General features: G+C 67.8%; 63 protein-coding genes, 1 tRNA gene and 17 pseudogenes (2 of these 81 running past the window's edge). 55 read left to right on the top strand and 26 right to left on the bottom strand.

Going from position 1 to position 53,790, the window contains the following annotated elements:
• The 3 genes from ACHMWU_RS00720 to ACHMWU_RS00730 form a co-directional block, all read left to right on the top strand.
• Positions 1–252: the 3' portion of a F0F1 ATP synthase subunit epsilon gene (locus tag ACHMWU_RS00720; protein WP_396041215.1), read on the top strand. The gene continues 141 nt to the left of window position 1, outside the view; 252 of the gene's 393 nt are visible here — the last part of the coding sequence; its start codon lies off the left edge, out of view; it ends in the stop codon at positions 250–252.
• A 51-nt stretch (positions 253–303) separates the two neighbouring features.
• Positions 304–750: a DUF2550 domain-containing protein gene (locus tag ACHMWU_RS00725; RefSeq protein ID WP_396041216.1), complete on the top strand. Its 447-nt coding sequence runs from the start codon at positions 304–306 to the stop codon at positions 748–750.
• Between the two features lie 120 nt (positions 751–870).
• A complete protein-coding gene (locus ACHMWU_RS00730; RefSeq protein ID WP_396041217.1) occupies positions 871–1,080 on the top strand; it encodes a hypothetical protein in 210 nt (69 codons plus the stop codon).
• 21 nt (positions 1,081–1,101) lie between these two features.
• Here the strand turns inward: ACHMWU_RS00730 and ACHMWU_RS00735 are convergent.
• A pseudogene (locus ACHMWU_RS00735) lies at positions 1,102–1,675 on the bottom strand (cob(I)yrinic acid a,c-diamide adenosyltransferase).
• 132 nt (positions 1,676–1,807) lie between these two features.
• Between ACHMWU_RS00735 and ACHMWU_RS00740 the strand changes: the two are divergent.
• The 4 genes and pseudogenes from ACHMWU_RS00740 to ACHMWU_RS00755 all read left to right on the top strand — a co-directional run.
• Positions 1,808–1,900, top strand: a pseudogene (locus tag ACHMWU_RS00740) (hypothetical protein); the annotation flags it as partial.
• Positions 1,857–3,109: pseudogene (locus ACHMWU_RS00745) on the top strand (methylmalonyl-CoA mutase family protein); the annotation flags it as partial. The pseudogenes ACHMWU_RS00740 and ACHMWU_RS00745, both read left to right, overlap by 44 nt.
• Positions 3,069–3,479, top strand: coding sequence for a methylmalonyl-CoA mutase family protein (locus ACHMWU_RS00750; protein WP_396041218.1), 411 nt, complete (start codon positions 3,069–3,071; stop codon positions 3,477–3,479). The pseudogene ACHMWU_RS00745 and the gene ACHMWU_RS00750, both read left to right, overlap by 41 nt.
• Positions 3,374–3,769 (top strand): cobalamin B12-binding domain-containing protein, encoded by a 396-nt coding sequence (locus ACHMWU_RS00755; RefSeq protein WP_396041809.1) that lies wholly within the window; start codon positions 3,374–3,376, stop codon positions 3,767–3,769. The genes ACHMWU_RS00750 and ACHMWU_RS00755 overlap by 106 nt, the downstream gene beginning before the upstream one ends.
• On the opposite strand, the gene ACHMWU_RS00760 is transcribed toward ACHMWU_RS00755, so the two are convergent.
• The 9 genes and pseudogenes from ACHMWU_RS00760 to ACHMWU_RS00800 form a co-directional block, all read right to left on the bottom strand.
• Complete coding sequence (locus tag ACHMWU_RS00760) at positions 3,759–4,334, bottom strand: FtsX-like permease family protein (protein WP_396041219.1); 576 nt, start codon at positions 4,332–4,334, stop codon at positions 3,759–3,761. The genes ACHMWU_RS00755 and ACHMWU_RS00760 overlap by 11 nt on opposite strands.
• A gap of 928 nt (positions 4,335–5,262) precedes the next feature.
• A pseudogene (locus tag ACHMWU_RS00765) lies at positions 5,263–5,574 on the bottom strand (FtsX-like permease family protein); the annotation flags it as partial.
• A gap of 129 nt (positions 5,575–5,703) precedes the next feature.
• Positions 5,704–6,309, bottom strand: coding sequence for an ABC transporter permease (locus tag ACHMWU_RS00770; RefSeq protein WP_396041220.1), 606 nt, complete (start codon positions 6,307–6,309; stop codon positions 5,704–5,706).
• Between the two features lie 3 nt (positions 6,310–6,312).
• Entirely contained in the window at positions 6,313–6,447 is a 135-nt protein-coding gene (locus ACHMWU_RS00775) for a hypothetical protein (RefSeq protein ID WP_396041222.1), read from the bottom strand.
• Positions 6,441–6,767 carry an ATP-binding cassette domain-containing protein gene (locus ACHMWU_RS00780; RefSeq protein WP_396041224.1) on the bottom strand — a complete coding sequence of 109 codons (327 nt, stop codon included), beginning with the start codon at positions 6,765–6,767 and terminating at the stop codon, positions 6,441–6,443. Before ACHMWU_RS00780 ends, ACHMWU_RS00775 begins: the two co-directional genes overlap by 7 nt.
• A 422-nt stretch (positions 6,768–7,189) precedes the next feature.
• Positions 7,190–7,849 (bottom strand): annotated as a pseudogene (locus tag ACHMWU_RS00785) (response regulator).
• Positions 7,846–8,211: a sensor histidine kinase gene (locus ACHMWU_RS00790; protein WP_396041225.1), complete on the bottom strand. Its 366-nt coding sequence runs from the start codon at positions 8,209–8,211 to the stop codon at positions 7,846–7,848. The pseudogene ACHMWU_RS00785 and the gene ACHMWU_RS00790 overlap by 4 nt, the downstream one beginning before the upstream one ends.
• Positions 8,181–9,002: a sensor histidine kinase gene (locus ACHMWU_RS00795; protein WP_396041227.1), complete on the bottom strand. Its 822-nt coding sequence runs from the start codon at positions 9,000–9,002 to the stop codon at positions 8,181–8,183. The genes ACHMWU_RS00790 and ACHMWU_RS00795 overlap by 31 nt, the downstream gene beginning before the upstream one ends.
• 127 nt (positions 9,003–9,129) lie before the next feature.
• On the bottom strand, positions 9,130–9,306 hold the full coding sequence (locus tag ACHMWU_RS00800) for a hypothetical protein (protein ID WP_396041228.1): 177 nt from the start codon (positions 9,304–9,306) through the stop codon (positions 9,130–9,132).
• A 69-nt stretch (positions 9,307–9,375) separates the two neighbouring features.
• Between ACHMWU_RS00800 and ACHMWU_RS00805 the strand changes: the two genes are divergently transcribed.
• Positions 9,376–9,909: a ferritin gene (locus tag ACHMWU_RS00805; protein WP_396041230.1), complete on the top strand. Its 534-nt coding sequence runs from the start codon at positions 9,376–9,378 to the stop codon at positions 9,907–9,909.
• Positions 9,902–10,351, top strand: coding sequence for an SSI family serine proteinase inhibitor (locus ACHMWU_RS00810; RefSeq protein ID WP_396041232.1), 450 nt, complete (start codon positions 9,902–9,904; stop codon positions 10,349–10,351). Before ACHMWU_RS00805 ends, ACHMWU_RS00810 begins: the two co-directional genes overlap by 8 nt.
• Here ACHMWU_RS00810 and nucS read toward each other — a convergent pair whose 3' ends face one another.
• Together nucS and ACHMWU_RS00820 are read right to left on the bottom strand one after the other, a co-directional pair.
• Entirely contained in the window at positions 10,352–11,029 is a 678-nt protein-coding gene (gene nucS / locus ACHMWU_RS00815) for an endonuclease NucS (protein ID WP_396041234.1), read from the bottom strand. It abuts the gene before it with no gap.
• Positions 11,026–11,382, bottom strand: coding sequence for an Atu4866 domain-containing protein (locus tag ACHMWU_RS00820; protein ID WP_396041236.1), 357 nt, complete (start codon positions 11,380–11,382; stop codon positions 11,026–11,028). Before ACHMWU_RS00820 ends, nucS begins: the two co-directional genes overlap by 4 nt.
• A 207-nt stretch (positions 11,383–11,589) precedes the next feature.
• Here ACHMWU_RS00820 and ACHMWU_RS00825 point away from each other — a divergent pair.
• The 4 genes and pseudogenes from ACHMWU_RS00825 to ACHMWU_RS00840 all read left to right on the top strand — a co-directional run bounded on the left by ACHMWU_RS00825 (position 11,590) and on the right by ACHMWU_RS00840 (position 13,797).
• Positions 11,590–12,688: pseudogene (locus ACHMWU_RS00825) on the top strand (3-hydroxyacyl-CoA dehydrogenase NAD-binding domain-containing protein).
• A 30-nt stretch (positions 12,689–12,718) separates the two neighbouring features.
• On the top strand, positions 12,719–12,985 hold the full coding sequence (locus ACHMWU_RS00830; protein ID WP_396041237.1) for a hypothetical protein: 267 nt from the start codon (positions 12,719–12,721) through the stop codon (positions 12,983–12,985).
• 18 nt (positions 12,986–13,003) lie between these two features.
• Complete coding sequence (locus ACHMWU_RS00835) at positions 13,004–13,405, top strand: hypothetical protein (RefSeq protein WP_396041238.1); 402 nt, start codon at positions 13,004–13,006, stop codon at positions 13,403–13,405.
• Positions 13,330–13,797, top strand: a complete 468-nt coding sequence (locus ACHMWU_RS00840; protein WP_396041239.1) for an alpha/beta hydrolase — start codon at positions 13,330–13,332, stop codon at positions 13,795–13,797. Before ACHMWU_RS00835 ends, ACHMWU_RS00840 begins: the two co-directional genes overlap by 76 nt.
• A gap of 19 nt (positions 13,798–13,816) precedes the next feature.
• Here ACHMWU_RS00840 and ACHMWU_RS00845 read toward each other — a convergent pair whose 3' ends face one another.
• The 8 genes and pseudogenes from ACHMWU_RS00845 to ACHMWU_RS00880 form a co-directional block, all read right to left on the bottom strand.
• Positions 13,817–14,485 (bottom strand): hypothetical protein, encoded by a 669-nt coding sequence (locus tag ACHMWU_RS00845; protein ID WP_396041860.1) that lies wholly within the window; start codon positions 14,483–14,485, stop codon positions 13,817–13,819.
• A 115-nt stretch (positions 14,486–14,600) separates the two neighbouring features.
• Positions 14,601–14,954: pseudogene (locus tag ACHMWU_RS00850) on the bottom strand (DivIVA domain-containing protein); the annotation flags it as partial.
• A 45-nt stretch (positions 14,955–14,999) separates the two neighbouring features.
• Positions 15,000–15,353 carry a hypothetical protein gene (locus ACHMWU_RS00855; protein ID WP_396041240.1) on the bottom strand — a complete coding sequence of 118 codons (354 nt, stop codon included), beginning with the start codon at positions 15,351–15,353 and terminating at the stop codon, positions 15,000–15,002.
• Positions 15,281–15,847: a hypothetical protein gene (locus ACHMWU_RS00860; RefSeq protein ID WP_396041241.1), complete on the bottom strand. Its 567-nt coding sequence runs from the start codon at positions 15,845–15,847 to the stop codon at positions 15,281–15,283. Before ACHMWU_RS00860 ends, ACHMWU_RS00855 begins: the two co-directional genes overlap by 73 nt.
• Positions 15,826–16,410, bottom strand: a complete 585-nt coding sequence (locus ACHMWU_RS00865; RefSeq protein WP_396041242.1) for an alcohol dehydrogenase catalytic domain-containing protein — start codon at positions 16,408–16,410, stop codon at positions 15,826–15,828. Before ACHMWU_RS00865 ends, ACHMWU_RS00860 begins: the two co-directional genes overlap by 22 nt.
• 102 nt (positions 16,411–16,512) lie before the next feature.
• Positions 16,513–16,962, bottom strand: coding sequence for a methylmalonyl-CoA epimerase (mce, locus tag ACHMWU_RS00870; protein ID WP_396041243.1), 450 nt, complete (start codon positions 16,960–16,962; stop codon positions 16,513–16,515).
• Between the two features lie 33 nt (positions 16,963–16,995).
• Positions 16,996–17,493 carry an HAAS signaling domain-containing protein gene (locus ACHMWU_RS00875; RefSeq protein ID WP_396041245.1) on the bottom strand — a complete coding sequence of 166 codons (498 nt, stop codon included), beginning with the start codon at positions 17,491–17,493 and terminating at the stop codon, positions 16,996–16,998.
• Positions 17,480–17,833, bottom strand: coding sequence for a PadR family transcriptional regulator (locus ACHMWU_RS00880; protein WP_396041246.1), 354 nt, complete (start codon positions 17,831–17,833; stop codon positions 17,480–17,482). The genes ACHMWU_RS00875 and ACHMWU_RS00880 overlap by 14 nt, the downstream gene beginning before the upstream one ends.
• Before the next feature lie 163 nt (positions 17,834–17,996).
• Here ACHMWU_RS00880 and ACHMWU_RS00885 point away from each other — a divergent pair, with 163 nt between their 5' ends.
• The 18 genes and pseudogenes from ACHMWU_RS00885 to ACHMWU_RS00970 all read left to right on the top strand — a co-directional run bounded on the left by ACHMWU_RS00885 (position 17,997) and on the right by ACHMWU_RS00970 (position 28,943).
• On the top strand, positions 17,997–19,187 hold the full coding sequence (locus tag ACHMWU_RS00885) for an acetyl-CoA C-acetyltransferase (protein ID WP_396041247.1): 1,191 nt from the start codon (positions 17,997–17,999) through the stop codon (positions 19,185–19,187).
• Positions 19,188–19,216: 29 nt separating this feature from the next.
• Complete coding sequence (gene meaB, locus ACHMWU_RS00890) at positions 19,217–20,152, top strand: methylmalonyl Co-A mutase-associated GTPase MeaB (protein WP_396041249.1); 936 nt, start codon at positions 19,217–19,219, stop codon at positions 20,150–20,152.
• Positions 20,153–20,201: 49 nt separating this feature from the next.
• The gene (locus ACHMWU_RS00895; RefSeq protein WP_396041250.1) at positions 20,202–20,360 is read left to right on the top strand and encodes a hypothetical protein; all 159 of its coding nucleotides are present in this window, start codon (positions 20,202–20,204) and stop codon (positions 20,358–20,360) included.
• 19 nt (positions 20,361–20,379) lie between these two features.
• Positions 20,380–20,916 carry a PH domain-containing protein gene (locus tag ACHMWU_RS00900; protein ID WP_396041251.1) on the top strand — a complete coding sequence of 179 codons (537 nt, stop codon included), beginning with the start codon at positions 20,380–20,382 and terminating at the stop codon, positions 20,914–20,916.
• Positions 20,917–20,949: 33 nt separating this feature from the next.
• A complete protein-coding gene (locus tag ACHMWU_RS00905; RefSeq protein ID WP_396041252.1) occupies positions 20,950–21,864 on the top strand; it encodes a co-chaperone YbbN in 915 nt (304 codons plus the stop codon).
• A gap of 117 nt (positions 21,865–21,981) precedes the next feature.
• Positions 21,982–22,464, top strand: a complete 483-nt coding sequence (locus ACHMWU_RS00910; RefSeq protein WP_396041254.1) for a hypothetical protein — start codon at positions 21,982–21,984, stop codon at positions 22,462–22,464.
• Positions 22,452–22,859, top strand: coding sequence for a hypothetical protein (locus ACHMWU_RS00915; protein WP_396041255.1), 408 nt, complete (start codon positions 22,452–22,454; stop codon positions 22,857–22,859). The genes ACHMWU_RS00910 and ACHMWU_RS00915 overlap by 13 nt, the downstream gene beginning before the upstream one ends.
• Complete coding sequence (locus tag ACHMWU_RS00920; RefSeq protein WP_396041257.1) at positions 22,856–23,152, top strand: hypothetical protein; 297 nt, start codon at positions 22,856–22,858, stop codon at positions 23,150–23,152. The genes ACHMWU_RS00915 and ACHMWU_RS00920 overlap by 4 nt, the downstream gene beginning before the upstream one ends.
• On the top strand, positions 23,122–23,814 hold the full coding sequence (locus tag ACHMWU_RS00925; RefSeq protein ID WP_396041258.1) for a hypothetical protein: 693 nt from the start codon (positions 23,122–23,124) through the stop codon (positions 23,812–23,814). The genes ACHMWU_RS00920 and ACHMWU_RS00925 overlap by 31 nt, the downstream gene beginning before the upstream one ends.
• A gap of 48 nt (positions 23,815–23,862) precedes the next feature.
• Positions 23,863–23,939 (top strand) — tRNA-Pro (locus tag ACHMWU_RS00930).
• Between the two features lie 222 nt (positions 23,940–24,161).
• A complete protein-coding gene (locus tag ACHMWU_RS00935; RefSeq protein ID WP_396041259.1) occupies positions 24,162–24,737 on the top strand; it encodes a ferredoxin reductase in 576 nt (191 codons plus the stop codon).
• 71 nt (positions 24,738–24,808) lie between these two features.
• Entirely contained in the window at positions 24,809–25,099 is a 291-nt protein-coding gene (locus tag ACHMWU_RS00940) for a 2Fe-2S iron-sulfur cluster-binding protein (RefSeq protein ID WP_396041260.1), read from the top strand.
• A 121-nt stretch (positions 25,100–25,220) separates the two neighbouring features.
• Positions 25,221–25,666 (top strand): annotated as a pseudogene (locus tag ACHMWU_RS00945) (trigger factor); the annotation flags it as partial.
• On the top strand, positions 25,664–26,644 hold the full coding sequence (gene tig / locus ACHMWU_RS00950) for a trigger factor (protein WP_396041810.1): 981 nt from the start codon (positions 25,664–25,666) through the stop codon (positions 26,642–26,644). The pseudogene ACHMWU_RS00945 and the gene tig, both read left to right, overlap by 3 nt.
• Before the next feature lie 57 nt (positions 26,645–26,701).
• Complete coding sequence (locus ACHMWU_RS00955; protein WP_396041262.1) at positions 26,702–27,145, top strand: hypothetical protein; 444 nt, start codon at positions 26,702–26,704, stop codon at positions 27,143–27,145.
• Entirely contained in the window at positions 27,058–27,957 is a 900-nt protein-coding gene (locus tag ACHMWU_RS00960; RefSeq protein WP_396041263.1) for an esterase/lipase family protein, read from the top strand. Before ACHMWU_RS00955 ends, ACHMWU_RS00960 begins: the two co-directional genes overlap by 88 nt.
• 51 nt (positions 27,958–28,008) lie before the next feature.
• Positions 28,009–28,470, top strand: a complete 462-nt coding sequence (locus tag ACHMWU_RS00965) for an SRPBCC family protein (RefSeq protein WP_396041264.1) — start codon at positions 28,009–28,011, stop codon at positions 28,468–28,470.
• Positions 28,470–28,943: an SRPBCC family protein gene (locus ACHMWU_RS00970; RefSeq protein ID WP_396041266.1), complete on the top strand. Its 474-nt coding sequence runs from the start codon at positions 28,470–28,472 to the stop codon at positions 28,941–28,943. The genes ACHMWU_RS00965 and ACHMWU_RS00970 overlap by 1 nt, the downstream gene beginning before the upstream one ends.
• A 173-nt stretch (positions 28,944–29,116) precedes the next feature.
• Here ACHMWU_RS00970 and ACHMWU_RS00975 read toward each other — a convergent pair whose 3' ends face one another.
• The 3 genes and pseudogenes from ACHMWU_RS00975 to ACHMWU_RS00985 all read right to left on the bottom strand — a co-directional run.
• The gene (locus tag ACHMWU_RS00975; RefSeq protein WP_396041267.1) at positions 29,117–29,338 is read right to left on the bottom strand and encodes a UTRA domain-containing protein; all 222 of its coding nucleotides are present in this window, start codon (positions 29,336–29,338) and stop codon (positions 29,117–29,119) included.
• Between the two features lie 10 nt (positions 29,339–29,348).
• Positions 29,349–29,555, bottom strand: a complete 207-nt coding sequence (locus ACHMWU_RS00980) for a UTRA domain-containing protein (protein ID WP_396041811.1) — start codon at positions 29,553–29,555, stop codon at positions 29,349–29,351.
• A 142-nt stretch (positions 29,556–29,697) separates the two neighbouring features.
• Positions 29,698–29,904 (bottom strand): annotated as a pseudogene (locus ACHMWU_RS00985) (GntR family transcriptional regulator); the annotation flags it as partial.
• Between the two features lie 216 nt (positions 29,905–30,120).
• On the opposite strand from ACHMWU_RS00985, the gene ACHMWU_RS00990 reads away from it, so the two are divergent.
• The 14 genes and pseudogenes from ACHMWU_RS00990 (at position 30,121) to ACHMWU_RS01055 (ending at position 42,257) form a co-directional block, all read left to right on the top strand.
• Positions 30,121–30,894 carry a TIM barrel protein gene (locus ACHMWU_RS00990; RefSeq protein ID WP_396041269.1) on the top strand — a complete coding sequence of 258 codons (774 nt, stop codon included), beginning with the start codon at positions 30,121–30,123 and terminating at the stop codon, positions 30,892–30,894.
• Positions 30,891–31,838, top strand: a pseudogene (gene iolC / locus ACHMWU_RS00995) (5-dehydro-2-deoxygluconokinase). Before ACHMWU_RS00990 ends, iolC begins: the two are co-directional and overlap by 4 nt.
• Positions 31,838–32,733, top strand: a pseudogene (locus ACHMWU_RS01000) (aldolase). The pseudogenes iolC and ACHMWU_RS01000 overlap by 1 nt, the downstream one beginning before the upstream one ends.
• Positions 32,730–33,527 carry a 5-deoxy-glucuronate isomerase gene (gene iolB, locus ACHMWU_RS01005; RefSeq protein WP_396041270.1) on the top strand — a complete coding sequence of 266 codons (798 nt, stop codon included), beginning with the start codon at positions 32,730–32,732 and terminating at the stop codon, positions 33,525–33,527. The pseudogene ACHMWU_RS01000 and the gene iolB overlap by 4 nt, the downstream one beginning before the upstream one ends.
• Positions 33,469–35,580: a thiamine pyrophosphate-dependent enzyme gene (locus ACHMWU_RS01010; protein WP_396041271.1), complete on the top strand. Its 2,112-nt coding sequence runs from the start codon at positions 33,469–33,471 to the stop codon at positions 35,578–35,580. The genes iolB and ACHMWU_RS01010 overlap by 59 nt, the downstream gene beginning before the upstream one ends.
• Positions 35,577–37,089: pseudogene (locus ACHMWU_RS01015) on the top strand (CoA-acylating methylmalonate-semialdehyde dehydrogenase). Before ACHMWU_RS01010 ends, ACHMWU_RS01015 begins: the two are co-directional and overlap by 4 nt.
• Before the next feature lie 61 nt (positions 37,090–37,150).
• Positions 37,151–37,396, top strand: coding sequence for a hypothetical protein (locus tag ACHMWU_RS01020; protein WP_396041272.1), 246 nt, complete (start codon positions 37,151–37,153; stop codon positions 37,394–37,396).
• On the top strand, positions 37,396–38,106 hold the full coding sequence (locus tag ACHMWU_RS01025; protein WP_396041812.1) for a substrate-binding domain-containing protein: 711 nt from the start codon (positions 37,396–37,398) through the stop codon (positions 38,104–38,106). The genes ACHMWU_RS01020 and ACHMWU_RS01025 overlap by 1 nt, the downstream gene beginning before the upstream one ends.
• 389 nt (positions 38,107–38,495) lie before the next feature.
• Positions 38,496–39,215: an ABC transporter permease gene (locus ACHMWU_RS01030; protein ID WP_396041273.1), complete on the top strand. Its 720-nt coding sequence runs from the start codon at positions 38,496–38,498 to the stop codon at positions 39,213–39,215.
• Between the two features lie 46 nt (positions 39,216–39,261).
• Positions 39,262–39,555 carry an ATP-binding cassette domain-containing protein gene (locus tag ACHMWU_RS01035; protein ID WP_396041274.1) on the top strand — a complete coding sequence of 98 codons (294 nt, stop codon included), beginning with the start codon at positions 39,262–39,264 and terminating at the stop codon, positions 39,553–39,555.
• Positions 39,555–40,088 (top strand): ATP-binding cassette domain-containing protein, encoded by a 534-nt coding sequence (locus tag ACHMWU_RS01040; RefSeq protein ID WP_396041275.1) that lies wholly within the window; start codon positions 39,555–39,557, stop codon positions 40,086–40,088. The genes ACHMWU_RS01035 and ACHMWU_RS01040 overlap by 1 nt, the downstream gene beginning before the upstream one ends.
• Positions 40,085–41,245 (top strand): Gfo/Idh/MocA family protein, encoded by a 1,161-nt coding sequence (locus ACHMWU_RS01045; protein ID WP_396041813.1) that lies wholly within the window; start codon positions 40,085–40,087, stop codon positions 41,243–41,245. Before ACHMWU_RS01040 ends, ACHMWU_RS01045 begins: the two co-directional genes overlap by 4 nt.
• A 174-nt stretch (positions 41,246–41,419) precedes the next feature.
• Complete coding sequence (locus ACHMWU_RS01050; RefSeq protein WP_396041276.1) at positions 41,420–41,770, top strand: Gfo/Idh/MocA family protein; 351 nt, start codon at positions 41,420–41,422, stop codon at positions 41,768–41,770.
• A gap of 85 nt (positions 41,771–41,855) precedes the next feature.
• Positions 41,856–42,257, top strand: coding sequence for a Gfo/Idh/MocA family oxidoreductase (locus tag ACHMWU_RS01055; protein ID WP_396041278.1), 402 nt, complete (start codon positions 41,856–41,858; stop codon positions 42,255–42,257).
• Here ACHMWU_RS01055 and ACHMWU_RS01060 read toward each other — a convergent pair.
• On the bottom strand, positions 42,254–43,237 hold the full coding sequence (locus tag ACHMWU_RS01060) for a LacI family DNA-binding transcriptional regulator (protein ID WP_396041280.1): 984 nt from the start codon (positions 43,235–43,237) through the stop codon (positions 42,254–42,256). The genes ACHMWU_RS01055 and ACHMWU_RS01060 overlap by 4 nt on opposite strands.
• Before the next feature lie 125 nt (positions 43,238–43,362).
• Here ACHMWU_RS01060 and ACHMWU_RS01065 point away from each other — a divergent pair, with 125 nt between their 5' ends.
• From ACHMWU_RS01065 to ACHMWU_RS01075, 3 genes are all read left to right on the top strand, one after another.
• Positions 43,363–43,608 (top strand): Gfo/Idh/MocA family oxidoreductase, encoded by a 246-nt coding sequence (locus ACHMWU_RS01065; RefSeq protein ID WP_396041282.1) that lies wholly within the window; start codon positions 43,363–43,365, stop codon positions 43,606–43,608.
• A 53-nt stretch (positions 43,609–43,661) separates the two neighbouring features.
• Positions 43,662–44,276 carry a Gfo/Idh/MocA family oxidoreductase gene (locus tag ACHMWU_RS01070; protein ID WP_396041283.1) on the top strand — a complete coding sequence of 205 codons (615 nt, stop codon included), beginning with the start codon at positions 43,662–43,664 and terminating at the stop codon, positions 44,274–44,276.
• Between the two features lie 114 nt (positions 44,277–44,390).
• Positions 44,391–45,149, top strand: a complete 759-nt coding sequence (locus ACHMWU_RS01075) for a TIM barrel protein (protein WP_396041284.1) — start codon at positions 44,391–44,393, stop codon at positions 45,147–45,149.
• Here the strand turns inward: ACHMWU_RS01075 and ACHMWU_RS01080 are convergent.
• Positions 45,139–46,299: a LacI family DNA-binding transcriptional regulator gene (locus tag ACHMWU_RS01080; RefSeq protein WP_396041285.1), complete on the bottom strand. Its 1,161-nt coding sequence runs from the start codon at positions 46,297–46,299 to the stop codon at positions 45,139–45,141. The two genes, ACHMWU_RS01075 and ACHMWU_RS01080, sit on opposite strands and share 11 nt — an antisense overlap.
• Positions 46,300–46,413: 114 nt before the next feature.
• On the opposite strand from ACHMWU_RS01080, the pseudogene ACHMWU_RS01085 reads away from it, so the two are divergent.
• The 7 genes and pseudogenes from ACHMWU_RS01085 to ACHMWU_RS01115 all read left to right on the top strand — a co-directional run.
• Positions 46,414–47,193 (top strand): annotated as a pseudogene (locus ACHMWU_RS01085) (phytanoyl-CoA dioxygenase family protein); the annotation flags it as partial.
• Positions 47,194–47,571: 378 nt separating this feature from the next.
• Positions 47,572–48,434: pseudogene (locus ACHMWU_RS01090) on the top strand (oxidoreductase).
• Positions 48,435–48,469: 35 nt separating this feature from the next.
• A complete protein-coding gene (locus tag ACHMWU_RS01095; RefSeq protein WP_396041814.1) occupies positions 48,470–49,048 on the top strand; it encodes an ATP-dependent Clp protease proteolytic subunit in 579 nt (192 codons plus the stop codon).
• Positions 49,045–49,646, top strand: a pseudogene (locus tag ACHMWU_RS01100) (ATP-dependent Clp protease proteolytic subunit). Before ACHMWU_RS01095 ends, ACHMWU_RS01100 begins: the two are co-directional and overlap by 4 nt.
• A gap of 168 nt (positions 49,647–49,814) precedes the next feature.
• A pseudogene (gene clpX, locus ACHMWU_RS01105) lies at positions 49,815–51,085 on the top strand (ATP-dependent Clp protease ATP-binding subunit ClpX).
• Positions 51,086–51,113: 28 nt separating this feature from the next.
• Positions 51,114–51,257 carry a hypothetical protein gene (locus tag ACHMWU_RS01110; protein ID WP_396041287.1) on the top strand — a complete coding sequence of 48 codons (144 nt, stop codon included), beginning with the start codon at positions 51,114–51,116 and terminating at the stop codon, positions 51,255–51,257.
• Positions 51,258–51,279: 22 nt separating this feature from the next.
• Positions 51,280–52,266 carry a saccharopine dehydrogenase family protein gene (locus ACHMWU_RS01115; protein ID WP_396041289.1) on the top strand — a complete coding sequence of 329 codons (987 nt, stop codon included), beginning with the start codon at positions 51,280–51,282 and terminating at the stop codon, positions 52,264–52,266.
• A 15-nt stretch (positions 52,267–52,281) separates the two neighbouring features.
• Here the strand turns inward: ACHMWU_RS01115 and valS are convergent.
• Positions 52,282–53,790 (bottom strand): annotated as a pseudogene (gene valS / locus ACHMWU_RS01120) (valine--tRNA ligase); it runs 1,113 nt beyond the window's last position.

Raw genomic sequence — 53,790 nt, forward strand, 5'->3', positions numbered from 1 at the left:
CTGTCCTTGCTGGTGCCGGGCGTCGTCGAGATCACTCCTCTCGAGGGTGACGTCGTGCGGGCTGCGATCGACTCGGGCTTTCTCTCGGTGGCCGACAACCACGTCTCGATCCTGAGCGAGGACGCGTTCCTCGCCTCAGAGGTCGATGCGTCGGCAGCCAAGGCTGAGCTGGAGGCGGCGAAGTCCGCCGATGACGCCGACGGCGTTCTGCGTGCCGAAGCAAAGCTGCGTCTGATCGACAAGGCTTCCTGATCCGAGTGTTCTGACACTCGACTGTTCCGAGCTGGGAGGAGGTCGACGGCCATGCCGCTGTGGTGGTGGGTAATCGACGTCCTCGTGGTGGTCGTCGCAGCACTGATCCTCCTGCTGGGAGGACTTCTCTTCCGACGCTGGTGGCTGGCCCGCTCTGGGGTGACGTTCGAGATGAGCGTCAACCGCAGTGCGGGCCCGCACGCCTCCGGCTGGCTGCTCGGCATGGCGGTGTACGGCGAGACCGAGCTGGCCTGGTTCCGGGCCTTCTCGTTCTCGCTACGTCCTCGCTACCGGTTCATCCGGGGCGATGTGCTGATCGACGGGCGGCGTGAGCCGGTGGGCAACGAGGTTCATGCGATTCATGCCGGCCACCTCATCGTGGAGACCCAGAACGCCTCAGGCGTTCAGCAGTTCGCGATGAGCGCCAATGCCTTGACTGGCTTGCTGTCGTGGTTGGAGTCGTCTCCACCCGGTCAGCGGGTCAACAACGTTCTGTAAGCCTGCCGTCTCGGGCGGTTGTACAGGTTCTTCCATTTCCTTGACGCTTGGTCAAAGGGCAAGGGAGAATCGATCAAGTGGTTGGATATCTGTCCGCATACTGAGCCAAGAAGGTGCCTCGTGTTCAAGCGTCTAGTGGTAGCAACATCCGTCTCGGCCCTGGCTGTCCTGGGAACCGTCTCGGGCGCTACGGCGGCCGATCCCGCGCCCAGCGCGAAGGTTGTCAAGGTCGTCAAGTTCAAGGCGCCGAAGCCTCCCAAGATCATCGATTGGGATGCCCCGACGCCCGCCCCCGGTGGTGTCTCGACTCAGCGCATCGATTGGGACTGATCTCCCAGCTGAACCAATGAACTAGCGTTCGCCACCCGGGACCCAGAGCACATCGCCTTGGTCCCGGTTGGCGTATCGCCCCAGGATGAACAGCAGATCGCTGAGCCGGTTGAGATACTTCGCGGTCAGGATGTTCATCGTCTCGCCGTGCACTTCGAGGGCCGCCCAGGCTGAGCGTTCTGCCCGCCGGGTGACCGTGCACGCCAGGTGCACCGCAGCTGCCGCTGGCGTCCCGCCACGCAGGATGAACGAGCGGAAGCTTGGGCACCTGCTCGTTGTAGTGGTCGCACCACGCCTCGAGCCGATCGATGTACGCCGGCTCGACCCGCAGGGGCGGATATTCCGGGTTCTCGACGACGGGGCACGACAGATCTGCGCCGACGTCGAACAAGTCGTTCTGGATGTGGGTCAGCACCGCGACCACATCGGGTTCGAGCGTGCCGAGCGAGATCGCGAAGCCGATGCCTGCGTTGGCCTCATCGACGTCGGCATAGGCAGCCAGGCGCAGGTCCAGCTTGCTGGCCTTGCTCATGTCGCCGAGGTTCGTCGTGCCGTCGTCGCCGGTTCGCGTGTATATCCGTGTCAGGTTGACCATGTCCAGATCCTAGGGCGTCCGATAAATGTGAGACAGAACGCCTCACGAGCCAGTGACCCCCCAGGTTACGAGACGGTAACCTGAGCCCATGCCTGACAAGACCGTGCCTCAGAAGACCGTGCCCGACAAGCCGTGGGTGATGCGGACCTACGCCGGACACAGCCGGCTGCTGAGTCGAATGCGCTCTACCGTCGCAACCTTGCGAAGGGACAGACCGGTCTGTCGGTGGCCTTCGACCTTCCGACCCAGACGGGGTACGACCCCGACCAGCGAGCTCAGCAGGGGAGAGGTCGGTAAGGTCGGCGTGCCGATCCCGCACCTGGGTGCGATGCGCCGGTTGTTCCAGGACATCCCGCTCGAGACCATGAACACGTCGATGACGATCAACGCCACGGCGATGTGGCTGCTCGCGATGTACCAGGTCGCGGCCGAGGAGCAGGGCGTCGCACCGTCGAGCCTGTCGGGAACGACGCAGAACGACATCATCAAGGAGTACCTGTCGCGTGGCACGTACGTCTTCGGCCCGGCGCCGTCCTTGCGGTTGACGACCGACATGATCGCCTACACCGTCAGCACGATCCCGAAGTGGAATCCGCTCAACATCTGCGCTATCACCTGCAGGAGGCGGGCGCCACGCCGACGCAGGAGCTCGCCTACGCCCTGACGACGGCGATCGCGGTGCTCGACTCGGTGCGCGACTCCGGTCAGGTCCCGCCGGACGAGTTCGAGAAGGTCGTTGGTCGCATCTCGTTCTTCGTCAACGCGGGCGTCCGGTTCATCGAAGAGATGTGCAAGATGCGCGCCTTCGGCAAGCTGGGGGACGAGATCACGCGTGAGCGCTACGGCGTCCAGGATCCCAAGATGCGCCGGATGCGGTACGGCGTGCAGGTCAACTCGTTGGGCCTGACTGAGGCGCAGCCCGAGAACAACGTCCAGCGCATCGTGCTGGAGATGCTCGGCGTGACGCTGAGCAAGGATGCCCGGGCCCGGGCCGTGCAGCTGCCGGCCTGGAACGAAGCACTGGGTCTGCCGCGCCCGTGGGACCAGCAGTGGTCGTTGCGCCTCCAGCAGGTGCTGGCCTTCGAGTCCGACCTGCTCGAGTACGACGACATCTTCGAAGGCTCAGTCGTCATCGAGGCCAAGGTCAACGAGCTGATCGAGGGCGCCAAGGCCGAGATCGATCGGGTGCAGGCGATGGGCGGCGCGGTCGCCGCCGTCGAGTCCGGCTACATGAAGCAGGCTCTGGTGGGCTCGCACTCCGAGCGTCGAGCCAAGATCGAGGCTGGCGACATGACAGTCGTCGGAGTCAACTCGTACACCGAGACCGAGGTCTCCCCGCTGACGGCCGATCTCGACGGCGCCATCATGACCGCCGACCCGCAGGCCGAGGCCAATGCGGTCGCCGACGTGCAGGCGTGGCGCGAAGCAGCGTGACCAGGCCGCCGTCGACGAGGCGCTGGCCCGGCTGCAGAGCGAGGCCAAGACCGATGCCAACCTGATGGCAGCGACCCTGGCCGCCGTGCGGGCCGGGGCCACGGTCGGTGAGTGGGCCGGCGCGCTGCGTGAGGTGTTCGGCGAGTACCGCGCACCCACAGGTGTCAGCGGTGTCGCGAGTGTCGCCGAGGCGGGCGCCGAGCTGGCTGCGGTGCGCGAGCGCGTGCGGGCGACGGGCGACGGCTCGGCACCCGGCTGCGGTTCCTGGTCGGCAAGCCGGGTCTCGACGGTCATTCCAACGGGGCCGAGCAGATCGCGGTGCGCGCACGAGACGCCGGATTCGAGGTCGTCTACCAGGGAATCCGGCTGACCCCCGCGCAGATCGTGTCCGCGGCGGTGGCCGAGGACGTCCATGCGATTGGTCTGTCGATCTTGTCTGGCTCGCACATGGAGCTCGTGCCGGACGTCCAGAAGGCCATGGACGCCGCTGGCATCGGCGACGTGCCGCTGATCGTCGGCGGCATCATTCCCGAGTCCGATGCCCGCAAGATGGAGGACGCCGGCGTCGCTGCGGTGTTCACGCCCAAGGACTTCGGCATGACCACGATCATGGACCGCATCGTCGACGAGATCCGCAAGGCCAACCACCTCACCCCCTAAACCGCGAGTGGTGCGCAGCGGACGTTTTGAGACGGCGTGTCTGTCCAACCCGCACCACTCGCGGGGCAGTTTGCACCACTCGCGGGGCGGTTTGCACCACTCGCGGGGCGCCTAGTCGGCGACCAGACCGGCTGCCGGGTCGATCTGGGCAGCCCGACGGGCAGGCAGCACACAGGCGGCAAGCCCAGCCACCGCGGCGACCAGCAGGATCAGCCCGATCTGCCCCGGGCATCAGGATGTCCGGCGACGTCGCGAAGACTCCGACAGCCGTCGTCTTGACCCCGAACCAGGCATAGGTGGTGCCGAGCACGACTCCCAGGACCGCTGCCACCACCGAGATCAGAAGTGCCTCGATCGCCAGCATCGCTCGCAGTCCCGATCGGCTGAGGCCCAGCGCCCGCAGCAACGAGTTCTCGCGGACCCGTTCCAGCACCGACAGGCTCAGCGTGTTGCCGACCCCGACCAGGGCGATCAGCACGGCGATCGCGAGCAGCCCGACCGTGACGGCGAGGACGACGTCGAGAGTCTTGAGGATGTCGGCCCGGTCGGGCAGTCCTCCGGCCATGTCGAGGCCTGAGGTCTCTGCGACGGCGCGGACGTCGGCAGCGACATCCGCCGGGATCGGCCTGATCGGCTGCGCGCACCCACACGGCTCCGATTCCCGCGCCGGCGCCGCCCATGGCTGTGAGGGTCGAGGCCCTCACGAGAGGTGCGTCGCCGATGTCCTCGGCCAGGATGACGTGCAGGTCGCGGTGCTGGTCGCCGACCTTGACCGCAATCGTGTCTCGTCCATCGACCAGGGGCGAGGACTCCACCGGCAGGACGATCTGGTCTGGTCGAAGCTGCTGGATCGGACCGTCTCCGCGCAGGGTCGCCAGCGCCGTGTCGTCGACGGCCAGGACGGTGCGTTGCTCGGTGCCGACCTGTGCCTTCACGGCGGTGAGCTCGGCCAGCGCCGCGACCCCGTCGACGTCCTGGAGGTCGGTGACGACACGGGAAGTGACTGCGCCGGTGCTCGCGCTGACGGTGAGGTCGATGGGGGAGTTGAGGTCCAGTGATGTGTTGACCTTGTGCTTGATCGAGGACGAGCCACGACGACTGCCGTGATCAGGGTGACGCCGATCAACAGGGCGGTGGATGTGGCAGCCGTGCGTCGCGGATTGCGGAGAGAGTTCACGTGCGCCAGCCGACCGGCCAGGCCGATCCGGCGAGCGAGCGGTCCGATCGCCCGGATCGCTGCGGGCACCAGTGCCGGCGCCAGCAGGATCACGCCGATGAACGAGAGCATCCCGCCCAGCATCCCGACGGCCAGCGAGCCGCCCAGCCCGACCAGGAGGCCGCCGGTGCCGGCGGCGAGGAACGACAGCGCTGCGACGAGCCGTAGCGCGCCCGCCCGCGTCCGCAGGACTACGACGTCGTGAGGCTGCAGGGCGCCCAGCGGCGACTGTCCACCCGCACGGTGTGCGGGCGCCCACGCCCGCGGCGACCGTCACCGCGACGCCGAGCAGCACCGGGATCGCGACGGCCAGGACGCCGAGCGACGGAGCGCCCATGGGCGTCTCGGGCGAGGCGTCGCCGATGATCATCGTGCCGATCATGGCGATGGCGAAACCGAGGGCGACTCCCAGCGCCGACCCCAGGGCTCCGAGCAGCGCTCCCTCGCACACGACGGAACGCACGACCTGGGCGCGCACCGCTCCGACACAGCGCAGCAGAGCCAGATCTCTGGCCCGCTGGGCGAGCAGGATCGTGAACGTGTTCGCGATGACGAGCGCACCGACGAACAACGAGATGCCCGCGAACACGAAGATCAGCTTCTGAAAGACGTCGATACCTCGTGTCGCCGTCAGCTGGGTTCCCGACGGTGCTCGTCGCCGGTCTGCACCACGCCTGGACCGAGATGCTCGTCGAGGTCGCGGACGACCGTGGCGGGATCACTGGGAGCTCGCCACGAGGTCGAGCGGGAAGCCCAGGTCACCCTGGCTGCTGAAGGTGCGCTCCGGGAGGTAGGCGGTGGCCTTGAGTGGGCCGTCGACGTCCTCCACGGTCCCGGTCACGACCAGCCGGGTGGCTCCGGCAGGCAGGTCGAGGGTGATGGTGTCACCGGCCCTGACCGAGTGCTCCGCCGCCTGAGCGGCCGCGACAGCGACCTCGCCGTCGCGTGCTGGTAGTCGTCCGGTGGCAACCTTCTGCCAGCGCAGCGTCGGGGCAGTCGCGATGCTGCCGATCGAGATGTTCTGCGTGCCGTCAGGAAACCGGACCGCGGCATACGCCTGCCAGTTCGTTGCGACGTCCGTCACGCCGCGGGCGGTCTTGATCTGACGAGCCGTCGAGTCGAGCTCGCCGACCGAGCCCACGGCGCTCACCGCGAGATCGGCATTTCGGTACTGCTGCTCCACTGCACGGTTCGACCCGTCGCGGGCGGCCTGGCTCAGGGCGTTGATCGCCACGATGAAGGCCGTGGCGATCACGATGGCCACGAGGGCAGCGACATAACGCCGGGCGTACGTGCGCATGGAGGCGAGGATCACGGTGCGCACGAGTCAGCCGCCGATCTGGCGCAAGGCGTCGAGGATGTCGTCCTGGGTCGGCGCGTCCAGCTGACCGGCGACTGTCCCGTCGGCAATCAGGACGACCCGGTCGGCGAAGGCCGCCGCAGAGGGCTCGTGGGTCACCATGACGGTCGTCTCGGCCGAGCGCGAACCGAGCGGCGCAGGAAGCCGAGCACCTCGTGGCTCGTGCGGCTGTCCAGGTTGCCGGTCGGCTCGTCCGCGAACACGATCCGCGGCCGGCTCATGAGAGCGCGGGCAATGGCGACCCGCTGCTGCTGTCCGCCCGACAGCTGGGTGGGCCGGTGGGTGAGCCGGTCACGAATCGCCAGGACGTCGACGAGCCGTTCGAACCAGGCCCAGTCGGGGTCGACGCCGGCGAGGTCGAGCGGCAGCAGCATGTTCTGCTTCGCGGTGAGCATGGGCAGCAGGTTGAAGGCCTGGAACACGAAACCGACGTGCTCGCGTCGAAAGCGGGTCGGCGTTGTCCGACATCGAGGCGAACTGCTGATCGCCCACGACGACCTCGCCGGCGCTGGCCTGGTCGAGCCCGGCGAGGCAGTGCATGAGGGTCGACTTGCCGGAGCCGGACGGTCCCCATGATCGCGGTGAAGCGGCCGCTCTCGATCGTCAGGTCGACGCCTGCGAGGGCGTGGACCTGGGCATCACCTGCACCGTAGACCTTGGTCAACCCCGTCGCCCGGGCTGCGATGCGGGGGACTGTCGTGGGGTGGGTGAGTACCGCGGTGTTGTCCATGATGCTCCTGCTGGTGAGGACGAATGCTGTCCCCACCACGCTAGAAATCTCTGGGCGCCGAGTCGTCAACCCACGGGCCCAACCCGCTGCCCGAGCGTCATACCCAGGTCGTACTCACGTACCGGGAGCGACCAGCCCGGTGTCGTAGCCCAGGACGACGCTGCACGCGGTCGCGGGACTGGGTCTTGGCGAGGATGCGACCGACATGGGTCTTGACGGTCGCTTCCGCGAGGAAGAGCTCGGCGGCGATCTCGGAGTTGGAACGTCCGCTCGCGATCAGGACGAGCACCTCACGTTCACGGTCGGTGAGGCCGCTCAGACGTTGATCGTCCCCGCTGGACTGACGCGTCTGCGGCACGAGGAACCGTTCGAGCATCCGACGGGTCGCGCTCGGCGCCACGACCGCGTCGCCGGCGTGGACGTCGCGGATCGCGTTAGCAGCACCTCGGGCTGGGCGTCTTTCAGCAGGAACGCCGACGCACCCGCATCGAGCGCGCTGTAGACGTACTCGTCGAGGTCGAAGGTCGTCAGCACGACGATGCGCGGACGGTCGCTGCGTTCGGCCAGCACGCGGGTCGCCTCGACGCCGTCCATCCGTGGCATGCGCACATCCATCAGGACGATGTCGGCGGCAGTCACCGCAAGGAGCTCGGTCGCGGAGGCGCCGTCGCCCGCTTCTCCGACGACCTGCATGTCGTCCTGGGACTCGACCAGCATGCGGAAGCCCGCCGGCACCAGCTGCTGGTCGTCGACGAGGAACACCCTGATCGTCATGGGTGCTCTGCCCTCGGGATGACGGCGCTGACCCTGAAGCCGCCGCCTGGTCGGGGTGCTGCTGCGACGTCGCCGTCGTGCATCGCGATCCGTTCGCGGATCCCGACGATCCCGTGGCCGGGGTCGTCGCTGGTCGCCGAGCCGCCTCGTCCGTCGTCGTCGACCCGGATACGTACCTCGTCGCTCGTGACCTGCAGCTCGACGCAGGCCGTGACGTCAGGGCCAGCATGCTTGAGCGTGTTGGTCAGCGCTTCCTGCACGACGCGGTACATCGTCAGTCCTGTGGTCGGGTCGATCTCGTCGAGGTCGCCCGACACCTGCAGGTCGATCGTCAGGCCGCTGTCGCGCAGTTGGTGGACCAAGGTCGCGATGTCTCCGGCCGACGGCAACGGGGCCAGGTGGGCGTCGTGCTGGCCGTCGCGCAGCAGCCCCAGGACCTGCGCATCTCGGTCAGTGACGTGCGACCGGTGGCGGAGATCGTGCGCAGGGCGTCCAGAGCCTGGTCAGGTCGCTTCTGCGCGGCGTACAGCGCGCCGTCAGCCTGCACGACCATGACCGACAGGCTGTGCGCCACGACGTCGTGCATCTCGCGGGCGATGCGCGCCCGTTCGGCAGCCGTCGCGATCTGGGTCTGCTGCTCGGCATCGCGCTCGAGCTGGGCGGCACGCGCTTCGAGGCTTGCGACATAGGCGCGACGGGTACGGGCGAGGTAGCCGAGCAGCCAGGCAGCGGTCACGAGCGTCGACAGCAGGACGAAGTTGCTGCCCAGCAGCTCTGGGTCGTCCCGAATGTCGCCCCAGGACACCACGGCGACAGCTGCGCCGAGCAAACCTGTCGCCAGTCCCGCCCACACGGCCCAGCGCGGCCCGTACGCCGCGATCGCGTACAGCCCGAGCAGCAGCGCCACGTCGCCGTACCTCGGCACGTCGAACAAGAAGGCCTGCAGCAGGAGCAGCAGGCAGATCGTGCCGAAGGACGCGACAGGAGCACGGCGGCGCCATGCGAGAGGCAGGATCAGGAGGATGTCGAAGGTGAAGTCGAGATCGGTCTGGAACAGCCCCAGCAGGATCGGGACCAGCAACAGGAAGCCGGTCAGGGCGATGTCGATCCAGACGGAGTCGAGCCGGCGCAACAGGACCGATCGCTCACGCATGCCGTTCAGCCTACTGAGCGGATGCGGCGGGCGCGTCCACCCACGGGATGACGATTCGCCGTCGTTGAGGGCAGCCATTCCTTCGTGGCGGAACCCCCAGCAGGTGACCTAGGGTCGAGCTGTGCGGTCAGGCCGCGATCTTCGTCTTGGTCTTGTTGGTCTTCTTCGACTTGTCGACCTTGACGGCTTGCGCTTCTTGACCGTGTAGCCCTCGGGAAGTGTGCCTTCGCGCATCATGCGCAGCGGGCAGCGCTTGCAGGGAGGCTTTGTCACTGCAGCACTTCTTCTTGGGCTTCGGGGGCACGAGCCCAGAGTATCAGGATGAGGTGAGCCTCGCCTTACTGATGACTCATCATTCTGATAGAAGGGGAGCATGGGACACATGGCAGCACCAGCATTCACCGAACGACTCAACGAGCAGATCGGCAACGAGTTCGAGGCGCACCAGCAGTACATCGCGATCGCGACGTACTACGACGCCTTGACGATGCCGCAGATGGCGGCGCTGTTCTATCAGCAGGCGCAGGAGAAGCGCGATCACGCGATGATGATGGTCCAGTACCTCCTCGACGCCGACCACACTCCCGTGATCCCCGCGATCGCCGCGCCCCGCTTCGACTTCGCCGACGTCGTCGAGCCCGTGGCGGCGGCCCTCGAGCAGGAGAAGCGGGTCACCGAGCAGATCAACGACCTGACGCGCATCGCACGCGAGAACAACGACTACGCCTCTGACCAGTTCATGCAGTGGTTCATCAAGGAGCAGGTCGAAGAGGTCTCCAAGATGAGCGACCTGCTCGCGGTCGTCACGCGCTCGAAGGACGACTACGAGCGCATCGAGGACTGGGTCGCTCGTGAGGAGAAGTCGGCCGGAGCCGATCCGACGGCACCCCGGATCGCCGGTGCCTGAGTTGCTGCTGCCTAGGTCGCTGGCGTCCAGGTCGCTGTGTGCGGTCGCTGCGCTGCTCGTCGTAGCCGCGTGCGGTGGGACGTCCGACGACGCGGCGTCGGGGGAGTCCGACGCCGGTTCCGGCACCTCGCTGCGAATCTTCGTGACGACGGACGAGGGCGCTGAGCCCGCGACCTACCGGTTGACCTGTGACCCGGCCGGGGGAGATCATCCCCAGTCCGAGCAGGCCTGCGACGTGCTGGACGAGGTCGGCGCGACAGCCTTCGACCCGGTGCCGGCCGACACTGCCTGCACCGAGCTGTACGGCGGCCCGCAGGTCGCGAAGGTCACGGGCACGTACGAGGGCAAGAAGGTCGACGCGACGTTCAACCGAACCAACGGCTGCGAGACCGACCGTTGGGACGCGCTCGGCACGACGTTCTTCAACGTCCCGCTGCTCTGACTAGAAGAGCCTCAGGCTCGGGTCGTCGATACCGCGCAGCTCGTCGTAGTTGACGACGACGCACTCGATGCCGCGATCGGTCGCCAGCACCCGAGCCTGCGGCTTGATCTCCTGGGCCGCGAAAATACCCCGCACGGGGCGCAGCGCTGGGTCGCGGTTCATCAGCTCGAGGTAGCGGGTCAGCTGCTCGACGCCGTCGATGTCGCCACGCCGCTTGATCTCGACGGCGACCGAGGCATTGCCCGCGTCCTTGCACAGCAGATCGACCGGTCCGATCGCGGTCATGAACTCGCGCCGCACCAGGCTCATGCCCGGGCCCAAGGCCGTGGTGTGCTCGGCGAGGAGCTCTTGAAGGTGCTTCTCGACGCCATCTTTCTGCAGGCCCGGATCGATGCCGAGCTCGTGGGCCGAGTCGTGCAGCACCTCCTCGATCCGGATGCGCAGGGTGTCGTCGGTCTTGCCGGCGGTGACTGTCCACTCGATGACCCCGTCGTCGGCGGTGCCTTCTCGCAGCGTGCACGGCGGGCTCATCCAGTTGAGCGGCTTGTACGAACCGCCGTCGGAGTGGATCAGCACCGAGCCGTCGTTCTTGACCATGATGAGGCGGGTGGCCAGGGGGAGATGCGCTGCGAGGCGACCTGCGTAGTCGACCTGGCAGCGGGCGATCACGAGCCTCACTGGATGCGGGTGGCCGTGCCGAGCGTGAACACGAGGGTGTCGTCGACGATCTTGCCCTCGTCGGTGTTGCCGTCGTCGCCGACCAGCGAGATCGTGTCGCCGTCGACGCTGTACTTGCCGACGCGGAAGTCCTTGACGCCCTCGAAGTCCTCGATGAACGTGCCGTCCTCGATGAGGTGCAGGACGTAGTCCTCCGACGTGATCTCCCAGTCACCGCGCAGGGCGACTGCGGCCTCTTCCGTGGGGTCGACCGAAGGGGCCTGGGACGTCACCGGCGGCGTCGTCGTCGCCGAGGTCGGCGACGTGAGCGGATCGGATGCGTCGTCGGAGGCACAGGCGGACAGCGCAGTCATGGAGACGGCGATTGTGGCTGTGGCCACCATCACACGAAGCTTCATCAGACTCCCTTTTGGTGTTCGTCAGGAAACGTTAGTGTGACACGACCGCTTTATTACTGAGGAGTAGCCATGCAGGAAATAGTCGATCACCTCGCCGCCGAAGACCGGGCCGCGCAGATCGCCCGCACGCTTCTCCTGCCGTATCTGAACCACGCCGCCACGATGTTCGAGAGTGGTTACGCGACCAGCGGCGACATCGACGCCTCGATGCGTTTCGGTTGCGGATTCCCCATCGGTCCGCTGGCTCTGACCGACGCTCTGGGCGCGAGAAACGTCGTCGCAGGACTCGAGAAGCTCTATGCCGAGACCGGCGATCCGGTGCACCAGCCCGTCTCGGTCCTGGTCGACCAGGCCGCCGCTGGCACGAGCTTCGCCTCGAGCGCCGCAGGCAGTGCTGACGACGCACCACAGCTGCGCCACGAGATCCGCCGGGTCGGCGTCGTCGGCACGGGCACCATGGCCTCGGGCATCGTCGAGGTCTTTGCCAAGGCCGGCTACGACGTGACGTTCGTGGGCCGCGGTGACGACAAGGTGGCCGGCGTCATCGCCGCGATCACCAAGAGCCTCGACAAGGCGGTCGCGCGGGGCAAGCTCGACGAGGACGGCAAGTCCTCGATCCTCGATCGGCTGACCGGATCGACGCAGCGCGAGGCGCTCGCCGACGCCGACATCATCGTCGAGGCGATCGCCGAAGACCTCGACATCAAGCTCGAGCTGTTCCGCGATCTCGACCGCATCGCCAAGCCCGGCGCGATCCTGGCCACCACGACTTCGTCGCTGTCGATCAACGCGTGTGCGGCCGCGACGAAGCGTCCGCAGGACGTCATCGGCATGCACTTCTTCAACCCTGCCGCGATCATGAAGCTCGTCGAGGTCGTCACGGCCGACGAGACGTCGATCGAGGTCGACGAGACGGTGCGGGCACTCTGCCTGGCGACCGGCAAGTACCCGGTGTCCTGCAGCGATCGCGCCGGCTTCATCGTCAACGCGCTGCTGTTCCCCTATCTCAACGACGCCGTCAAGCTGCACGAGGCCGACGGATCGTCGCTGGCCGAGATCGATGAGGCGTTGAAGGCGACCAGCTGCCGATGGGACCCTTCGGCTGCTCGACGTCGTCGGCAACGATGTGTCCTTGGCCATCCAGCAGTCGCTGGTCCGTGCCTTCGGCCACGCCGGCTGGGCGCCTGCTCCGACGCTCGAACGTCTCGTCGACGAAGGCAAGCTCGGCCGCAAGACCGGTGAGGGCTTCCACACGTACTGAGCGCCGAAGCGTCCCCCGTAGACTGGAGTCATGCCTCGACGACGCGTTCCCCGGCCGTCGACGCCGCCCCTGCGCGCTGCTGCCGAGCAGCAAGAACGCAAGGCCGATGGCGACTGGATGGTTCGGGCGATACGCGGCACGTCGACCAAGGACTATCGCTGTCCAGGGTGCTCGCAGCTCATCTCACGTGGCCTTCCGCACCTCGTGGTGTGGCCCGTCGAGAAGGCGTTGCTGAGCGAGGCTGCCATCGACGAACGCCGGCACTGGCACAAGCCGTGCTGGGCCAGGCGTCACTAAGCGGACGGACGTACCTCCATGACCCAGAAGATCGGCGGCAACTCGGTTCTGCCGGCCAGGCGTGAACCCATCACCCTCGAGACGGCAGACGGCCTGAGCCTGGTCGGCGAGCTTGCGTTGCCGGCTGATCGAGATCCGGTGGCGACGATGATCTGCCTGCACCCGCTGCCGACCCATGGCGGGATGATGGACAGCCACATCTTCCGCAAGGCCGCCTACCGGCTGCCGGGCTGGCCGGGATCGCGGTCCTGCGCTTCAACACCCGCGGAACGTCCAGCGTCCAAGGCACGAGCGATGGTTCCTTCGAGAACGCCGTGGGGGAGCGGTTCGACGTCGCTGCGGCCGTGGAGCACGCCGAGTTCGCCGAGCTGCCCAACATCTGGCTGGTGGGCTGGTCCTTCGGCACCGACCTGGCCCTGATGTACGGGCATGAGCCGTCCGTGCAGGGAATCGTGCTGCTGTCTCCGCCGCTGCGATTCTCCCGCCCCGAGCACCTGCAGGTCTGGGCCGAGTCCGGTGTGCCGGTCACGGCAGTGGTGCCCGAGCACGACGACTACCTCCAGCCGGCCGCAGCGCGTGAGCGGTTCGCGGCCATCCCACAGGCGGAGGTCATCGGCGTCGACGGGGCCAAGCACCTGTGGGTGGGCGATTCAGAGCGCGTGCTGGACGAGATCACCCGCAAGCTCGCGCCCCAGGTGGCGCTGCCCCTGCCGACGACGTGGGACGGCCCCATGGAGCGGGCTGACTCGTCGGCCTACGCCAACCGGACCGTGGCGGCGTTCGCCGACGTGCCGGTGCAGCCGGCCGACTGACTCAGGAGCCGAACGGGGCCTACTTGGAGTCTTCGGACTTGGCGTCTTCGGACTCGGACTCGGACTCGGCCTCGTCACTCGCGTCGGCTTCGTCGGCTTCGTCGGCAGCGGCTTCGACGCTGCCAGGCGCGAATGTCGACACGATGTCGCGCAGCTGACCCATCTGGGCCATGATGCCGTCGCGGCGGCGCTGCAGCTCTTCGACCTCGGCCCGCAGCACGCGGGTCTGGCGCTCGACGTCGCTGGTCGCAGTGACCCGGATCTTCTGGGCTTCGGCATTGGCGCCGGTGACCAGCTGCTGCGACTCGGTCTTGGCGTTCTCGAGCAGGCGAGTGGCCTCGGTCGCAGCTGCTTCGCGAGCCTTGGTGGCCTGGGCCATGATGGTGCGGGCCCGCTCGTCTGCGGCCGCAGCGCGGGTCTCGGCATCCTTGACCAGCTTGGCGGTCTGCTCGGTCGCCGAGGCATGGTTCTCTGAGGCCTCGCGGGCCAGGCGCTCCTTCTCGACCGCCAGCACGCGGCGGGCCTCGGTGACCTCGCGATCGGCAGCGGCGCGTGCCTGCTCGACCTCGCGGGTCGCACCGAGGCGCATGTTCTGGGCGTCCTGCTCTGCGGCGAGCTTGACCTGGGCGGCCTCGCGCTCGGCCTGGGCGCGCAGGTCGTCGGTGTGGGCCTCGGCGTCGGCGTGCATCGCCTCGGCGTCCTCGAGCAGTTGCTTGCGCTTCTCCTCGAGGCTCGGCGACGGCCTGACCACGCAGCTGCTCGGCATCGTGGTGCGCCGTGGCCAGGATCATGGCAGCTTCGTCCTCGGCGTTCTTGACCAGCTCGTGGGCCTCGCGGCTCGCGCGGCTGCGGACGTCGTCAGCCTCCTGCTCGGCCAGTCCGAGCAGCTGGGCCGCGTGATGTCCCAAGCCGGTGTAGCTGGGCTTCTCGACGGTCTCTACTCGCTCGGTGGGCTCGTCGATCGTCTCGCGCAGGCTGTCGTTCTCGCTCTGGGAGGCGTGGAGCCCCTCGGCCAGGCGCTGCAGCTCGGCCGACTGGGTCCGCACCCAGGCATCTACCGCGTCGCTGTCGTAACCGCCGCGTCGAGCCAGCGGGAAAGAAGCGTCGGCCGCCGACGAGGCAGCATCGAAGATGGACAAACCGGGCTGGTCGGACATGCAGATCCCTCGTGACGATCGGGCGTGGTCAGGTGTAGTTGTACCTTACCCGGCCACATGCGGCCCGGGCACGACCTCGAGAGGTCGTGCCCGGGCTCGGTGGGTGAACTTTTTCGACAGCCTCCAGATACCGCGGAAGCGGTTGATCTTGTCGATGTGCTTGGCGCGCTTGTCCTCGTCGCGGACGCCGAGGCCCTCTTCTGGTGCCAGGCACAGCACGCCGACCTTGCCCTGGTGCAGGTTGTGGTGCACGTCGAGCGCTGCCTGTCCGGTGTTCTCCAGGGTGTAGACCTTGGAGACCGTCGGGTGGATCAGGCCCTTGTCGATCAGCTTGTCGGCTTCCCAGGACTCGCGGTAGTTGGCGAAGTGCGGCTCTTGATGTTCTTGAGGTTCATCCACAGGTAGCGGTTGTCGTACTGGTGCATGTAGCCCGAGGTCGACGCGCAGGTCACGATCGTGCCGCCCTTGCGGGCGACGTAGACGCTGGCGCCGAAGGTCTCGCGTCCCGGGTGCTCGAAGACGATGTCGGGATCGTCGCCGCCGGTCAGCGACGGATCTTCTTGCCGAAGCGCTGCCACTCCTTGGGGTCCTGGGTGTTCTCGTCCTTCCAGAACTTGTAGTCCTCGGCCGAACGGTCGATGACGGCCGGCGCCCATCTTGCGGACGATCTCGGCCTTCTCGGGCGACGACACGACGCACACGGGCGTCGCACCGCCGTTGAGGGCGAACTGCGTCGCATACGAGCCGAGGCCGCCCGAGGCGCCCCAGATCAGGACCGTGTCGCCCTGCTTCATGTTGGCGCCGTTGGTCGACACGAGCTGGCGGTAGGCCGTCGAGTTGACCAGGCCCGGGCTGGCGGCCTCTTCCCACGTCAGGTGGGCGGGCTTCGGCATGAGCTGGTTGGCCTTGACGATCGCGGCTGGGCCAGGCCGCCGAAGTTGGTCTCGAAGCCCCAGATGCGCTGCTCGGGGTCCATCATCGTGTCGTTGTGGCCGTCGGGGCTCTCGAGCTCGACCGACAGGCAGTGGGCGACGACCTCGCGGCCGGGAGCCCACTTGTTGACACCGGGGCCGACGCGCAGCACGACGCCGGACAGGTCCGAGCCGACGACGTGGTACGGCAGGTCGTGGCGCTTGGTGTACTCGCTCAGGCGGCCGTAGCGCTCGAGGAAGCCGAATGTGGAGACCGGCTCGAAGATCGAGGTCCAGACGGTGTTGTAGTTGATCGCGCTGGCCATGACGGCGACGAGTGCTTCGCCGGGCGCCAGCTCGGGGATCGGTACGTCGTCGAGGTGGAGGCTCTTGCGAGGATCCTTGTCCTTGCTCGCAATTCCCTCGAACATGTCGACTTCGTCCTTGTGGACGGTGATGCCCTTGTAGGTCTCAGGAAGGGCGATGGACGCGAACTCCTCGGGGGCCGTGTCGCCGGCGAGGATGGCATCGAGAATCTGCTGCACGGGTGGTACCTCCAGGTAGATATCCCGGCGATGTTACCGAGCGTTAACCATCGGGCAACACCCGTCAGCGATGTGATCCAGAACTCAGTGCGTCATGTCGGCTCAGTGAGCGGCGCTCTGGGCCGGCTCCACGAGCTCGACCAGCACGCCGCCGGCGTCCTTGGGATGCACGAAGTTGACGCGCGAGTCGGACGTTCCTCGCTTGGGGGCGTCGTACAGCAGCCGCACGCCGCGCTCGCGCAGGATGGCCGAGACCGCCTCGATGTCGGCGACCCGGTAGGCGAGCTGCTGGATGCCCTGCCCGTTGCGGGCGATGAACTTGGCGATCGTCGACTCCTCGCTCAACGGCGCGAGGAGCTGGATGCGGGTGTCGGAGTCGCCGACCGCGAGCATCGCCTCCCGCACGCCCTGCTCCTCGTTGACTTCTTCGTGCACGGAGTGCAGGCCGAAGGTCTTGGCGTAGAAGTCGAGCGCGTCATCGAGGTCGGGCACAGCGATGCCGACGTGGTCGATCGTCAGGAGCAGGTGGGCGGGGACCAGAGGCTGAGTCATGTGCAGCAGCGTAGAGCAGGCGCCCTGGGAGGCTCAGCCGAAGATCCGGATTGCCGCGAAAGCAGCCAGCACCAGGAAGATCGGCCCGCCGATCAGCATGATCAGAGCGCCGGGCGAGAACGGCACCAGGTCGGATCCGTTCCGCGGGTCTCGCACGCGCGTCGAGCGGCGCCAGACGCTCACCCCTCCGGGGATTCCGACGACCAGCCCCAGCACGACCCAGATCCACCCGGATCGTCCGGCGAAAGTTTCGCCGAGCAGAAGTGAGAGGACTCCCTGCGCCACGAGCCATCCGGCGCCGGCGGGCTTGATGATGCTGATCGTCGTCCACCACCACGGGGCGGGCCGGTGCTCGTCCGTCAAGCTGGCGGCGTAGTGCCGTGGCGTGCCGAAGGCCTCGGTGGGGTCTTCGCCCGTCTCGGCGACATGGCTCTCGACCTCGGCGACGATCTCGCCGATGCGGTCACCTGGCACGTCCTTGAGACGAAGCGCCAGGATCAGTCGCTGCTGGTAGCTGTCAGGGGGTGTCATGGCGTGCTCCTCGGGTGGGAAGAAGGTCGTCGACTTGCTGGCTGAAGGTGCGCCAGGCGGTGGCGCGCTCGTCGATGTGGGCTCGTCCTGCGGCCGTCGCGGTGAAGAACTCGCGTCCCGGGCCGCCGACTCCTTCGCGCCAGGATGACGTCAGGAGGTCGGCGGCCTCGAGCCGGTTGAGCACGGGGTAGAGCGTGCCGCCCTTGATCGCTCCGAGGCCGGCGGATTGCAGCCGGTGGGCGATCGCGTAGCCGTACGTCTCTTCCTCGCAGACGATCGACAGGACTGCCATGGGCAGCACTGCACGCACCCAGTCGGGGGGTTGGCTCTCGATGTCCATGACTAGACCGTAGATCAGACTAGTCAGGCTCGCAAACTAGTCGTGCTGGCTGGGGTCGGCTGCGTAGAGTGAGGGGTGGCGACGTGATCCCGGGCACACACGGGGTTAACGACCTATTACCTCCGAGTAAAGTGAAGAAACTGTCTTCGAAGGAGCACATCTCATGACCGAGTCCGTCATCGTTGCTGGCGCACGTACCCCGATCGGCCGTCTTCTCGGTGGTCTGAAGACCCTGTCGGGCTCTGACCTCGGCGGTCTCGCCATCAAGGGAGCGCTCGACAAGGCCGGTATCTCCGGTGAGCAGGTCGACTACGTCATCATGGGCCAGGTGCTGCAGGCCGGCGCCGGCCAGATCCCGGCCCGCCAGGCCGCGTTCAAGGGCGGCATCCCGCTCGGCGTCCCGGCGCTGACGATCAACAAGGTCTGCCTGTCGGGCATCAACGCGATCGCGCTGGCCGACCAGCTGATCCGCGCAGGTGAGTACGACGTCATCGTCGCCGGCGGGCAGGAGTCGATGACCCAGGCGCCGCACTTCCTGGCCGGCTCGCGCGAAGGCACCAAGTACGGCGACACCAAGCTCGTCGACCACATGGCGTACGACGGCCTGTGGGACGCGATCACCGATCAGGCGATGGGCAACCTGACCGAGCAGATCAACAAGGACGTGCAGAACTTCTCCCGCGAGGAGCAGGACGCGTTCAGCGCCCGGTCGCACCAGCTGGCCGCCGCTGCCGCCAAGAACGGCCTCTTCGACGACGAGATCGTCCCCGTCGAGATCCCGTCGCGTCGCGGCGATGCGGTCATCGTCAAGGACGACGAAGGCGTGCGCGGCGACACGACCGCCGAGTCGCTGGGCAAGCTGCGTCCCGCCTTCGCCAAGGACGGCACCATCACCGCCGGATCGGCCAGCCAGATCTCCGACGGTGCCGCGGCAGTCGTCGTCATGAGCAAGGCCAAGGCGCAAGAGCTCGGACTGTCCTGGATCGCCGAGATCGGCGCTGCCGGTGTCGTCGCCGGACCCGACTCGAGCCTGCAGAGCCAGCCGGCCAACGCGATCAAGAAGGCGCTCGACAAAGAGGGCCTCACGGCTGCCGATCTCGACCTGGTCGAGCTCAACGAGGCCTTCGCGGCTGTCGGCATCGCCAGCGCGCAGGAGCTCGGCATCTCCGAGGACATCGTCAACGTCAACGGTGGTGCGATCGCTCTCGGTCACCCGATCGGCGCCTCGGGTGCCCGCATCGTGCTGCACCTGGCGCTGGAGCTCGGTCGCCGCGGCGGCGGCATCGGTGCGGCGGCGCTGTGTGGCGGCGGAGGCCAGGGCGACGCCCTGATCATCCGCGTTCCCAAGAAGTAGCAGTGTCGAGGGACAGTCGCGCCACCCCGGTGGCAGAGCTCGTCGAACGGGCTCGTGCCGCAGAACCCCGGGCCGTGGCGCGACTGATCTCCCTGGTCGAGGACCGGTCGCCTCTGCTGCGCGAGGTCAGCGCAGCGCTGACGCCTCACGTGGGCCGCGCTCACATCGTGGGCCTGACCGGTTCGCCGGGCGTCGGCAAGTCGACGTCGACCTCAGCGCTCGTCAGCGCGCTGCGGGCCACCGGCCAACGGGTCGGCGTGCTGGCGGTCGACCCGTCGTCCCCGTTCTCCGGAGGCGCCTTGCTGGGCGACCGCATCCGCATGCAGGACCATGCCCTCGACGACGGTGTCTTCATCCGTTCGATGGCCAGCCGGGGACACCTCGGTGGGCTGTCGGCGACGGCGCCGCAAGCATTGCGGGTGCTCGACGCGGCCGGCTGCGACGTGATCCTGGTCGAGACCGTCGGTGTCGGGCAGTCTGAGGTCGAGGTCGCGGGTCTCGTCGACACGACGCTGGTGCTGCTGGCACCCGGCATGGGGGACGGCATCCAGGCCGCGAAGGCCGGGATCCTCGAGATCGGTGACCTCTTCGTCGTCAACAAGGCCGACCGAGACGGCGCCGCCACCACCAGGCGCGAGCTGCGGGCGGTCATCGCGATGACCGACCGGGCAGACGGCGCCTGGAAGCCGCCGATCCTGTTGACGACAGCCACGACGGGGGAGGGCGTGGCCGAGGTCGTCGACGAGATCGCCGCCCACAAGGCACACCTCGACCAGTCCGGTGAGCTGACCCGCCGGCGGCTCGCGCGCATCCGCCGCGAGATCGAGGGCCTCGCGCTGGCCGACGTGCAGTCGCGCTTCTCGCACCTGTCGGCCGACGTGCGACTCGACACCCTTGCCGAGCAGGTGCTGTCAGGCCAGGCTGATCCGTTCGCCGCAGCCGAGTCGCTGGTCGAGAGCCTCTGACCGGCGCGCCTGCCCCCGATCGGCCTCGCCGTGTGTGCAGAATGGCTGCGTGCTGAAGAAGGTCATCTCTCTGCTCGTCGTCGGGTTCATCATCTACTACCTGTTGAACACGCCGGCTAGTGCTGCTGACGCCGTGAGCGATGCTTTCGGCGGCATCATGGACGCCTTCAGCCAGGTGGGAGTCTTCTTCAACGAGCTCGTCGAATAGGCGTGCCGTGATCCGGGCGTTGCTCGATCGCCTCCCAGAACAGGACGTCGACCGTCATCTGCTCCACGACGAGGGCGAGATGGTCATCGACCTCGTCCGACACCACCGGATCGTCTACTGGCGTCCGATCGCCGAGGTCATCGGTGCGCTGCTGTTGTGGATCCTGGTCGTCGTCGGCCCTATCGCCGTCGGATGGTTCTTCCTCCTGGTCAGCTTCGGCGTGCTGGCGCACGCCCTCTACCTGACGGCCAGGGAGCATCGCGACATCTTCGTGATCACCAACATGCGCGTCTTCCGCATGTCGGGCGTCTTCTCGGTGCGCATCGCCACGATGCCGATCACCCGCATCCTCGACATCACGGTCGAGAAGCCGTTGCTCGGTCGGATGCTCGGCTACGGGCACTTCATCTTCGAGTCGGCGGCCCAGGCGCAAGGGCTGCGGAACATCCGGTTCATCGGTGACCCCGATGCGCGCGACCTGACGATCCAGCGGGTCATCCAGCGTTCTGGACTGCGCGGCAAGACCATGGAGCAGCGGCTCATGGAAGGCAACTGACAGCGCTGGACCGCACTTCCTACAATGGGCAGCATGAACTTCTCGCGCCCCGGTGCCATCGATCTGTCCGCGCTGAAGCAACCCGCCGCACGTCCCGCAGCACCGGCTGCTGGCGGAGCCGCTGGCTCCTACGTCGTCGACATCGACGAGGCGACCTTCCAGACCGTCGCGCTCGAAGGTTCGATGTCGTACGTCGTGGTGCTGGGACTGTGGTCGCCGCGATCGCAGCAGGCCACCGCGTTCAACGACACCCTGGCCGCTGTCATCAACTCCTACGCCGGCCAGATCCTGCTGGCGCGGGTCGACGTCGACGCCAACCCGCAGATCGCCCAGGCGCTCAACGTGCAAGGTGTCCCGTACGTCGCCGGCCTGGTCAAGGGGCAGCCGGTCCCGCTGTTCCAAGGAACTGTCGACGAGGCAGAGATGCGACGGTTCTTCGACGAGCTCGTCAAGATCGCCGCTGAGAACGGTCTGGCTGGCCGGGCACCGGCGTCCGGCGGTGCGTCCGAGCCTGCCGACGATCTCGAAGAGCCCGAAGATCCGCGGTTCGCTCCCGCCGAAGAGGCGTTCATGGCCAGCGACTTCGACACGGCCGTGGCCGAGTACGAGAAGCTGCGCGTCCAGTACCCGGCCGATGTCGAGGTCGCCGAGCGGCTGGCCCGCGTCAAGTGGCTCTCGCGCACCAAGGGCGCCGACCTGCAGGCTGCCCGTCAGGCCGCCGGCGACAACCCCGACGACATCCAGGCCCAGATGCTCGTCGCCGACCTCGATGTCAGCGGCGGCAAGGTCGAAGATGCGTTCCTGCGCCTGATCGACCTGGTCAAGCGGACCTCCGGCGACGAGCGCGATCTCGTGCGCGAGCGACTGCTCGAGCTGTTCACGGTCGTGGGCATCGCCGACCCGGTCGTGATGTCGGCGCGCCGCGCGCTCGCCAGCGCCCTGTACTGACTCGGCAGCGAGGACGATGCCGTCCGCCGTGCCGTGGTGAGTCTCACTGCCGACATGAGTTCTGGGCGGTAGGGTCGGGGCGGCGCCCTGTCAGTGGGCCCGAGACGGAGCGTGTCGATGCGGAGCAAGCTGGGCTGGGCGATGTCCGTGCTCGGCGTGCTCATCGCGCTGCTGGGCGCGGCCGTCATGGTCGTGCTCGGTCCCGACAGCCGGTTCTCCACCGGACCGCACGCCATCGAGACCGATGACGTTGCGGTTGTCACCGCCCCGAAGGTCATCAGCTGGGCCAATGTCAGGCTCGACGTGCGGGCCGAGGTCCCGGCGCGCAAGCCGATCTTCATCGGTCTGGCCAACTCCGTCGACGTCACGGACTTCGTCGCCCGGACTCAACGGCTGGAGGTCACGGCTTCCGGCGTCCCTGGCAGCTCGAGACTCGCGAGGTCGACGGCCAGCCCGGCCTGCCCGGCGCCCCGACGGCACTCGACTGGTGGATCGCGAGCTCGGCGCGCCTTGGCGGCGCGAGCATCAGCGTCGAGCTGCCCGACGAGACGGTCTCCCTGGCGATCCTCTCGGTCGGGTCGTCGAACTTGTCGGGTCTGACCGTCACCGCCGCGTACGGCGTCTCGGGCGGTTTCACGAAGGGCCTGGCGATGTTGCTGGGTGGGCTCGGGCTGGGGTGGCTGGGTCTGCTGCTGCGCCGCCGCCACCTCTGGTCCGACGAGTGGGCCGCCGACGAGCAGGAGACGTCCGACGAGGTGATCTACGTGTACGTCGACGACGACGGGGTCGAGCACGAGATCTCTGCCGAGGAAGCCGAGGGTCTCGAGCCGTCGACGAGGTCTTCGAGGTGGAGGAGTCTGACCAGGACGACGATCGGGACGTCGAGGAGGACGTCGTGTACGTCTTCGTCGACGAGGACGGCGTCGAGCACCAGATCACCGAGGACGCAGCTCGCCGACTTCGAGATCGTCGACGACGAGGAGGAGCAGAGATGAGGCGCCTCGTCGTGCTGCTGTGCCTGCTGGCGCTGCCCGCCTGCGCGGTGCCGCACGAGCGCAGCGACCTGGCCCCCGAGAAGACGGCTGCGCGGTCTGCCGACGTCGAGCAGATCTTCGAGCGCTACACCGAGGTGCGCAACGCCGCCGCCGGCTGCTCGACCCCAAGCCCTTGTCGACCGTCGAGAGCGGCCCGGTCCTCGCGATCGACACCGGCTCCTTCGAGGTCTCCCAACGGCTGGCCCAGAGCCAGGGAGGTGATGTGCCGGCGCCTGACGTCGTGGAGGTGCTGACGCCGAAGTTCACGAAGTACCCGCTGTGGTTCTATGCGGTCGTGCGCGACGACACGCGCGACGTCAACCGGGTGCAGATCTTCGAGCGGGCCTCCGCCGTCGATCCTTGGCTGCTGGTCGCGAGCCCGGAGACGCTCGCCGAGACGACCTTGCCCGACGTCAGACGACGTGGGGGTGCGCCGGTCAAGGTCAGGCCCGACGACGGCCGAGGTGTGTCGATGTCGGTCGACGCGGCGGCGACGGCCTATGTCAAGGCCCTCGGTGATCCCGGCTCGCAGTCGGCGACTGCCGTCGAGAACGACTCGTTCATCAAGCAGATGCGTCAGACGGCCGCGACGAATGCCGATCTGCCGAACGTGACCTTCTCCCAGACGTGGGCCGCCGACGACGTGGAGTTCGCGCTCCGGACGTCCGACGGGGGAGCCCTGGCCTTCGTCACCCTGTTGCGCACCGACACCTACGAGGTCAAGGACGGCCTGACGATCACCTGGCCCGAAGGTACTCCGCAGCAGGCGTTCCTGGCATCCGGCATTGCCGGCTCGGGCAGGCTCAACTACTACCACCAGGTGCTCTTGTACCTGCCGGGCGGAAGCGGCAAGCCACGTGCCCTGGGTCAGTACGGCGGGGTCGTCAGTGGTGACGCCGACGGCTTCGTCAGGTGAGGGGCATCGCGTCGGCGCTGCTGCACGTCCTCTAGACTGACCCGGCTACGGGATGTAGCGCAGCTTGGTAGCGCGCGCCGTTTGGGGCGGTGAGGTCGCAGGTTCGAATCCTGTCATCCCGACCATGTGATCTCCTACGAGATCGGAGGCACCCGATCCCTGCGACCGCAGGGCGGGTGCCTTCGTGGTGGTGGAAGCTTCCTGCGACGCGTGACCGGAGTTGGCGGAGTTGATATCCTGTCGCCGGATATTTCGTATATCCTTATACGTAACTAATATCGGGCCGTGGGAGAACTCATGCGACAAGTGCAGGACCAGAACGATGCCAGTGTCTGAGCAGAGCCGAAATGGCGAGGTCCTGCGGCTCAGGGTCGACGTGTGCCGCCGCCAGGGGGAGAGCATCACGTCCTACGGCCGTCTCCCCACAAGGGATCGACCTGCCGCTCTGGAAGGCCGGCGATCACGTCGACATCCACCTGCCCTCGGGGACGACCCGCCAGTACTCGCTGTGCGGAGACCCGGCAGACGCCGGCCGCTGGCGCATCGGCGTGCTGGAACAGCCCAGCGGACGCGGGGGATCGGTCGAGGCGCACCGCGAGCTGCGCCCAGGCGTCGTCGTGGGCGTCGGACAGCCCCGTCGCGAGTTCGGTCTCGCGGACGGATCGCAGCACCTGTTCGTCGCCGGTGGCATCGGGATCACGCCGATCCTGCCGATGCTCCGCGAGGCCGAAGCTCGCGGTGACTCCTGGACGCTGGTCTACGGTGCACGCTCGCGCGATCACTTCGCCTTCCTCGGCGAGCCGCTGCCTTCGGAGACCGGGTGCGCCTCGTCGCACAGGACACCGACGGCCTCATCGACCTCGCCGCAGTGGTCGCTGCGTCACCCGGCGCAGCCGTCCACTGCTGCGGACCTGCTCCGCTGATCGACGCCCTGGCGGCGGAGATGGACCGAGTTGGCCGCTCCGCCGACCTCCACGTGGAACGGTTTGCTCCCGTGGCGCTGCCGAGCGGCGGTGCGGGCAGCTTCCAGGTCACGCTGGCGCGCAGCGAGGCCGTCGTCACGGTCGAGTCCGACGTGACGATCCTCGACGCGATCAGAACGGCCGGGTTCGACCACCCGTCGTCCTGCGAGATGGGCATCTGCGGCGCGTGCGAGGTCAAGGTCCTGGCCGGCGAGGTCGACCATCGCGACGACCTGCTGTCCGACGACGAGAAGGCCAACGGCTCGACCATGATGATCTGCGTGTCACGGGCCTGCGGTGATCGTCTCGTGATCGATCTGTGACAGCTCGCCAGAAGGCCTGAATTTGCTGGCCGTGGACCACCATCGCGGGAGCCGACGCGGCGCACCCCGGTGGTGGATTCCCGGCCATTTCCCCTTCATGAGAGACTGAAGGGACGCTTTGATGGCCGTACTCGGCCGAACGCGGCCACACCGGGTCAAGCCGACCCCCCACCGAGATCATGCAGGAGTCACCCACGTGAAAAGCACCACCGAGACACTGAGCCCGACACGGGTCAAGCTCACCATCGAGGTGCCGTTCGAGGAGTTCAAGCCCAGCCTTGACACTGCCTACAAGACCATCGGCTCGCAGATCACCATCCCCGGCTTCCGCAAGGGCAAGGTTCCCGCAGCGATCGTCGACCAGCGGGTCGGACGTGGCGCGGTGCTCGACGAGGCCCTCAACGCGGCACTGCCCGGCTGGTACAGCCAGGCCGTCCAGGACACCAACATCCAGCCGCTGAGCCAGCCCGAGATCGACCTGTCGACGTTCGAGGACGGCGAGCCCATCGTCGTCACGGCCGGCTCGACGTCCGCCCCGAGCTCGACCTGCCCGACCTGACGGGTATCGAGGTCACGGTCGAGGACGCCGAGGTCAGCGACGACGACGTCAACGAGCAGCTCACCGCGCTGCAGGAGCGGTTCGCGACCTTCTCCGAGGTCGACCGCGCCGTTGCCGACGGCGACTTCCTGACGATCGACCTGTCCGCCGCGCAGAACGGCGAGCAGATCCCCGAGGCGCAGGCCGCTGGCATGCCCTACACGGTCGGCAAGGCCACGATGCTCGACGGTCTCGACGAGGCCGTCATCGGCCTGAAGGCCGGCGAGTCCAAGACGTTCACGACGCAGCTGGTCGGCGGCGACCTGGCTGGCCAGGACGTCGAGGTCACCGTCACGGTGCAGGACGTCAAGGAGCAGCAGCTGCCCGAGCTCGACGAAGAGTTCGCCCAGACCGCGTCCGAGTTCGACTCGATCGACGAGCTGCGTGCCGACCTGACCGAGCGGGTCACCCGCGGCAAGCGCATGCAGCAGGCCAACGAGGCGCGTGACCTCGTCCTCGACGAGATCGTCGCCAAGATCGACGCGCCGCTGCCCGAGACCCTCGTGACCGAGGAGATCGCCAACCGTCGTCAGCAGATCGAGCAGCAGCTCGCGATGGCCGGCGTCTCGTTCGAGACTTACCTCGACGACGAGGAGCAGACCGTCGACGAGTTCGAGGCCGAGCTCGAGAAGCGGGTCCGCGACTCGCTCGTCGCTCAGTTCGTCCTCGACCAGGTCGTGGCCACCGAAGAGTTCGGCATCGACGACAGCGAGCTGTCGCAGCACATCATGCGCCGCGCACAGCAGTCGGGCGAAGACCCCAACTCGTACATCCAGCACATCATGGAGCACAACCACGTGCCCGAGATGGTCAGCGAAGTCCTGCGCGGCAAGGCGCTCGCCTCGCTCGTCGAGGGCGCCAAGGTCTCCGACAAGTCCGGCAACGTCATCGACCTGGCCAATCTGCGTGCCGACGGCACGTTCGGCGAGGACGACGCAGAAGCGTGACCCATGCCTCCCCCTGGGGAGGTTCACTATGTGCTCGGGTACCGGCAGTATGGGAACATGCCTGCCGGTCCCGCACGTACGACTGACGTCGCGGCGCTCGCGCTCGATTACGGCGAACGCCTGATCGTCGGGAGCGCCCGCGACGTTCATCGCGCCGTGTCCGCGCGCGCCTTCAAGGCCACCCACGTCATCGGCGGGCACGTTCCCGAGTCCTTGCACGATGCTGTCGTGACCTCGGTGTACGGGGCGATCTCGGGGGTCCTGCGGATCTCCAGCGGCTCGGTCCGGGCGCTGGCTGGCCGTGGCGTCGGGCGCCCTGTCGAGGACGGCCCGCGCGGCCGCCGGGTCGTCGCGGCGATCAACGGGCTGATCGGCGACGGCTGCGGATGCTCGATGACCCGCACGCCATCACGATGGCCGTGCGTGTCGAGGGGGCCGACGTCGCCGCGACCGCCTGGCCGCTCGCCGACGCCTTTCGCGACGCGACCAGCCATCCGGTGATCCTCGTCCACGGGCTGTGCGAGAACGACGAGTCATGGACGCTCGACGCGAAGGTGCACGGCACGACGTACGCCGAGCGGATCGCAGCCGAGACCGATGGCACGCCTGTCATGCTGCGCTACAACACGGGCCTGCACATCTCCGAGAACGGCAAGCATCTCGACGTGCTGATCCAGCAAGCCGTCGAGAACTGGCCCGTCGCAGTCACGCGCATCACGCTGGTCGGCCACTCGATGGGCGGACTCGTGGCGCGTGCAGCGACCAACCACGCCACGGCGGCCGGAGAGACGTGGCAGCACCTGGTGCGAGACGTCATCTGCCTCGGCACGCCCCACACGGGTGCCAATCTCGAGAAGTTCGCTCACGTCGGCTCGCGACTGCTGAGGTTCTGGCCACAGTCTCGCCCGTTCAGCGCGATCCTCGACCAGCGATCGGCTGGCATCGTCGACCTGCGGCACGGCTACATCTCCCGCGACGAGTGGGAGGGCCAAGACCTGACCCGGCAGTGGGGACTCGACCGGATCGCCGCGGCGCCGCTTCCGCACGCGGAGTACCACTTCGTGGCGTCAACGCTGGGTGCGTCGCAAGGTCATCCGTTGAGCTCGGTGCTCGGCGATCTGCTCGTCCACTTCTCGTCCGCCTCGGGGCTCGGGCGCACGGGCCCGGTCGTGGAGGGCGCGGGGCTCGAGTACCTGCCGAGCGTCCACCACTTCGCGCTGCTGAACCATCCCCAGGTAGGCGACTGGCTGGTGGGTTGGCTGAACGCTCGCACTCGTAGCCCGCGGGCTCTGCCGTCTCCGCGACACGGCTGACATATTCCGATTATCTGGATAGGCTCGGGGTCCACCGACTTGAGGAGAACCGTGCCGAATCAGCAGCTCATCGAAGGCAGCGTCGACATCGCTGCTGCGCCGTCCGTCGTCTGGTCCTTGGTGTCAGATCTCAAGCGGATGGGCGAGTGGAGCCCGCAGTGTCGCAAGATGATCGTCTTCGGCAAGGACGTCAAGGTCGGTACCCGCACGCTCAACCTCAACGGACGCGGCAAGCTGCGTTGGCCGACCAACGCGAAGGTCGTGACGTTCGAGCGTGACAAGCGGCTGGCCTTCCAGATCGTCGAGAACCGGACGATCTGGACGTACGACCTCGAGCCGACCGAGTTCGGCACCCGGTTGACCGAGAGTCGCACCGCTCCGCGGGGTGTGTCGAAGCTGTCGAACGTGCTGACCCAGAACGTCCTGGGTGGGACCGACAACTTCGAGGTCGAGCTCGACGGTGGGATCAACAAGACGCTGCTGCGGATCAAGGCCGCTGCCGAGGCCGCCTGATGCAGCCGCCGCTGGAGGCGTCGATCGACATCGAGGCATCTCCCGATGCGGTGTGGGCGGTCGTCTCAGACCTGGCTGCGATGAAGCGGTGGAGTCCTGAGCTCGTCGGCACGTGGCTGCGGGGCAGGCCCGGCGTGGGGGCCAAGGCCGTCAACCTCAACCGCCGCAAGGGCTTCGTCTGGCCCACGACCAGTCGCATCACCCGCTGGAAGGATCCGGCGAACGACTCGGGTCGCGGGGCGTTGGCATTCCACGTCGCGCCGACCGACGTCGAGTGGTCGTACGAGCTCGAGCCGCTCGACGGGGGGAGTCGAACTCGGCTCACCGAACGTCGTACGGCCGTGGTCGATCCGAGCCTGGTGGTCCGGCTAACCGCCAAGCTGGCACTGGGCGGCGCCAGCAGTCACGACGAGAGGCTCGAACGCGGGATGAAGCAGACGCTCAGCGCCATCCAGTCCCACCTCGAACGCTGAGGGGGTAGTTGTCGCCCTTCGGGGAGGTGGTTGTGGCCCCTCGAGGAGGTAGTTGTCGCCCTGGACGATGGCAGTAGCCGCCTCCTCGGAGGGCGGTAACCGCCTCGCCAGGGGGCGGCAGCCGCCTCGCCAGGGGGCGGTAACCGCCTCGCCAGGGGGCGGTAACTACCTCGTCAGGGGGCGGTAACTACCTCCTCAGCGGTCGACGAGGGTGGCTCGAAGGCGTAGAGATCGGGGCGGTAGGCGTGGCGGCCGTACTCGACGGCCCGGCCGGCGTTGTCGTACGCCGTGCGCTGCATCGTCAGCAGGGGAGCGCCCTTGCGCTCGCGCAGCAGCTTGCCCTCGTCGACCGTCGCGCCCCGCGCCCCGATGCGCTGCCGGGCCACCCGCATCACGATGCCGGAGTCACGCAGGAACGCGTACAGGCCGGTCTCGGAGAGGTCGACAGCTTCCGAGGTCGACGACGTCGACGGGGATGAAGTTGTGCATCAGCGCGAGCGGCTCGCGGTCGACCCAGCGCAGACGTTCGAGCGACCAGACGTCGGCGCCGGTGGACAGCCGGCTCGCGGGCGACGTCCTCGTCGGCGGGAACCTTGCCGAGCGCCAGCACATCGGTGCGGGGACGTTGACCTGCGGCGCTGAGATCGTCGTGCAGGCTCGTCAGCTCGACCGAGCGGCGGATCTTGCCGTGCACGACCTGGGTGCCGACCCCGCGCTTGCGCACCAGCATGCCCTTGTCGACGAGTACTTGGATGGCCTGACGCATCGTCGGACGGGACAGACCGAGGTCGGCCGCGAGCGAGATCTCGTTGTCGATGCGCTCGCCCGGGGCGATGGTGCCGTCGAGGATCGCGCGCTCGAACTGTTCGGCCACCTGGAAGTACAGCGGGACGGGGCTGGAACGATCCAGGGTGAAGTGGAGGCCGGGCATGGCGCCCAATCTATCGGCAGAACAGGTCATGTCAATATGTCAGGACAAATGCTTGACAGGCCGATGTGCCCTGAGACACACTCGTCCTACCGACTTTGTCACGACAAATGAACTCGACATACAGAAACGTGAGGAACATCAGTGTCCACGACCCCGCTCCGCATCGCAGGCGCCCCGATCTCCTGGGGTGTGTGTGAAGTCCCCGGCTGGGGATACCAGATGCCCGCCGATCGAGTCCTCACTGAGATGCAGTCCCTCGGGATCGTCGCCACGGAGTTCGGCCCCGACGGCTTCCTTCCAGAAGAACCGACCGAGAAGGCCGAGTTCCTCCACGGGTACGGGCTGCAGGCGGTCGGCGGCTTCCTGCCCGTCGTCCTGGCCGATCCCGACCACGATCCGCTTCCCGAGGTCGACACGTTCATCGACGCCTGCCTCGCATCGGGTGCCGGTGTCGTCGTCCTGGCTGCGTCGACGGGCGCCGATGGGTACGACGCCCGTCCGGTCCTCGACGAGCTGCAGTGGAAGACCCTCCTGAGCAACCTCGACCGCATCGCCGACCATGCCGAGAGCCGCGGCGTCGTGGCCGCGATCCACCCCCACATGGGAACGCTGGTCGAGAACGCCGACGACGTGCAGCGCATCATCGACGGCTCGCACGTCGGTCTGTGCATCGACACCGGTCACCTGGCCGCCGCCGGCGCCGACCCGGTGGCCATCACGCTGGCCAATCTCGACCGGGTCAAGCACGTCCACCTCAAGGACGTCGACGCCGCCGCGGCCGCGAAGGTCGTGTCGGGCGAGGTGACGTTCGCCGACGCTGTCGCCGGTGGCATGTGGCAGGTCCTCGGCGAGGGCGATGTCGACATCCGCGCCATGATCGCCGCGCTGCGCGCCCACGGCTACGAGGGCTGGTGGGTGCTGGAGCAGGACGTCATGTTCAAGGACGGCGCTCCGGCCGGTGAAGGCCCCGTCGCCGACGTCCGCTCGTGCCTCGCCTTCGTCCAGGAGGCACTCGCATGACGGCCCACGAGCTCATCACGATGGGACGCGTCGGCGTCGACATCTACCCCGAGCAGATCGGTGTCGGCCTCGAGGACGTGACGTCGTTCGCCAAGTTCCTCGGCGGCAGCGCGACCAACGTTGCCGTCGCTGCCTCTCGCCTGGGTCGGCGCTCGGCCGTCATCACCCGCACCGGCAACGACCCGTTCGGCACGTTCATCCACCGTGCCCTCGACGGGTTCGGCGTCGACGACCAGTTCGTGTCACCGGTCGACGCGCTGCCGACGCCTGTGACGTTCTGCGAGATCTTCCCGCCGGACGACTTTCCGCTGTACTTCTACCGCGAGCCCAAGGCTCCGGATCTCGAGATCAACGTCGACGAGCTCGACTTCGACGCGATCCGCGCCGCCGAGGTCTTCTGGATCACCGTCACCGGCCTGTCGCAGGAGCCCAGCCGCGAGGCGCACCTGGCGGCCCTCGAAGCTTCGCGGAAAGCGTGGGATCACCGTGCTCGACCTCGACTACCGGCCGATGTTCTGGGAGTCGCCCGAGCAGGCCCACGCGCAGGTCCAGGCCGCTCTGCCCCACGTCACGGTCGCCCTCGGCAACCGTGAGGAGTGCCAGGTCGCAGTCGGCGAGACCGATCCGCAGGCCGCCGCGAAGGCGCTGCGGTCCACCGGCGTCGCTGGCCATCGTCAAGCAGGGGCCCGGCCGGAGTGCTGGGCGTGCGCGGCGACGAGTCCGTCGTCGTGCCACCGGTGCCGGTCGACGTCGTCAACGGCCTCGGTGCCGGCGACGCGTTCGGCGGCTCGCTGGTCCACGGCCTGCTGAGCGGCTGGGACCTGACCCGCATGCTCTCGTTCTCCAATGCCGCTGGCGCCTACGTCGCCGGCCAGCTGTCGTGCGCCGACGCGATGCCCACTGTCGACCAGGTCGACGCCGTTCTCACTCAAGGAAGGGTCTGATGACCTCCGTCACCGCCCAGGACATCGCCAGCCTCGTCACGACGCGGGTCGAGCATCCCGAACGGATCGCCGAGCTCACCGCATCGCGCACGCAGCCCACGAGCCTGGTCGGCAGCACCGGACGGCTGCTGCTGGTGGCCGCCGACCATCCCGCCCGCGGCGCGCTGCGTGCCGGCGACGACCCGCTCGCGATGGGTGACCGGGCCGAGCTGCTGAGCCGGATGGTGCGGGCGCTCGAGCGTCCCGGTGTCGACGGCGTGCTGGGCACGGCCGACGTCATCGAGGACCTGCTGCTGCTAGGTGCGCTCGACGGCAAGGTCGTGATCGGCTCGATGAACCGTGGCGGACTCGCGGGCACGGTCTTCGAGATCGATGACCGCTTCACCGGCTACGACGCCGCGTCGATCGCCTCCGCGGGATACCAGGGCGGCAAGATGCTGTTCCGGATCGACCCCACCGACCCGGCGACGCCCGCCACGATGCAGGCCTGCGCCCAGGCTGTCGACGAGCTTGCGCAGAACCAGGTCATGGCGATGGTCGAGCCGTTCATCTCGGGACGAGATGAGTCCGGCCGCATGCGCGAACGACCTGTCGACCGAGGCCGTCGTGCGCTCGGCGACGGTTGCCGCGGGCCTGGCCTCGACCTCGGCGTACACCTGGCTGAAGCTTCCCGGTCGTCGATCACATGGAGGCGGTGCTGGCGGCGTCGACGCTGCCGGTCGTGCTGCTCGGCGGCGAGGTCTCGTCCGACCAGGACGCCCAGTTCGCCGCCTGGTCGAAGGCTCTCGCAAGCCCGACGGTGCGCGGTATGGTCGTAGGACGTTCGCTGCTGTTTCCGCCCGACGGGAACGTCGAAGGTGCCGTCGACACGACCGTGGAGATGATGAGCGCGTGAGCTTGCGACATTCGGATCGTGTGGTCCGGGCTGGTGAGGCGGCAGCAGGATCGTTCGCCCTCGAGATCGACCCCCAGTCGGCTGGCTGGGAGTTCAGCGGCCTGCGGATCCTCGCGCTCGCCCCGGGGCAGAGCGAGCACGTCGACACCGGTGACACCGAGGTCATGGTGCTGTCGCTCGGCGGTTCGGCCGACGTGACGGTCGACGACCACGTCTACGCCCTCGAAGGCCGCGTCAACGTCTTCGCCGGTCCGAGCGACGTGGTCTACGCTCCGCGCGACTCCCGTCTGAGCGTGTCGAGCGTCGACGGTGGACGGTTCGCGCTCGCGTCGGCCGTGTGCCAGCAGCGCCTCGATCCGGCCTACCTGCCCAAGGCCGACGTCCCGGTCGAGATGCGCGGCGCGGGTCAGTCGAGCCGCCAGGTCAACAACTTCGGCGTGCCGGGTGTCATGGATGCCGACCGCATCATCGCGTGCGAGGTGCTGACGCCAGGCGGCAACTGGTCGTCGTACCCGCCGCACAAGCACGACGAGGAGCGCGACGGCGAGACCGCCCTCGAGGAGATCTACTACTTCGAGATCGCCGACGGCCCCAGCGGGCCAGGCATCGGCTTCCAGCGGGTCTACGGGCACGACGACGCCGAGATCGACATCGCGGCCGAGGTCCGCAGCGGCGACGCCGTCCTCATCCCGCACGGCTGGCACCGGCCCCTCGATCGCGGCACCGGGCTACGACATGTACTACCTCAACGTCATGGCCGGACCGGGCGCCGAACGTGCGTGGCTGATCTGTGACGATCCGGCCCACGCCTCGGGTCCGCGACACGTGGGCCGACCAGACCATCGACCCGAGACTCCCGTTCGGAGTCGCGTCATCAGGAGGAGAGGCATGACTGTGCTGACTGTCGCCCAGGCGACCGTGCGGTTCCTCGAGGCCCAGTACGTCGAGCGTGACGGGGTGCGGCAGCTGTTCTTCGCGGGCTGCTGGGGCATCTTCGGTCACGGCAACGTCGCCGGTGTCGGCCAGGCGCTGCTCGAGCGCGAGCAGTCTGCTGATCCGTCGCATCTGCGCTTCTTCCACGGCCGCAACGAGCAGGCCATGGTGCACGCCGCGGTGGCGTACGCCCGTCAGAGCGACCGGCTTGCCGCGATGGCCGTCACGGCATCAAGTTGGGCCCCGGTGCGACCAACATGGTCACCGGTGCTGCGCTCGCGACGATCAACCGTCTTCCGGTGCTGCTGCTGCCCGGCGACACGTTCGCGACCCGCGTCGCCAGTCCCGTGCTGCAGGAGCTCGAGAAGCTCCCAGCAGGGTGACATCTCGGTCAACGAGGTGTTCCGGCCCGTGTCGGTGTACTTCGACCGGGTCGACCGTCCCCGAGCAGCTCGCATCCGCCCTGCTGCACGCGACGCGCATCCTGACCGATCCGGCCGAGACCGGCGCCGTGACGATCGCGCTGCCGCAGGACGTGCAGGCCGAGTCGTTCGACTTCCCCGACGGCTGTTCGCCGAGCGAGTGTGGCACGTGGCCCGTCCCGTGCCGGAGCCGTCGGCCCTCGAGCGGGCCGTCGCAGCGATCCGCAGCGCCCGCAGGCCGTTGATCGTCGCCGGCGGCGGCGTCATCTACTCGCAGGCCAACGAGGCGCTGCGCACCTTCGTCGAGGCGACCGGCATCCCGGTGGGGGAGTCGCAGGCCGGCAAGGGCTCGCTGACGTACGACCATCCGCAGTCGGTCGGTGCGATCGGCGCGACCGGAACCACCGCCGCCAACGCGCTGGCGGCCGAGGCGGACGTCGTGATCGGCATCGGAACGCGGTACAGCGACTTCACGACCGCCTCGCGGACGGTGTTCCAAGGTGAGGGAGGCGGAGGCGAGGGAGTACGGTTCGTCAACCTGAACGTCTCGGCGTTCGACACGCACAAGCACTCGGCGGTCAGCCTCGTCGCGGATGCGCGTGAGGGATTGACGGCACTGACCGCGGCGCTCGAGGGATGGGCGGCGGATGCTGCCTACACGGCCCGGGCGACCGAGCTGGCGACCGAGTGGGACGCTGTCGTCGAACGGGCCTACACGGGTGAGGGTGCTCCCGAGGTCGCCGACGGGCTCGCGATCCAGTCGCAGGTCATCGGTGCGGTCAACGAGCTGTCTGATCCGCGCGACGTCGTGGTGTGCGCAGCCGGTTCGATGCCCGGTGACCTGCACGAGCTGTGGCGCACCCGCGACCGCAAGGGATATCACGTCGAGTACGGCTTCTCCTGCATGGGCTACGAGATCGCCGGAGGGCTCGGCGTCAAGCTCGCCGCCCTCGACGCAGAGGACGACCGCGACGTCTTCGTCATGGTCGGCGACGGCTCGTACCTGATGATGAACACCGAGCTCGTCACCGCCGTGGCCGAGGGGATCAAGGTCATCGTCGTGCTGGTGCAGAATCACGGCTACGCCTCGATCGGGGCACTCTCGCAGTCGCTCGGCTCGCAGCGGTTCGGCACGTCGTACCGCTACCGCACCGACACGGGCCTCGACGGCGACAAGCTGCCGGTCGACCTCGCCGCCAACGCGGCAAGCCTCGGGGCCGACGTCCTCGCCGTCGCCGGAATCGACGAGTTCCGCGCCGCGGTCCTCAAGGCCAAGGCGTCGACCCGCACGACCGTGATCCACGTCGAGACCGATCCGCTGGTCCCGGCGCCCGACAGCCCGGCGTGGTGGGACGTGCCAGTCGCCGAGGTGTCCGTCCTCGAGTCGACCCAGCAGGCCCGCCGCACGTACGAAGAGCACAAGACCCGCCAGCGCGCCTACCTCGCGCCGGCACCCGAGCAGACAAGACTTGATCAGAGGGGCAACGCATGACGCAGCACGAGTCCAAGACGTACGACCACTACATCGGAGGCCAGAGCTTCCAGGGTGAGAGTGATCGATTCGGCGACGTGTACGACCCGGCCCGTGGTGCGGTGAAGTCACAGGTGCGCCTGGCGACCGCCGGAGACGTCGACACGGCGGTGGCTGCCGCTGCCAAGGCGTTCGAGACGTGGTCCGAGACGTCGGTGACGGCACGTTCACGCATCATGTTCGACTTCCGCCAGCTGCTCGTCGAGCACGAGGACGAGCTGGCCCAGATCATCTCGTCCGAGCACGGCAAGACGATCGACGACGCCAAGGGCGAGGTCGTCCGCGGCCGCGAGGTCGTCGAGTTCGCGGCGGGAATCCGCAGCTGCTCAAGGGCGAGTACAGCGACCAGGTCTCGGGCAACGTCGACTCGCACACGTTCCGCCAGCCGATCGGCGTCGTCGCGGGCATCACGCCGTTCAACTTCCCGATCATGGTGCCGCTATGGATGCACCCGTCGCGATCGCGACGGGCAACACGTTCATCCTCAAGCCGTCCGAGCGGGTTCCGGGCGCCTCCGACCTGGTGGCTCGCCTCTACACCGAGGCCGGTCTGCCCGACGGCGTGTTCAACGTCGTGCACGGTGACAAGGTCGCGGTCGACGCCCTCCTGGAGCACCCGGGCATCGCGGGCGTCTCGTTCGTCGGCTCGACGCCGATCGCCAAGTACGTCCACGAAGGTGCCTCGCGCACCGGCAAGCGGGTCCAGGCGCTCGGCGGTGCCAAGAACCACGCCGTCGTGATGCCCGACGCGAACCTCGACTTCGCCGCCGACCACATCGTCGCCGCAGGCTACGGCTCGGCCGGCCAGCGGTGCATGGCGATCTCGGCAGTCGTCGCGGTCGGTCCGGCCGCAGACACGCTGGTCGACAAGATCCGCGAACGGTCGATCGACCTCAAGGTCAGCGTCGGCACCGACCCCGACGCCGAGATGGGCCCGGTCGTGACCAAGGCGTCACAGCAGCGCATCATCGACTACATCGGGCAGGGCGAGGCCGCCGGCGCGAAGGTCGTCGTCGATGGACGCGACCTGGTCGTCGACGAGTACGAGGAAGGCTTCTTCGTAGGCCCCTCGCTGCTCGACAACGTCACCACTGACATGTCGGTCTACACCGACGCAGATCTTCGGACCCGTGCTGACCGTGCTGCGGGTTCCGACGCTGGACGCCGCGATCGAGCGCTCATCAACTCGAATCCGTATGGCAACGGCACCGCAGTGTTCACTTCCTCGGGTGAGGTGGCACGAACCTTCCAGCGCAAGGTCCACGTGGGCATGATCGGCATCAACGTGCCGGTCCCGGTCCCGATGGCCTTCCACTCCTTCGGAGGCTGGAAGGACTCACTCTTCGGCGATCACCACATCCACGGTCCCGAGGGAGTGCGGTTCTACACGCAGGCCAAGGTCGTCACCACCCGGTGGCCCCACGTCAGTGAAGAATCACTTGCCCAGCTGAACTTCCCGACGGCTCAATGACGCCGGGTCACATGGAGAAGACAAGGAACACTTCGATGAAAACTCGAACCTCGAAAAGAGCGTGCTCAAGGTCGCCACGGCGGTCGTCGCAGCAGGTGCGCTGCTCGCCGCCTGCAGCGGAACCGGCAAGGACGACGACAAGACCGCAGCCAAGACCACCGATCTCAAGTACGCCGTGATCACCCACAGCGGTCCCGGCGACGCGTTCTGGGACCGGGTCAAGTCGGGCGCTGAGAAGGCCGGCGACGACTACGGTGTCGCAGTCAAGTACACCAACGCAACGACCCGGCCAAGCAGTCGCAGCTGATCGACAGCGCCGTCGCCGACAAGTACGACGGCATCGTCGTCTCGATGGCCAACCCCGACGGCCTCGAGGACAGCATCAAGAAGGCCGTCGCGGCTGGCATCCCCGTCGTGACGATCAACTCCGGCGTCGACCGCTTCAAGGAGTTCGGCGCGATCACCCACATCGGCCAGACTGAGACGATCGCCGGCGAGGCTGTCGGTGAGCGGCTCAAGGCCGAAGGCGCCAAGAACGCCATCTGCGTGATCCAGGAAGCCGGCAACATCGGCCTCGAGGAGCGTTGCGCAGCGGTCAAGAAGACCTTCGGCGGCCAGATCTCCAACCTGCAGGTCGACGGCACCGACGACGCGGCCGTCCAGGCCACGATCACGTCCAAGCTGCAGACCGACAAGGACATCGACACCGTGCTGACCCTCGGCGGCCAGTACGCGATTGACGCCGTCGGCTCGGTCGAAGAAGCCGGCAGCGCGGCCAAGGTCGCCACGTTCGACCTGTCCGAGGACGTCATCAAGAACATCCAGGACGGCAAGATCCTGTTCGCCGTCGACCAGCAGCCGTACGTCCAGGGCTTCCTGGGCATCACGACGCTGTACCTGAAGGACATCAACGGCAATGACGTCGGTGGCGGCCAGCCGGTCAACTCCGGCCCGGCGTTCATCACCAAGGACAACGCCGACGCGGTCCTGAAGTTCGCCGCTAACGGAACCCGCTGACCCGACCCGGGGCCCGGCACGTCCGGGCCCCGGGGCGGCAAGCCAGACATTGGAGTACAGCATGACGACAGCCACTGTGGTCGACGAGCGCGTCGCTCGGACGTCGACCCTCACCAAGCTCATGAAACGCCCCGAGATCGGCGCCCTCGCCGCGGCGATCGTGATCTTCGTGTTCTTCGCAGCGACGACAGACACCTTCGCCAGGTCCCAAGGTGCGGCCACCTGGTTGTCCGGTGCCTCGACGATCGGCATCATGGCCGTCGCCGTCGCGCTGCTGATGATCGGCGGCGAGTTCGACCTCTCCGCCGGCGCCATGACCGGCACGGCCGGGACTGGTCGTCGGCATCCTGACGACCGAGTACGGACTCAACGTCTGGGCGGCGATCTTCGTGTCGTTGCTCGTCGCGCTGTTCGTCGGCCTGGTCAACGGCATCCTCGTCATGCGGACCGGGCTACCGAGCTTCATCGTGACGTTGGGAACGTTCTTCGTCCTGCAGGGCGTCAACCTCGCCGGCACCAAGGCGCTGATCGGTCAGGTCGCGATCCAGGGCCTCAGCAACGTCCCGTTCTACGACCAGGCCAAGGCCGTGTTCGGCACCTCGATCGACATCAACGGCAGCCGTCCCGGCGGCGCCCTCTACATCTCGGTGTTCTGGTGGATCGGCGTCACGGCGCTCGCCACCTGGGTCCTGCTGCGCACCAAGGTCGGCAACTGGATCTTCGCCGTCGGCGGGGCACAGACGTCGGCACGCCAGGTCGGAGTGCCGGTCTTCAAGACCAAGGTCGGGCTGTTCATGATGACCTCGGCGGCTGGCTGGCTCGTCGGCATGCTCCTGGTCTTCCGCACCTCGACGGTCCAGGCCGGCACAGGCGTCGGACAGGAGTTCATCTACATCATCTGCGCCGTCGTCGGTGGTTGCCTCATGACCGGCGGCTACGGATCAGCGATCGGTGCCGCACTCGGCGCACTGATCTACAGCATGGTCAACATGGGAATCGTCTACAGCGGCTGGGAGAACGACTGGCTGTTCGCCTTCCTCGGCGTCATGCTGCTGGTGGCGGTGCTCCTCAACGAATGGGTTCGCAAGCGAGCGGAGTTGGCACGATGATCGGAAAAGCTTCTCAGTCCAAGACCTCCGAGGTGAGCCGCGCGCCGTGCCACCTGCGGTCGGCACCTCGATCATCGAGGTCAATGACATCGGCAAGCGCTACGGCAACATCATCGCGCTGAGCGACGTCACCACGTCGGTCCGTGCCGGCGAGGTCACCTGCGTGCTGGGCGACAACGGTGCCGGCAAGTCGACGTTCATCAAGATCCTCGCCGGTGCTCACGAGCATTCCGACGGCGGCTTGCTGATCGACGGGGAGTCGACCACGTTGTCGAGCCCTCGCTCGGCTCTCGGCTCGGCATCGCGACGGTCTACCAGGACCTCGCTGTCGTCCCGCTGATGCCGGTGTGGCGCAACTTCTTCCTCGGCAGCGAGATCACCAAGGGCGTGGGGCCGTTCCGCCGGCTCGACGTCGACGAGATGAAGCGCATCAGCAAGGCCGAGCTGGCCGCGATGGGCATCGACCTGCGTGACGTCGAGCAGCCCATCGGGACGCTGTCGGGCGGTGAACGCCAGTGTGTCGCGATCGCCCGCGCCGTCTACTTCGGTGCCCGCGTCCTGATCCTCGACGAGCCGACGGCCGCACTGGGCGTCAAGCAGTCCGGTGTCGTGCTGAAGTACATCGCCAAGGCGCGCGATCGTGGCCTGGGCGTCGTGTTCATCACGCACAACCCGCACCACGCCTACCCCGTGGGCGACCGGTTCATGCTGCTGCGACGCGGCAAGAAGCATGGGCGACTTCCCCGAGTCGGAGATGACGCTCGAAGAGCTCACCTCGATGATGGCCGGCGGCGCCGAGCTGGAGTCGCTGGCGCACGAGCTGGCCAGCACGATGGGCGAGGACTCGCAGATCGCGCAGGAGATGAAGGCTGAGGTCCAGTGACCGACGGCTTCGCGTCGGGATCGTGGGGCTGGGCTGGATGGGTCAGGTGCACGCCCGTGCCCTGACCCGCCTGACCCAGCACTACACCGACAGCCCCTTGACGCCGCGACTCGTCGCGGTGGCCGACACCGCGACCGACGACCGGCTGCAGCGCGCAGTCACGGCCTACGGGTTCGAGCACCTCGTCTCGGACTGGCGTGATCTCGTGACCCGCGACGACATCGACCTGGTGTGCGTCACGGGCCCCAACTTCATCCACCGTGACGTCGCGGTCGCCGCGGCCAACGCCGGCAAGCACCTGTGGGTCGAGAAGCCCGCCGGGCGTGACTCGGCCGAGACCCGCGAGATCGTCGACGCCGTCGAGGCGGCCGGCGTGCAGGCGGCGGCCGGGTTCAACTACCGCAACGTGCCGGCCGTCGAGCTGGCTCGCGACCTGATCAGGGCCGGACGCATCGGCACGGTCGAGCACACGACCGTGCGCTTCATCTCCGACTACGCGGCCCACCCCGACGGCGCACTGTCGTGGCGGTTCCAGAACGAGTTCGCCGGCAGCGGCGTGCTGGGAGACCTGGTCAGCCATGCCGCCGACCTGGCCCGGTACGTCGTGGCCGACATCGCCGAGCTGGTCGTCGACCGTTCGACGTTCATCCAGCAGCGGCCCGAGGCCCGGCCCGGTGCGATGCACTACGAGCGCGGCTCGGGTGCGATGGGCGACGTCGAGAACGAGGACTACGTCAACGCGCTGCTGCGCTTCGCCGACGGCTCCCGCGGCATCCTCGAGTCGAGCCGTTCCGCGGTGGGCGAGCAGAACAGGTACGGCATCGAGGTGCACGGCACGACCGGCGCGCTGTCGTGGGACTTCCGTCGCATGAACGAGCTGCAGGTCTGCCTCGACCAGGACTACCAGAACGCATTCTTCACGACCCGGTACGCAGCGCCCGGCGACGGCGAGCTGGCGGCCTTCCAGCCGGGTGCCAACAACCCCATGGGCTTCGACGACCTCAAGGTCATCGAAGCCAGGCGCCTCGTAGAGTCGATTGCGACGGGCGCACCGGTCGGTGCCACGATCTCGGACGCGCTGGTCGCGGCCGCCACCGTCGACGCGATGATCGTGTCGGCAGACGAAAGGCGTTGGGTTTCACTGTGAGCGTTTCCACGAAGGTGCTGTCGTACGGCTTGCGAGTGGGAGTTATCGGTGCGGGAGCAATGGGGGCCGACCACGTCCGCACCCTCACCGCGAGCGTGCCGGCGGCACGGGTCTCGATGGTGTTCGACATGGACGTCGAGCGTGCCAAGGTCGTCGCCGCCACCGCGTCGGGACTTGCCGCCGACTCGGCCGAAGCTGATCGCCTCGCGCGACGTCGACGCCGTCATCATCGCATCGCCCGACTTCACGCACGCCGACCTGACCAAGGCATGTTTCGCAGCCGGCAAGCCCGTGCTGTGCGAGAAGCCTCTCGCGGTGACGGCTGCCGACGCGCTGAGCGTCGTCGAGGCCGAGGTCGCGCTGGGACGCAGGCTGCTGCAGGTGGGCTTCATGCGTCGTTACGACCCGGGGTTCGGTCGAGACTGCGGCGCACCGTCACCGACAAGGTCGTCGGCGACGTCCGGCTCGTCCACGCGGTGCACCGCAATGCGTCCAGCAGCACCAGCACGAGTGATGCGGGTCTGATCACCGGCTCGATGATCCACGAGCCGACACGATCCCGTGGCTGCTCGACGACCCGATCGTCGGCATCCGGGTCGAGTCGCCGATCGTGGACGGCTTCCGCGATCCGCAGCTCGCGACGATCTGGACGCGGGACGGGGTCATGGTGACGGCCGAGGTGTTCGTCAACGCCGGGTACGGCTACGACGTCCGCTGCGAGGTCGTCGGCAGCCGGGGGACGTCCTCGCTGGTCCCGACGCCCTCGGTCAGCACCCGCATCGCAGGCGTCGACGGCGTCCCGGTCCGCGACGACTTCGTGGCTCACTTCGCCGACGCCTACCGGATCGAGCTGTCGGCCTGGGCCGAGGCTGCTCTGACCCGTCAGGTCGAGGGGCCGAGCGCGTGGGACGGCTACGTCGCCAACGTGGCCGCCGAGGCCGGCGTCGCGTCATTGGCCTCGGGAGTGCGCGAGAGCGTCGATCCGGGGGATCGGCCGGCGTTGTACGCCTAGCCCCTGACCGGGCCGGTCGTGCTGCGCGCCACGAGATGGGGCGTCAGCACGACCTCCTGCGCCCGGCCACCGGCCAGGAGCGACAGGGCGCCGTCGATCGCGCTCTCGGCCATCTCGGCGGCATTCTGCGAGATCGTCGACATCTGGGCGTGGGGGCCTATCGCCAGGCGTGAGTCGTCGTAGCCGATCACTGAGACGTCGGCGGGAACGTCGCGGTGCCGACGTACCAGCAGGTCGAGCGCGCCGGCGGCGCAACGGTCGTTGAAGGCCACGATCGCGGTGACGTTGGGCAGGCTGGTCAGCAGGTCGGCCGTGGCCTCGAATCCCTCGGCCTCGGTCGGACCTCCGGCCACCACGAGGGGGACCAGGCCGCGACGCTGGCACGCCTCGGCGAACCCGAGACGTCGGTCGTCGGCACCTGGTGCGTGGCCGCCGTCGACGTGCACGATGTGCCGGTGGCCGAGCGCGACGAGATGATCGACCGCCAGCCCGACACCTTCGACGTCATTGCTGCGCACCGACGAGATCGTGTCGGCCTCGCTGCGTCGGGCGACCAGCAGCAGCGGCACCCGTTCTGCCGTCGTGGCCAAGGCCTCGTCGCTGAGGGTCGATCCGAGGAGCACGCCGACCTCGCAGCGTTCGCGCAGCAGCGCCCTCAAGGCTGTGTCCTCGTCACGGGTCGGGGCGACTGCGCTGATCGCGAGGTCGTAGCCGTGACGGGCAGATGCGGCGTACAGGTGCTCGACGATGTCGCCGTGGAAGGGCTGGTGCAGGTCGAAGGTGACGCCGATGAGTCGCGATGACGTCTGCCTGAGCTTGCGGGCACGCTCGTCAGGGACGTAGCCCATCTGGTCGGCTACCTCGCGGATCCGGCGTCGCGTCTCGTCGCTGGCGCCGGGCACGTCGCGCATGACGATCGACACCAGGGCGGTGGACACCCCCGCAGCGCGTGCGACGTCGGCCTGGGTCGGATCGGCCACGGATGCTCCTGTCGAGGCTGGTGGAGGTTGGGCTGGTTGACGGTGGATCGGGGCTCGAGTATATCCTCATCTGACTAGTACGTACTAGTCCTGTTATTGCAGGTTATTCGTGAAGGTGGTTCGCTGTGTCGACTCCCGTTCGGATCGGGCTCGTAGGTGCCGGTCGCATTGGCGCGTCCCACGCGTCCGTGATTGCTCGACGGGTCCCTGAGGCCCAGCTGGTGGCCATCGCCGACCCGCGCCCCGGCGCCGCAGCCGACGTGGCCGAACCGCTCGGTGCCCGCGCAGAGACCTCCGTCGAGGCGGTTCTTGCCGCCGACGACATCGACGCCATCGTCATCGCGGCGTCCTCGACCGCGCACTCTCGCTGATCATCGCCGCAGCAGAGGCCGGCAAGCACGTCTTCAGCGAGAAGCCCGCTGGGATGTCGCTCGACGAGATCCACGCCGCCCGCTCCGCCGCCGCACGGGCCGGGGTCGTCTTCCAGGTCGGGTTCAACCGGCGCTTCGCCCGCGAGTTCATCGCCGCCCACGACCTGATCGTCGCGGGAGAGCTGGGGACGGTGCGACAGCTTCGCTCGCTGACTCGGGACCCGGGCCGCGGCCCCGCCGACGCCGACGCGGTGCCCGAGTGGACGATCTTCACCCAGACGTTGATCCACGACTTCGACACGCTCAACTGGCTCAACCCAGGTGCGCGCGCCGTCGACGTCGTCGCGACTGCCGGATCGCTGACAGCACCCGGACACCCCACCTTGCTCGACCACGCCACCGTCGTCATCCGCTACGACAACGGCGCGATCGCAACGGCCGAGGCGAGCTTCGCCGCGACCTACGGCTACGACGTGCGGGGTGAGGTGCTCGGCTCCGAGGGCATGGTCACGATGGGTGAGGGCGCCCAGTCGTCCTTGCGGCTGCACAACGCGGGCGGCCGCTCGGCCACGACGTCGCACAGCGACACCGGCTGCTGCTCGACGCCTACACCGCCGAGTTCGCCGAGCTCGCCGCTGCGGTGCAGGAGGGACGCGCAGCGAGCGTGACCGGTGACGACGCCTTCGACGCCTACGCGATCGCCCAGGCGTCGATTGACTCGATGACGACCGGAGCCCGGGCGGAGGTGGCCCGATGAGCTCACCCTCGCGATCTGCTCCGAGATGGTCTACACGGACCTGCCGCACCTCGAACGTGTCGAACGGATCCACGCTGCGGGATTCGCCGCCGAGATCTGGGACTGGACCCAGAAGGACGCTGGCGCGCTGGCCGCGACCGGGGCGACGTTCACGTCGATGACCGGCTACGTCGCGGGCGACCTCATCACTCCCGACGGGACCGACGGCTGCTGCGCACGGCGGAGCTTGTCGATCCCGTTCGCCCAGGCGATCGGTTCGCCGTCGCTCAACCTGCATGGCACGGGCCTGGGGGAGGGTGGCATCCCGGTGCGTCCGGTCGAGGTCGTCACCGGAGACATGTGGCTTGCCGCAGTCCGCACGCTGACTCGTGTCGCGGAGCTCGGCGAGACCCACGGCGTGACGTTCGTGCTGGAGAACCTCAACACCGAGGTCGATCACCCCGGGACCCCGTTCGCGAAGGCTGCCGACACGCTGGCGCTCGTCGCAGCGGTCGACAGCCCGCACCTGAAGATGAACCTCGACCTGTACCACGCGCAGATCGGCGAGGGGAATCTCGTCGAGCTCGTCCGGCGGGCCGTCCCGCATGTCGGAGAGGTGCAGGTCGCCGACGTCCCGGGACGCTGCGAGCCCGGCACGGGTGAGGTGCGCTGGTCGTTCGTCGCGCAGGCGCTGGCCGATGCCGGCTACGACGGCGTCGTCGCGATGGAGGCTTTCGCGTCGATCCCGGGGACGGCGGGCAGCGATCTTGCACTCGCAGCCTTCCGCGAGGCCTTCACCCTCTGACCCCCTTCCCCCTGACGAGGTGGTTGTTGCCCCTTGGCGAGGTGGTTGTCGCCCTACGCCTAGGGCCGTAACCACCTCGTCGGAGGGCGGTAACCACCTCGTCAGGGAAGGTTGGGTTAGTGGGGAGGAAGGCGCTTGGTTCGTTGTAGGGCGTGACGACCTGGATATGGGACGGCAGGGAGTGGACGGGGCCTGGGAGGGCGCTGTTGGCCTGCAGGATGACCCGGCAGGCCCGGCGCATGTCGGCACGCAGGTCGTGGTGCAGCACCGCTGACAGCCGTCGTTGACGCAGCAGGGCCGAGTTGTCCTGGTCGAGGTCGTGCGCGACGAAGGCCCGACACGGCCGGCCGGTCAGACGGAACGCCTCGAGTGTCGCCAGGTTGCCTCCGCCGATCGAGTAGACCGCGTCGACGTCAGGGTGCGTCGCCAGCGCTGCACGGACGGTGTCGAGCATCGAGGCATCAAGACCGTCGGTGCCGCCGATCTCGTGCACGGGTCGTCCCGGCGCGAGCTCGGCCCACGTGTCTCGGAACCCCAGAGCACGGTCGTCCTCGCCGCGGAACGTCGAGCTGCTGAGCGTCATCAGCACCGACCCGGCCGAGCCCGACGTCCACTGCGCCACCAGGTAGGCGGCCGTGGCGCCTGCCGCGCGGTTGTCGATCCCGATGTACGCGATCCGGCGGCTGTCCGGCACGTCGGTCACGAGGGTCACGACGGGGATGCCGCGGTCGGCCAGGTCGGCGATGGCAGCGGCGACCTCGGGGGCGTCCGGCGCCTTGAGGATCACCCCGTGGGAGCCGCGGCGGCCGATCCGGTCGAGCACCCGCACGACCTCGGCCGGGGAGCTCGTCTCCTGCAGGTGGAACCGCGACCGCATCGCAGCTGGCCGTAGCTGCGGCGGCTCGGCCTCCAGGGCCGACCGGACGGCAGACGAGAACCGCGCTGGTGTCTGCATCACGAGGTCGACGAGGTACGTCCGTGCGCCGATCCGCAGCTGCGAGGCCTGCCGGTCGAGGTCGGCGATGGCCTGCTCGACCTCGGCGACCGTGCTGGCGCGCACCCCGGGACGCCCGTGGAGGACCCGGTCGACCGTGGCCAGGCTGAGGCCGGACTGCTGGGCGATCTCGCGCAGCCGGTAGGGGTGTCCCATGAGCAGTACCTGTCCGTGACCCGATCGTGTATGAGGTGTTTTTGAGGTGTTTGACCTCTCCGGAAGCCTAGCGCGAGAACTACCGTCGAGGGGTACCCGAATCGAGGAGCACACATGACCAGCACCATCAGAGCTGTCCGCCTGCGGGAGTCCGACTGCGACATCGACGACTTCGACGACGTCGTCCGGTCCACGACGGACCCGACCGACTACCGGCTCGCCGACGACGTCGACCACGGCGTCCTGATCTACGACTCCGAGGTCCTGAGACACGCAGATCCCGTCGAGGCAGAAGGCGAGCTCGCCCGAGCGCTCAGCGACGGCCCCGGCATCGTCGTGCTGAAAGGCGCCTACCCGGATCACTCCGTCGTCGACCGGGTCACGGCAGTCTTCGACGAGATCATCGCCGACGAGCGGCACGCCGGCACTGCGCCGGGCGACCACTTCGCCAAGCCCGGAGCCAACAGCCGGGTCTGGAACGCGTTGGAGAAGCTCGCGCTGCGCGATCCCGGGGCGTTCGTCGACTACTACGCCAACGACATCCTCGCCCTGATCTCCCGGGCCTGGCTCGGGCCCGGCTACCAGGTGACCTCGCAGGTCAACGTCGTCCGCCCCGGCGGCGCCGCGCAAGACCCGCACCGCGACTACCACCTGGGCTTCTTGTCCAACGAGGCCGTCGAGCGCTACCCGGCGCACGTCCACGTCCTGTCGCCGACCCTGACCTTGCAAGGGGCTGTCGCGCACTCCGACATGCCCGTGGAGAGCGGCCCCACGATGTACCTGCCGCACTCGCACAAATACGTCCCCGGCTACCTCGCCTGGCGGCTGCCGGAGTTCCGTGAGTACTTCGCCGAGCACCACGTGCAGCTGCCACTGGCCACGGGAGACGCGGCCTTCTTCAACCCCGCGCTGTTCCACGGGGCCGGCACCAACGTCTCGGCCGACGTCCAGCGCATGGCCAACCTGCTGCAGGTGTCGTCAGGCTTCGGCCGCGCCATGGAGTCGGTCGACCGGGCCCGCATGTCGAAGGCGGTCTACCCCGGTCCTCGCCGCACGGCGGGGAGCTGGCACGGATCCGACCCAGCTCGCCAACGCGATCGCGGCGACGGCGGAAGGCTACCCGTTCCCGACCAACCTCGACCGCGACCAACCGATCGGCGGGCTGACCCCGTTGGCCCAGAGCGAGCTTGCTGCAGCAGGCGCTCACCGAGGGTTGGTCGTCGGCGCAGGTCGATGACGCGATCGACGCCTACACCGACCGCCGCCGGACCGATGGCTGAGCGCCTCCTGGACGGCAAGATCGTCCTGGTCAGCGGCGGGACCCAAGGGGTCGGCGGGGCAGCAGCCCGTGCAGCCGTCGCCGCAGGAGCCTCGGTCGTCGTCACCGGACGTCGCCGCGACGTCGGTGAGGCATTCGTGCGGGACCTCGGTGACGCCGCGAGCTTCGTGCAGTGCGACGTCGCCGACGTCGCCCAGGCGCAGGCGGCCGTCGCAGCGACGATCGAGCGGCACGGACAGATCGACTCGCTGGTCAACGCGGCAGGCCTGACCAGCAGGGGCGCGCTGCTCGACACCACGCCCGGCTGTTCGACCAGCACGTCGCGGTCAACCTGCGCGCACCGTTCTTCCTGATGCAGGCGGCGGTCGCCGACATGGTCGGACGCGGCGCCCCGGGAACTGTCGTCAACATCCTCACGATGTCCTCGCACGGTGGGCAGCCCTTCCTGGCGGCCTACTCCTCGACGAAGGCCGGCCTCGCGGGCCTGACCCGCAACGTCGCCCACGCCCACCGCTGGGACCGCATCAGGGTCAACGGCATCAACATCGGCTGGACCGAGACCGAGGGCGAGGACGCCGTGCAGCGCGAGTTCCACGGCGCCGACGACACCTGGTTGGAGCAGGCGAACGCATCCCAGCCGATGGGCCAGCTCGGCAGGTCGACGACATCGCGGCACTCGTCGTCCTGCTCCTGTCGGAGCGCAGCGGAGTCGTCACGGGCTCGGTCATCGACTGGGATCAGCAGGTCCTGGGCGGCCTGGATTGAGGGGACGGACGGCGGTGCGCGTATGCCATCAGCGAACAGCCGTGTTTTCGCGTGTGTTCGTCGCACCGGCCGTCTAGGTTTGGGGACGTGAACACATCGGACAGCTCCAGCCCACTCCTCCCCAGGATGGCCGGCGAGGCCGGCCCCTCCGATCTTGACGGCCACATCTACCAGCGCCTCCTCAAGGAACGCATCGTGTTTCTCGGCTCGGAGGTGCGCGATTCCAACTCGAACGCGATCTGCGCCCAGATGCTCCTGCTGAACGCCGAAGATCCGCAGGCCGACATCTTCTTGTACATCAACTCGCCCGGCGGCTCGGTCGACTCCGGCATGGCGATCTACGACACGATGCAGTTCATCTCGAACGACGTCGCGACGTTCGGCATGGGCCTGGCGGCCTCGATGGGTCAGTTCCTGCTGGCTGCGGGCACTGCCGGCAAGCGCTACGCCCTGCCGCACGCCCGCATCATGATGCACCAGCCCTCCGGCGGCATCGGCGGCTCGGCATCGGACATCAAGATCCAGGCTCAGCAGAGCGTGCTGCTCAAGAAGCAGCTCAACGAGCTGCAGTCGCTGCACAGCGGCCAGACCGTCGAGCAGATCGAGCTCGACTCCGACCGCGACCGGTGGTTCACGCCGTCGCAGGCCAAGGAGTACGGCCTCATCGATCACGTCGTCAAGACCGCAGGAGACCTCACCTCATGAGCTACTACATCCCGCAGTGGGAAGAGCGCACGTCCTACGGCTTCCGGCGCATCGACCCCTACACCAAGCTCTTCGAAGACCGCATCATCATGCTGGGCACCCCGATCAGCGACGACGTGGCCAATGCGGTCATGGCGCAGCTCATGAGCCTGCAGGCCATGGACCCCGATCGTGACATCAGCATCTACATCAACAGCCCCGGTGGATCGTTCACCGCGTTGACGGCGATCTACGACACGATCCGCTACATCAAGCCCGACGTGCAGACGCTGTGCCTGGGTCAGGCCGCCTCGGCAGCAGCGATCCTGCTGGCCGCCGGAACGCCGGGCAAGCGCCTGGCACTGCCCAACAGCCGCATCCTGATCCACCAGCCCTACACCGAGGGCACGGGCGGACAGATCTCCGACCTCGAGATCCAGGCCAACGAGATCTTCCGGATGCGTAGCTGATGGAGAAGATGCTGTCCGACGCGACCGGCAAGTCGATCGAAGAGGTCAGCAAGGACGTCGACCGCGACAAGATCCTCACGGCGCAGCAGGCTGTCGAGTACGGCCTGGTCGACGAAGTCCTCGACACGCTCAAGGTCCCGGCCAACTAGCCACTCTCATCACGGGCTTCGGTGTGGTGACCGAGCCGAGGTGCCCTTTCGCCGCTACGGTGGATGGCACGTCGTCTCGGTCACACGCTTTCCGGGGGATCAACCCTCAGGTACAGCGAAGTCTCCATCGCAGGCGTGGACACGTCTTGGTAGGAAGGGTCTCTCCCCATGGCACGCATTGGTGAAACAGCCGATCTGCTCAAATGTTCTTTCTGCGGAAAGAGCCAGAAGCAGGTCAAGAAGCTGATTGCCGGTCCCGGCGTCTACATCTGCGACGAGTGCATCGACCTGTGCAACGAGATCATCGAGGAAGAGCTCGCCGAAGGTGCTGAGCTGAGCCTGGGCGAGCTGCCCAAGCCGCAAGAGATCTTCGACTTCCTCAACGGGTACGTCATCGGTCAGGACGGCGCCAAGAAGTCGTTGGCCGTCGCGGTCTACAACCACTACAAGCGGGTCCAGGCGCAGGCCGCTGGCGGCCGTGGCAAGGAAGACCAGGTCGAGCTGGCCAAGTCCAACATCCTGCTGGTCGGACCGACCGGATGTGGAAAGACCTACCTGGCGCAGACGCTTGCCCGCATGCTCAACGTGCCGTTCGCGATCGCTGATGCGACGGCGTTGACCGAGGCCGGCTATGTCGGCGAAGACGTCGAGAACATCCTGCTCAAGCTGATCCAGGCCGCAGACTACGACGTCAAGAAGGCCGAGACGGGCATCATCTACATCGACGAGGTCGACAAGATCTCGCGCAAGTCCGAGAACCCGTCGATCACGCGTGACGTCTCGGGCGAGGGCGTGCAGCAGGCGCTGCTGAAGATCCTCGAGGGCACGACGGCATCGGTTCCGCCGCAGGGCGGACGCAAGCACCCGCACCAGGAGTTCATCCAGATCGACACGACCAACGTGTTGTTCATCGTCGGCGGCGCATTCGCCGGCCTCGACCAGATCATCGAGGGTCGCAGCGGCAAGATGAGCCTGGGCTTCAACACGGCCAAGCAGGACATCGGCGCCACGGCCGAGCCGCACAAGCTGTACTCGAAGGTGCTGCCCGAAGACCTGCTGAAGTTCGGTCTGATCCCCAGTTCATCGGTCGTCTTCCGGTCATAGCCGCGGTCGACAACCTCGACAAGGATGCGCTCGTCGCGATCTTGACCCAGCCGCGCAATGCGCTGACCAAGCAGTATGTGCGACTGTTCGAGATCGACGGTGTCGAGCTGGAGTTCAGCCAGGAGGCCAATGAGGCGATGGCCGAGCTGGCGCTCGAGCGCGGCACGGGTGCTCGTGGTCTGCGCTCGATCATCGAAGCAGTGCTCGAGCCGGTCATGTACGAGATTCCCGGTCGCGACGACGTCGCCAAGGTCATCGTCACGGCGGCAACGGTCGCTGGCACGGCGAACCCCGAGGTCCTGACTCACGACGAAGTGGCCAAGAAGGCTTCTTAGCGGTTGCCGAGGTGGGTAGGTTGACGGCATGACTTCTGTCGACATCGCCCTGCTCGGCGCCACGGGGTTCACCGGCGCGCTGACGGCCGACTACCTGAGCACGCACCTTCCGCCCGGCGCCACCTGGGCGATCGCGGGTCGCAGCTGCGTCCAAGCTCGCTGCGATCGCTGATCGAGTCGAGACCCTGGGCGGGGTGCGCCCAGAGATCATCATGGCCGACACGCAGGACGCGGCGTCGATGGCGGCCCTGGCGCAGAGCACCCGGGTGCTCATCACGACAGTGGGTCCGTACATCCAGCACGGTGAGCCTGCGGTCAAGGCTGCTGCCGAGGCCGGCATCGCCTACGTCGATCTGACGGGCGAGCCGGAGTTCGTCGACCGCATGTGGCTGAAGTACGACAGCATCGCCCGGCAGAGCGGCGCACGCCTCGTGCATGCGTGCGGGTTCGACTCCATCCCGTACGACCTCGGTGTGCTGTTCACGGTCGAGCAGCTGCCCGAGGGCGTCCCGATCACGGTCGAGGGCTACATCCGCGCCGGTGGGGTGGCCTCCGGCGGGACGTACCATTCGGCGATCGGAGCATTCGCGCGAGTCCGTCAGGCCGGCCAGACAGCGGCCGAGCGCAAGAAGCACGAAGAACGTCCTGAAGGGCGCAGGGTGCGTGGTGGCGGCAAGATCGGTCGCGGTGCAGGTGGTACGGGGTGGGCGCTGCCGTTGCCGACGATCGATCCGCAGATCGTGCTCCGGTCGGCCAGGTCGTTGGAGCGGTACGGCCCAGAGTTCAGCTACTCCCACTTCGCCCAGTTCAAGCGACTGCCCATGATGATCGGGACCGTGGCCGGGGGAGCGTTCCTGCTGGCTGGTGCGCAGCTCAAGCCCACCCGCTCGCTGCTGCTCAAGCTCAGGTCTCCGGGTGACGGTCCGTCGGAGGACAAGCGGGCGTCCTCGTGGTTCAAGCTGCGGCTGATCGGTTCGGGCGGTGGCAAGACTGTCACGACGCAGGTCAGTGGCGGCGATCCCGGCTACACCGAGACCGCCAAGATGCTGAGCGAGTCGGCGCTGTGCCTGGCTTTCGACGAGCTGCCGCAGGTGTCAGGGCAGACCACGACGGCCGTGGCCATGGGCGACAAGCTGATCGACCGCCTGCAGGCCGCAGGCATCACGTTCGAGACCCTCTAGCACCTCTTCTGTCGTCTACTCGGGCTGGGCAGGGGTGGCCTGCACGGTGAACCCCTCTGCGGTCTCGTCTGCGGTCAGCGTGGGCTCGGCGGTGACGCGCCCGGCAGCCAGGACGTCGGGCAGAGCCGAGGACAGCTGTTCGAGCGCAGTGGCGGTGCCGGTGACGGTGAGATTGACGATCTCGGTCTTCTGGCTGACCTTGGCGGTCGACTTGGCACCGCGGATGTCGGCGAGCACCGCGGCGGCAGCACTCAGGACGGCCGGGTCCTGAGCAGGTGTGGTCAGGTCGGTCGAGCTGACCGGCCACGCGGCGCGGTGGATCGAGCCCTTTTGCCACCACGACCAGACCTCTTCGGTCACGTAGGGCAGGAACGGCGCGAGCAACCGCAGCTGGACCGACAGGGCCAGGACGAACGCGCTCTTGGCCGAGGTACCTGCGGCATCGTCACGGCGTGAACGTTCCTTGACCAGCTCGAGGTAGTCATCGCAGAAGTCCCAGAAGAACTTCTCGGTGACCTCGAGTGCCGTGGCGTAGTCGAACTCGTCGAAGGCCGCGGTCGCCTCGTCGACGACCAGGCGCAGCTTGGTCAGCATCGCCAGGTCGATCGGCTCGGTGACCTGCGCCGGGTCGAGGAAGGACGCATCGGCGCCGAGACCGTACTGCTCTTCTGAGGCCAGCACGAACTTGCTGGCGTTGAGCACCTTCATGGCGAGACGTCGACCGACTTTCATCTGGGCCTCGTCGAAGGGCGAGTCGGTGCCCGGTCGAGCGCCGGCGGCGCGCCACCGCACCGCGTCGGCTCCGTACTTGGTCAAGATCTGATCAGGCACGACCACATTGCCCTTGGACTTGCTCATCTTCTTGCGGTCGGGATCGACCACGAAGCCGGAGATCGTGGCATTGCGCCACGGCGCGACACCGTGCTCGAGGTGAGCACGCACGACGCTGGAGAACAGCCAGGTGCGAATGATGTCGTGTGCCTGCGGACGGACGTCCATCGGGAAGGTGCGCTCGAACAGGTCGTTGTCGGACTCCCAGCCGCAGACGATCTGCGGTGTCAGGGACGACGTGGCCCACGTGTCGAGGACATCGGGATCGGCCATGAAGCCGCCGGCCTGGCCGCGCTGCGACTCGTCGAAGCCATCGGGTGCCTGGGCGGCGGGATCGACCGGAAGGCTGGCCTCGTCGGCCAGGATCGGGTTGTCGTAGTCGGGCTCGCCAGCCTCGTCGAGGCGGTACCAGACGGGGAAGGGGATGCCGAAGAAGCGCTGGCGTGAGACCAGCCAGTCGCCGTTGAGCCCATCGATCCAGTTGGTCAGACGTGACTGCATGTACTCGGGGACCCAGTTGATCTCGTCGCCGCGAGCCACCAGAGCCGTACGCAGATCGGCTGACCGGCCGCCGTTGGTGATGTACCACTGGCGGGTCGAGACGATCTCGAGCGGCTTGTCGCCCTTCTCGTAGAAGTTGGCCATGCGCTGGGTCGACTTGGGGTCGCCGTCGAGATCGCCGGAGGCCTTGAG

This window comes from Aeromicrobium sp. UC242_57 (genome assembly GCF_044452305.1).
In the GTDB taxonomy this organism is placed as follows: Bacteria; Actinomycetota; Actinomycetes; order Propionibacteriales; family Nocardioidaceae; genus Aeromicrobium.

Bases quoted from the DNA above. Each gene is read 5' to 3' on its own strand.
- ACHMWU_RS00725 (WP_396041216.1), top strand. From the start codon at position 304: ATGCCGCTGTGGTGGTGGGTAATCGACGTCCTCGTGGTGGTCGTCGCA.
- ACHMWU_RS00750 (WP_396041218.1), top strand. From the start codon at position 3,069: ATGCGGTCGCCGACGTGCAGGCGTGGCGCGAAGCAGCGTGACCAGGCC.
- ACHMWU_RS00760 (WP_396041219.1), bottom strand. From the start codon at position 4,334: ATGGCCGGAGGACTGCCCGACCGGGCCGACATCCTCAAGACTCTCGAC.
- ACHMWU_RS00775 (WP_396041222.1), bottom strand. From the start codon at position 6,447: ATGGTGACCCACGAGCCCTCTGCGGCGGCCTTCGCCGACCGGGTCGTC.
- ACHMWU_RS00795 (WP_396041227.1), bottom strand. From the start codon at position 9,002: ATGCGTGAGCGATCGGTCCTGTTGCGCCGGCTCGACTCCGTCTGGATC.
- ACHMWU_RS00805 (WP_396041230.1), top strand. From the start codon at position 9,376: ATGGGACACATGGCAGCACCAGCATTCACCGAACGACTCAACGAGCAG.
- ACHMWU_RS00820 (WP_396041236.1), bottom strand. From the start codon at position 11,382: ATGACTGCGCTGTCCGCCTGTGCCTCCGACGACGCATCCGATCCGCTC.
- ACHMWU_RS00830 (WP_396041237.1), top strand. From the start codon at position 12,719: ATGCCTCGACGACGCGTTCCCCGGCCGTCGACGCCGCCCCTGCGCGCT.
- ACHMWU_RS00835 (WP_396041238.1), top strand. From the start codon at position 13,004: ATGACCCAGAAGATCGGCGGCAACTCGGTTCTGCCGGCCAGGCGTGAA.
- ACHMWU_RS00845 (WP_396041860.1), bottom strand. From the start codon at position 14,485: ATGCACGCCGACGCCGAGGCCCACACCGACGACCTGCGCGCCCAGGCC.
- ACHMWU_RS00860 (WP_396041241.1), bottom strand. From the start codon at position 15,847: ATGCCGAAGCCCGCCCACCTGACGTGGGAAGAGGCCGCCAGCCCGGGC.
- mce (WP_396041243.1), bottom strand. From the start codon at position 16,962: ATGACTCAGCCTCTGGTCCCCGCCCACCTGCTCCTGACGATCGACCAC.
- ACHMWU_RS00875 (WP_396041245.1), bottom strand. From the start codon at position 17,493: ATGACACCCCCTGACAGCTACCAGCAGCGACTGATCCTGGCGCTTCGT.
- ACHMWU_RS00880 (WP_396041246.1), bottom strand. From the start codon at position 17,833: ATGGACATCGAGAGCCAACCCCCCGACTGGGTGCGTGCAGTGCTGCCC.
- ACHMWU_RS00885 (WP_396041247.1), top strand. From the start codon at position 17,997: ATGACCGAGTCCGTCATCGTTGCTGGCGCACGTACCCCGATCGGCCGT.
- ACHMWU_RS00905 (WP_396041252.1), top strand. From the start codon at position 20,950: ATGAACTTCTCGCGCCCCGGTGCCATCGATCTGTCCGCGCTGAAGCAA.
- ACHMWU_RS00910 (WP_396041254.1), top strand. From the start codon at position 21,982: ATGCGGAGCAAGCTGGGCTGGGCGATGTCCGTGCTCGGCGTGCTCATC.
- ACHMWU_RS00920 (WP_396041257.1), top strand. From the start codon at position 22,856: ATGAGGCGCCTCGTCGTGCTGCTGTGCCTGCTGGCGCTGCCCGCCTGC.
- ACHMWU_RS00935 (WP_396041259.1), top strand. From the start codon at position 24,162: ATGGCGAGGTCCTGCGGCTCAGGGTCGACGTGTGCCGCCGCCAGGGGG.
- ACHMWU_RS00955 (WP_396041262.1), top strand. From the start codon at position 26,702: ATGCCTGCCGGTCCCGCACGTACGACTGACGTCGCGGCGCTCGCGCTC.
- ACHMWU_RS00960 (WP_396041263.1), top strand. From the start codon at position 27,058: ATGGCCGTGCGTGTCGAGGGGGCCGACGTCGCCGCGACCGCCTGGCCG.
- ACHMWU_RS00970 (WP_396041266.1), top strand. From the start codon at position 28,470: ATGCAGCCGCCGCTGGAGGCGTCGATCGACATCGAGGCATCTCCCGAT.
- ACHMWU_RS00980 (WP_396041811.1), bottom strand. From the start codon at position 29,555: ATGTGCTGGCGCTCGGCAAGGTTCCCGCCGACGAGGACGTCGCCCGCG.
- ACHMWU_RS00990 (WP_396041269.1), top strand. From the start codon at position 30,121: ATGCAGTCCCTCGGGATCGTCGCCACGGAGTTCGGCCCCGACGGCTTC.
- ACHMWU_RS01010 (WP_396041271.1), top strand. From the start codon at position 33,469: ATGTACTACCTCAACGTCATGGCCGGACCGGGCGCCGAACGTGCGTGG.
- ACHMWU_RS01040 (WP_396041275.1), top strand. From the start codon at position 39,555: ATGCCGGTGTGGCGCAACTTCTTCCTCGGCAGCGAGATCACCAAGGGC.
- ACHMWU_RS01070 (WP_396041283.1), top strand. From the start codon at position 43,662: ATGTCGCTCGACGAGATCCACGCCGCCCGCTCCGCCGCCGCACGGGCC.
- ACHMWU_RS01075 (WP_396041284.1), top strand. From the start codon at position 44,391: ATGGTCTACACGGACCTGCCGCACCTCGAACGTGTCGAACGGATCCAC.
- ACHMWU_RS01080 (WP_396041285.1), bottom strand. From the start codon at position 46,299: ATGGGACACCCCTACCGGCTGCGCGAGATCGCCCAGCAGTCCGGCCTC.
- ACHMWU_RS01095 (WP_396041814.1), top strand. From the start codon at position 48,470: ATGGCCGGCGAGGCCGGCCCCTCCGATCTTGACGGCCACATCTACCAG.
- ACHMWU_RS01110 (WP_396041287.1), top strand. From the start codon at position 51,114: ATGACTTCTGTCGACATCGCCCTGCTCGGCGCCACGGGGTTCACCGGC.